Here is a 55,129-nt window from a genome sequence, read left to right on the forward strand (position 1 = left end):
GCAGGCGTCGTCGAGCAGGCGCTGCAGGCGCTCGAGATCGTTGTTGACCGTCATCAGATGGTCCTGCAGCTCGGCAGCGGCGAGCAGCGGCATCAGTCCTGTGCCTTCCGGCTCGACCGACGTCTCATCGATTTGCATCTTGGCTCCACATAGGGTGTCCTGGTGCGTCTTCATGTCTGCCCAACTCAAACATGCGCCCGGACTTGTCGGCTGGCAAGAATCTTCGGCTTTTGCCACGCATCTGTCGACGGGACTAACCGTGCAAAGTCGTCCCAATAGCGAAGATCGGTTGGCCATCGACTTGACCGTGACAAATCTCGATAAGGGTAAACCCAAGACTCTACGGTTTCCAGATGAATAAAGCGTGGGGCTTCCCTGCATAGATGAGGGATACGCGACAAACTTGGCATACTCCCGGCCATGCCGACTCTCCCCCTGGCCGAGCGCTCTCTGCGCCTGCTTCATATCGAGGATTCCGACCTGGATCATCAACTGATCCTGGCCCAGTTGCAGCGAGCCGGATTGCGATTCGAGATCACGCGGCTGGACACGCTGCCCGATATCGAGGCAGCCCTCGACCGGCACTGGGATGCGGTGATTTCCGATTACAACCTGCCGGGGTATTCGGGCCTGGTCGTGCTGGACATGATCAAGCAGCGGCAACTGGTGCTCCCGTTCGTGCTGGTGTCGGGCGAGATCGGCGAAGACACGGCGGTCGCGGCGATGCGCACCGGCGCGTCGGACTATCTGCTCAAGAACAACCTGGCGCGGCTGGCGCCGGCGCTGCTGCACGCGATCGAGTCCTGCGAGGCCCAGCTTGCGCGGCAGGAGGCCGACCGCGAGCTGCTCAAGTCCAAGCAGCAACTGCACGAACTGGCGGGGCATCTGCAGACCAGCGTCGAGATGGAGCGGGCGGCGATCGCCCGCGAGATCCATGACGACGTGGGCGGATCGCTGACGGCGCTGAAGTTCGACCTGGCCTGGATCGCGCGGCACAGCAAGGACGAGGACGTCCAGCAGCGCGTGCAGTCGGCGCTGGAGACCGTGACCAGCGCCATCGAATCGAGCCAGCGCATCATGCACAACCTGCGCCCGGCGATCCTGGAACAGGGATTGCTGGCAGCAGTGCAGTGGCTGGCCGCGCGCTTCGAGCGCCGGACAGGCATCGCGACCGCGGTGCGGCATGTCGGCGAGCAGTTCCAGCTGCCGGCGGGCGTTCCGCTGGTGGCCTACCGCTGTGCGCAGGAGGCGCTGACCAACGTGTCCAAACATGCCGGAGCGACCAAGGTCGATGTGGAGTTGAGCATGGAGGGTGGCGTGCTGACGCTGGAGATCAAGGATAACGGCCACGGCGTCGCGCCGGGCGACCTGAGCAAGGCCCGCAGCTTCGGCATTCGCGGGTTGCGCGAGCGCGCGGCGACGGTCGGCGGCTGGGTCGACCTCAGCAGCGGTCTGCAGGGCACGGCGCTGATCCTCTCCGTGCCCTTGCGCGGCGTGATCGGCGACTTCGAGTTCGACGACGACGGGGAGCCGATCCCGGCCGGTGCCGGGCATGATCCCTCCTCGTGGGGCGCCCTATGATCAAAGTCATCCTCTGCGACGACCACGCGCTGATCCGCCGCGGGATCCGGGACACGCTGTCCGACGCGCCGGACATCGAAGTGGTCGGCGAGGCCGGCGACTACGGCGAGCTGCGCAGCCTGATGCGCACGCTGCCGGTCGACCGGCAGTGCGATGTGCTGGTGCTGGACATCAACATGCCGGGGCGCAGCGGCCTGGACGTGCTGCACGTCCTCAAGGATGAAGGCACGACGACCCGGGTGCTGATCGTGTCCATGTACCCGGAGGACCAGTACGCGATCCGCGCGCTGCGCGCCGGGGCCTTCGGCTACGTGAACAAGGGCGGCGATCCGCAACTGCTGGTGCAGGCGGTGCGCACGGTGGCCCAGGGGCGCAAGTACGTGACGCCCGAAATCGCGCAGATGCTGGTCGAGAGCCTGACCGCGCCGGCCCCGGAGCAGGCCCACCAGAAGCTGTCGGACCGCGAGCTGCAGACCCTGGTGATGATCGCCTCGGGCAAGCGCCTGTCGGACATCGCCGAAGAGCTGATGCTCAGCCCGAAGACGGTGAGCGTGTACCGCGCTCGGGTGCTGGAGAAGCTGGCGCTGTCCAACAACTCGGAGCTGACCGTCTACGCCATCCGCAACGGACTGGTCGAGAGCTGAGTCGAAATCCGTCATCCCCGTTCGTCGTCATCCGGGGACGTTCACGCCAGCCAGCCGCCATTCATCGCAAGTCAGCATTGACGAGCAGGGGGCGCCTCGGAGAATGCGCCCCGTACTGACACACAGGGGGCTGTCATCGATACCGCACTGTTGAAAGAGCTGCGCATCCAGGGGAGCGAGCGCGACGACCACGGGGGTGGACCGCCCAGATGGGTCTGGACGCTGCTGGCGGTGCTGGTCGTGCTGGCGCTGCTGGCCGCGGGCGGCTGGTGGTGGTGGCGGCAGTCGCAGGTGCCGGAGGTCGAGACCGCCTCGGCCCAGGCGCGTGGCGGCGCAGGTGGCAATGCCGTTCTGCAGGCCACCGGCTACGTGACGGCGCGTCGCGCCGCGACGGTGTCGACGCAGATCACCGGCACGCTGACCGAAGTCCTGTTCGAGGAAGGCGACAAGATCCAGAAGGGTCAGGTGTTGGCCCGGCTCGAGGACCATGCCTTGCGCGCCGCGCTGGACATGGCCCGGGCCAACGTGAAGAGCGCGCAGGCCAACATCGAGGCGACGCGCGCGCAGTGGCTGCAGTCGCAGTCCGACCTGAAGCGCCAGGACGAGCTGGCGCTCAGCGGCATGACGACCAGGCAATCCGCCGAGCAGGCCCGTACCGCGGTGAACGCCTACGCGGCGCAACTCGAAGCGCGCCGCCGCGAGGCCGATGCCGCCCTGGCCCAGGCGACGCAGGCGCAGGTCAATTTCGATTACACGGTCGTCAAGGCGCCGTTCTCCGGCGTGATCACCGCGAAGGCGGCACAGGTCGGCGAAATCGTCTCGCCGCTGTCCGCCGGCGGTGGCTTCACGCGGACCGGCGTCGGCACCATCGTCGACATGGAATCGCTGGAAGTGGATGTCGACGTCAACGAGGCCTACATCGGCCAGGTCAAGGCCGACATGCCGGCCCAGGCCGTGCTGGATGCGTATCCCGACTGGCGCATTCCGGCGCACGTGATCGCGGTCGTGCCCTCTGCCGACCGCGGCAAGGCGACGGTCAAGGTACGCGTGGCGCTCGAGCAGAAGGATCAACGCGTCGTGCCCGACATGGGCGTGCGCGTGTCCTTCCTCGCCGCCAAGGAAAGCGCGCAGACCGCGCCGCCACCGGGCGTCCTGGTGCCGAAGTCGGCCGTCGTGTCGCGGGACGGCGGCGACATCGTCTTCGTCGTGAACGGCCAGACCGTCGCCCAGCGCAAGGTGCGCCAGGGCACGCCGGTCGGCGACCAGGCGGTGGTGCTCGACGGCGTGAAGGCCGGCGATACCGTCGTCCTCAATCCTCCCGAAGCGCTGCGCGACGGCGCAGAGATCAAGCCGGCGGCCGGCAAGTGAAGCCGACAGCGCGGGGACGTGCCGTCCCCGCTGGAAGTGCAGGAAACCGAAGCGAGGAGTCACCGTGAGCAATCTGATCGAGATCCGTGACCTGTCCAAGGTCTACACCCGCGGCAAGCAGAAGGTGGAGGTGCTGCATCACATCGACCTCGACGTGAGGCAGGGCGAGTTCCTGGCGCTGATGGGGCCGTCGGGCTCGGGCAAGACGACGCTGCTGAACCTGATCGGCGGGCTGGACCAGCCCAGCGGGGGCAGCATCGCGATCGGCGGCGAGCGCATCGACCAGCTCAATTCCGCGGCGTTGGCGAAGTGGCGCGCCGCCAAGGTGGGCTTCGTGTTCCAGTTCTACAACCTGATGCCGACGCTCTCGGCGCAGCGCAACGTGGAGCTGCCGCTGCTGCTGACCAAGCTCTCGGCGGCCGAGCGCAAGAAGCGCGCCGCGATCGCGCTGCAACTGGTGGGACTGTCGGACCGCGCCAGCCACAAGCCGACCGAGCTCTCCGGCGGCCAGCAGCAGCGCGTGTCGATCGCGCGGGCGATCGTGTCCGATCCGACGCTGCTGGTCTGCGACGAGCCCACCGGCGACCTGGACCGTCAATCGGCCGAGGATGTGCTGGCGCTGCTCCAGGCGCTCAACCGCGATCACGGCAAGACCATCGTGATGGTGACGCACGATCCGAAGGCTGCCGAGCGCGCCCGCCAGACGCTGCACCTGGACAAGGGCACGCTGGTCGAGCAGACCGTGTCCACCGCGGCCTGAAGCCGCGCGCGCAAGGTCAAGTCCCGCAAGAAAGGGCTCGCCATGAAATACCTCCATCTCATCTGGGCGGCGCTGTTCCGGCGCAAGCTCCGAACCGTGCTGACGCTGGTGTCCATCATCACGGCGTTCCTGCTGTTCGGATTGCTGGACGCGGTCCGGACGTCCTTCGACCAGGCCGGCCAGTCGGCCAACGGCGCGTCGCGGTTGCAGACCGGCTCGCGGCTGTCATTCATCCAGACCCTGCCGATGGCGCTGACGCAGCGCATCCAGTCGGTGGACGGCGTCAAACTGGTGACCTATGCCAACTGGTTCGGTGGGGCCTACCAGGATCCGCACAACCAGGTCTTCAGTTTCGCCGTCGCGCCGAACTACCTCGACATGTATCCCGAGATGCAGGTCACCGACCAGGCCAGGCAGGCCTTCGCGACGACACGCATCGGCGCGCTGGTCGGCGAGGGTCTCGCCAAGCGTTTCAACTGGAAGGTCGGGGACAAGATCCCGCTGCAATCGACGATCTTCCCGGACCGCAGCGGCAGCAAGAACTGGCAGTTCGAGATCGTCGGCCTGATCCATGCCGCGGACAAGAAGTCCGGCGGCTGGTACGACCAGATGTTCCTGCTGAACTGGAAGTACTTCGACGACACGACGCCCTACAACCAGGGCGCGGTCGGCTGGTACGTGACGCGGGTCGCGGACGCGAACCAGGCGGACCGCGTGGCCAAGGCGATCGACGCGATCTCGGCCAACTCGGACCATGAGACGCGCACGCAGACCGAGCAGGCGGCGATGGCCTCGTGGATGAAGCAGGTCGCGGACATCGGACTGATCGTCAGCTCGATCATGGGCGCGGTGTTCTTCACGCTGCTGCTGCTGTCGGGCAACACGATGATGCAGGCCGTGCGCGAGCGCACCAGCGAGATCGCGGTGCTGAAGACGATCGGCTTCTCCGGCCGCAGCGTGCTGGCGATGGTGCTGGCGGAGTCGGTGCTGCTGCTGGTGATCGGCGGCGTCATCGGCCTGGGACTGGCGAGTGTCATCGGGCCGGCCGTCAGCGCGGGCAGCGGCGGCACGCTGAACCTGCCGGCCGCCGGCTTGAACAGCTGGGCGACCGGCGTCGGACTGATGGTGCTGTTCGGCGTGATCGTCGGCGCGCTGCCGGCCTTGAACGCGATGCGGCTGAACATCACCGATGCACTGGCGGGGAGGGCCTGACCATGAAATTCCTGAAGAACCTGGGCTTGGTGCTGCTGCTGGTGCTCGTGCTGGTGGCGTGGGTGATGCTGCCGTGGGTCGGCGCGCTCGGCCTGGCCGTGCTGCTGGCGCTGTGGATGCTGTTGACGCGACGAGGCGCCCAGGCGCGCTCGGTGACCGGCGTCGGCGTGAGCACGCTGCCGCAGCGGATCGGCTCGTCGGCGGTGATCGTCGTGGGCATCGCGGGCGTGGTCGGCGTGCTGGTGGCGCTGCTGGCGATGGCCGAGGGCTATTCGGAGACGCTGCGCAAGTCCGGCAGCGAGGACACGGCCATCGTGCTGCGCGGCGCGTCTGCGGCGGAGGTGGCGTCCGTCATGACGCGCGACGACATCACGCAGATCGGGCAGGCGCCGGGCGTGGCGAAGTCCGCGAAGGGCGAGCCGCTGCTGTCCGCCGAGACGGTGGTCGCGGCCAACCTGCCGGTCAAGGGCACGAAGACCGACGAGGAGGGCAGTGTGCAGATGCGAGGCGTCGGGGACGAGGCCTTCGCGGTGCGGCCGCAGGTCAGGATCGTCGCCGGGCGCAAGTTCCAGCCGGGCCTGAAGGAGTTGATCGTCGGCCAGGGCGCCGCGCGTCAGTTCGAAGGCCTGGAGCCCGGCAAGCAGATCCGCCTGGGCAGCCAGATGTGGACGGTGGCCGGGGTGTTCGCATCGGGCGACTCGATGGAATCGGAGTTGTGGGCCGATGCGCCGGTGGTCGCCGAAACCTACCGGCGTGGTGCGAGCCGCAATTCGGTGACCGTGAAGCTGACCGATGCGAAGGCCTTCAAGGAGTTCAAGGCCGCGCTCGAAGCCAATCCGCAACTGAAGGTCGACGCGACGACGACGCTCGCGTTCTTCGCGAAACAGTCGGAGCAGATGACCAAGATCCTGCGCATCATCGGGATCGTGGTTGGGTCGATCATGGCGGTCGGTGCGGTGTTCGGCGCGTTGAACACCATGTTCGCGGCCGTCGCGACGCGGGCCCGCGAGATCGCCACCTTGCGCGCGATCGGCTTCCCGGGACTGCCGGTGGTGGTGGCGGTGATGCTGGAGACGATGCTGCTGGCTGCCCTCGGTGGCGTCATCGGCGGCGGGATCGCCTACCTGATCTTCAACGGGCACGCGGCATCGACGATGGCGGCCGGGTCCGTCGGCAAGCTGAGTTTCGAGCTGAGGGTCTCGGGCCAATTGCTGTGGGAGGGCCTGAAGTGGGCCTTGGCCATCGGCTTCATCGGCGGCCTGTTCCCCGCGGTGCGGGCAGCGAGCCTGCAGGTCACGACGGCGCTGCGCGAGTTGTGACGTGAAACGCCGGCCGGCGCTGGGAAGCATCGGCCGGCGTGAGTGCCGCCGCGGTCAGTTGAACGCGGCCAGCATCCTCTCCAGCGCGATCATGAACGGTTGATGCATCAGCGGCAGCGTCGCGACCAGACCGACCAGGCCGATGCTGACCGTCAGCGGGAAACCCACGGAGAACACGTTCAACTGCGGCGCTACGCGCGAGATGATGCCGAGCACGAGGTTCACGAACATCAGCATCGTGATCAGCGGCAGCGCGATCCACAGTCCCATGCGGAAGATTTCCGCACCCCACACCTGGGGCTGCGCGATCCGCAGGAAGCGGAAGGGCTCCTCGCCGACCGGGAAGGCCTGGAAGCTCTCGACCAGGGAGTTGATCAGCATCAGATGGCCGTTGATCGCGACGAACAGGAACGCCACCATCGAGCCCAGGAAGCGTGATGTCGACGTACCTTGCGAGCCCGTCGACGGATCGAAGAAGCCGGCGAAGTTCAGCCCCATCTGCAGACCGATCAGCTCGCCGGCGAATTCCAGCGCGGCGAACACGACCCGCACCGCGAAACCCATCGACAGCCCGATTAGCAACTGCTGCGCCGTCACCGTCAGGATCTGTGGCAACGAGTCGAGGGGGATCACCGGCATGGCCGGCAGCGACGGCTGTGCCGCCACCGCGATGAACAGCGCCAGCCCGATGCGCACGCGCGCCGGCACCTGGCGCTGACTGAAGACTGGCATCCCGGCGAACAGCGCCAGCGTGCGGATGAACGGCCACAGGATCGGATTGATCCAGGCGAGCAATTGCGCTTCGCTGAAGGAGATCATCGGGATCGGGGCCGTGGGATCTTGCGGCGGTGGCGGGGCAGGGCGGCGGCGTGCGCCTCAGCCCAGTGCCTGCGGGATGCTCTGCAGCGTGCGCTGGATGTATTCGACCAGCGTCGTGATCATCCACGGTCCGGCGACGGCCAGCACCAGCACGGCGGCGACGATCTTGGGCACGAACGACAGCGTCGATTCGTTGATCTGCGTCGCCGCCTGGAACACCGACACCAGCACCCCGACCGCCAGCACCGTCAGGAGGATGGGGGCCGCGACCATGAGCAGTACGTACAGTCCCTGCTGGCCGATGGAGAAGACCTGTTGAGCATCCATGACTTGTCCTTCGATTCGCCTCGGAACGGGCGGGCCGCTACTGCGCGAACGACGCCGCCAGCGATCCCAGCAGCAGATTCCAGCCGTCCGCCAGCACGAACAGCATCAGCTTGAACGGCAGCGACACCAGCACCGGCGACAGCATCATCATCCCCAGGCTCATCAGCACGCTGGAGACGATCATGTCGATCACCAGGAACGGGATGAAGATGAGGAACGCGATCTGGAACGCGGATTTCAGCTCGCTGGTCACGAAGGCAGGCACCAGTACGCGGAAGGGCACGTTCTCGGGCGCGACGGTGGGTTCGAGCTTGGCCAGCTTCGCGAACAGCGCGACGTCCGACTGACGCGTCTGCTTCAGCATGAAGCCCCGCATCGGCACCTGCGCACGGTCGAGGGCGACCTCGAAGCCGATCTGCCCGGCCTGGTAGGGCTGCCAGGCTTCGGTGTAGACGCGGTCCAGCGTCGGACTCATCACGAAGAAGGTCAGGAACAGCGACAGCCCGACGATCACCTGGTTCGGTGGCGCCGCCTGCGTGCCCAGCGCCTGACGCAGGAGCGACAGCACGATCACGATCCGCGTGAAGCCGGTCATCATCAGCAGCACGGCCGGCAGGAAGCCCAGCGCGGTGAAGAACAGCAGCGTCTGGATCGGCACCGAATAGCTGTTGCCGCCGGCACCCTGGCCGATGATCAGCGGCACGCTCGCAGGCGCGCCGCCCTGCTGGGCCCAGGCCGCGGCCCCGAGGCCACCGAGCGCGAGCACGCCGACGATGCCCAGCGCGCGCCGCGACAGCCGCGGACGGGGCTCGGGCAGGGCGGGGGAGGTCGAAGCGGTCATGCGCCGTTCCCGATCAGGCCGAAGTGCTGGAACCGGGGCCATCGGCGTGCCTGCCGCCCAGGCTGCGCTTGAGCATCGAGGAGAACGACGGTTGCGCCGCCTGCAGCGCCGCGCCGGCGTCGGCCTGCGGCGGCATCACATGCAGCGTGCGGATCTGCTGGCCGGTGATGCCGAGCACCAGCCATTGGCGGTCCTCGTTCTGGCCGACCTCGACGATCACGAGGCGCTGGCTCGGCGAGATCACCAGCTGCGCGACGGTGCGCAATTGCCCGCCCATCGCGCCACCGCCCAGCGGCGTGCGCTTGAGAAGCCAGAGCACGACCGGGATCAAGGCCAGGATGGCCAGGAACCAGAGCAGGGGGACGAGGCTGTTGTTCATGGCGTTGAATTATGCGTCCCTGAAACGCATCAGCCCCACCGGAGTGGGGCTGAGGGGTCAGGCCTTGCTGAGGCGCCGCATCCGTTCGGACGGCGTCACGATGTCGGTGAGGCGGATACCGAACTTGTCGTTCACGACCACGACCTCGCCCTGGGCGATCAGGTAGCCGTTGACCAGCACGTCCATCGGCTCGCCGGCCAGGGCGTCGAGTTCGACGACCGAGCCCTGCGCCAGCTGCAGGATGTTCTTGATCGGGATGCGCGTGCGGCCGAGTTCAACCGTGAGCTGGACGGGGATGTCCAGGATCATGTTGATGTCGCTGCCGGGCAGGTTGCCCGGTGTCGGCGAGAAGTTGGTGAAGGCCGCCGGCGCGACCTGCTCGGTCACCTGCTGCACTTCGGCCGCGACCTCGCTGCCGCCGCCGCCGGCTTCCGCCAGCGCCGCCGCCCATTCGGCGGCCATCGCGTCCTGTTCGTCCATCGGGGTGTTGTCAGCCATTGCGGGCTCCCAGCCAGCCGGCATCCGGGCCGGTCAGCATCTTTTCAATCTTGATCGAATACTTGCCGTTCGACGTGCCGTAATGGCAGTCGAACACCGGCACGCCGTCCACCTTGGCCTGGATGATCTGCTCCAGGTCCAGCTCGATGAAGTCGCCCGGCTTGAAGGCCAGCAGCTGTTCCACCGTCGCGGGGGCCTTGGCCAGCTCCGCCACCAGTTCGACCTCGGCCGACTGGATCTGGTGCTTGAGCAGGTTGACCCAGCGGCGGTCGGGTTCGCTCGAGTCGCCCTGCGTGGTGCTGTACAGCACGTCGCGGATCGGCTCCAGCGTCGAATACGGAATGCAGAAGTACACCGTGCCGCTGGTCTCGCCGATTTCCAGCGTGAACGACGTGGACACGATGATCTCGCTGGGCGTGGCGATATTGGCGAACTGGGGCTGCATCTCCGAGCGCTGGTACTCCAGCTCCAGCGGATAGATGCCCTTCCACGCCTTCGTGTACTCCTGGATGATCACTTCGACCAGGCGCAGGATCACGCGCTGCTCGGTGGCGGAGAAGTCCCGACCCTCGATGCGGGTGTGGAACTTGCCGATGCCGCCGAACAGCGAGTCGATCACCGCGAACACCAGCGTCGGATCGCAGACGATCAGCCCGCTGCCGCGCAGCGGCTTCACCGACACGATGTTGAAGTTGGTCGGGACCACGATCTCGCGCAGGAAGGCGCTGTACTTCTGCACCTTGATGCCGCCGATGGCCACTTCCGGGCTCTTGCGGATGAAGTTGAACAGCCCGATGCGGATGTTCCGCGCGAAGCGTTCGTTGATGATCTCCATCGTGGGCATGCGCCCACGGACGATCCGTTCCTGGCTCGCGAGGTTGTACTCGCGGATGCCACCGGTCTGGACCTCCTCGGCCTCGAGCTTCTGGCTCTCGCCGGTGATGCCCTGCAGCAGGGCATCGACTTCGTCTTGCGACAGGATCTGCTGATTCATCGCGCGCTCCTTGCTGTCCGGCCCGTCACTGCACGATGAAGGTCGAGAACAGGACCTGCGTCACCGGGCTCTCGACCTGGCGCTTCTTCTTCTTTTTCTTCTTCGGCGCGGCGTCCTCGTCCTCATCCTCGTCGTCGAGCTCGATGCCCATCGGACGCACGGCCTCGCGGCGGATTTCCTTGGCCGGCTTTTCCTTGCCTTCGGCGCTCAGCAGCTCGGCCGAGGTCTTGTGCGACAGCACCAGCAGCACGTTGTTGCGGATCGCCGGCATGTAGCCCTTGAGCTGGTCCGCGAACTTCGCATCGTTCACTTCCAGCGTGATGCCGATCTGCGCGAAGCGGTCGACTTCCTTGTCGGCCAGGTTCACCGTGAACGGGTCCAGCGGGACGAAGGTCGGCGGGGTGCCCGGCTTGGCGTGGGCGGCGGCCGCGGGCTTCTCCTCGGCGGCGGCGCCGTCCTCGTCGTCGGCATGCGACTTCTTCTTCATCATCAGCAACGCGGCGACGCCCACCAGCACCACCACCAGGACGATGGCGACGATGATGATCAGCTTCTTCTTGCCGCCGCCCTTGACGGCGGCGTCGTTGCCTGCGGCGGCTGTGGCCATGGGCGCTCCGGTGATGAAAAAGAGGGAAGTTGGCGGGGAACCGGACCTGACGACCCGGCAATGTCTCCCATTGTGAAGCGCCGCCCGAGCGCTCAACGCGCGAAAAGGCGGCGGATTCCGGTCAGACTCGCGGACAGTCAGGCGTACAGATCGACCAGGCCACGCGGTGCGGAGCGGCGCTCCGACCGGCCGCCGGCGGCGATTGCGCCGTCATCGTCCGAGCCTTGCCCGCGCCCGCCCCGGCGGCCATTGCCGTTCGAGGCGCCGTCAGCGGATCCATCACCACGATTCTGGCCGCCGCTGGACTGCGACTGGGCGAACACCCCACCACCGCTCAGGGTCAAGCCCTGGGCCTGGAGGGCGGCTGCCAGGTCCGGCAGGCTCCGTTCCAGCACTTCGCGAGTCGCGGCGTGCTGGGCATGGAAGTTCACCTGCGCCTGCTGGCCGTCGAGCTGGATGTTGATCGACACCGGCCCCATGTCGGTCGGGTTGAGCTGTAGCTGTGCCTCGTGCACGCCGTCCTGGATGAGCAGGCTGACGCTGGCAGACAGTTCCGGCGCGAATTCGGGGCTGTCCAACGGCTGGCTGAGCGGGACGCTGGGGGCCTGGGCCGCCGACGTCGCATCGGCCCCGGAGGTGCCGGACGCGGCGCCGGTCTGCTGCGCCGCGGCCAGCAGCGCTTCGAAGCTCGGCTGCGGCCCCTTGGCGGCGCCATCGCCCATCGAGATCTCGTGCGCGCCGCCGGAGGCGGCTTGCAACGCCTCGGTCCGGGTGGTCTTGTCGGTGCCATCGGCCGCGCCGGCGGTGCCTGCGGCCGCCTGGCCCAGTTCACGCTGGAGCTGCTGGCGCTCGCGCAACGCGTCGCCGGTGGTGGGCTGCTTGCCATGCGCATGCGCGCCGCCGGGCAGGGCGGCCGTGCCCGCCTCGTCACCTTCTGTCGCGGCGGTCCCGGCGCGCGGAGTGGCCCTGGCTTCGGCGGGCGCTTCGCCGCGCAGCATCGCCAGGATCTGCTCAGCCGTCGAGGCGGCGCTGTCCTTCGCAGCCTTGGCGTCCTGCTTGTCCTGGTCGTCGCCATCCTTCGCATCGATGCGTTCGGCGTCCTTGCCGCCGGCGGCATCGGCCCGGGCGGTGTCCTGGGGGGCGGTCGCCTCGGCCGCGTCGGCGACGTCCGCCGCCTCGGCGGTATTCGCCGGATCAGCCTTCGTGGCACGGGACGCGGTCTTGGCATCCTCGGCCTTGTTCGCGCTGCTGCGGGCGGCGGCATTGCGCGCGGCCAGCTTGCTCTCGTCCCTGGCGGCGGTGTTCTCGGGCGTTCGAGCGGGCGCAGAGGCGGGCTTGGGCGGCTGAGCCGACTCCTGGCGCTGTGCCTGCTGCTGGGCTTCCAACTGCCGGGCCTGCTGCTGCGTTTGTGCCTGTTGGCTCGCCAACTGCTGCGACTGCAGCTGGGCCATGGTCGTCTTGGCCGATTGCGCCGACTGATTCTGCAGCTGCTGATTGCTCTGGTTGAGCAGGCGGGAGAAGTCCGCCGACGCGCCGTCCTTGCGGCCGGTATACGCGGGGTTGTTCGCGCCAAGGCCGCCAAGGGCGCCCGGCATCGGAGTCGTGTTCTGGATCTGCGTCATGGCGAGGGAGGTTCCGGGAGGACCGGGTCGCGATCAGGCGACCAGTCGGGACATCGGATTGCCGCCGCGCGAAGCCGCACGGGCGGCCTGCTCGTCGGTGGCGCGCTGTTCCTGGCGCATCTGGCTGCGCAGCGTTTCGGCGCGACGGCGCTCGATCAGCTTGCGCACCGACGCGACCCGCAGTTCGCGCTCCCGGAGCAGGTCGCGGGCGGCGGACAGGCGCTGGTCGGCGTAGTCGGCGATGCCGCCTTGCTGGCCGATGGCCTGGTCCAGCCGCTGGCCGAAGTTCTGATAGCAGCCCAGCAGTTGCACGGTCGTCCGTTGGGCAAATTCCTGCGACCAGCGGGTGCGGTAGTCCGTGCGGTACTGCGCTAGCTGGTCATGCTGGTTGCGCGCCGCGTTCGCACGCGACTGCGCGTCCTGCAGATGACGCAGCGCTTCATCGCGCTCGGCCTCCGCGCGTTCGAGGAGAACGTTCAGGGCCTGCAGATTGGAACTACTCATATCGATGACCTCGCTCTACGGATGTCGGCAGCTATCCCGCAAAGTTAAGTGTGGCGGTCAACTGATTGAGGCAATCGTTCAAAGAAGCGGGGGAATGCATGTCTTGTTGAAGCAATCGGTCCATGTCGCCGTGCAGGCGGACCGCCATGTCCAACTCGGGATCATGGCCGGGCTGATAGGCGCCCAGCTGGATCAGGTCGCGCGCCTTGTTGTACTTCGCGAGCAATTGCCGGAAACGGCGCGCCAGTTCGACATGGCGCTTGTCGGCCACGCTGGTCATGACGCGCGAAATGGACCGTTCCACGTCGATCGCAGGGTAGTGCCCACTCTCCGCCAACTCGCGGCTGAGCACGATGTGGCCGTCCAGGATGCCTCGGGCGGCGTCGGCGATCGGGTCCTGCTGGTCGTCGCCTTCGGACAGCACGGTGTAGAAGGCGGTGATCGAGCCTTCGCCGGCCAAACCGTTGCCGCTGCGCTCCACCAGTTGCGGCAGCTTCGCGAAGCAGGAAGGCGGATAGCCCTTGGTCGCCGGCGGTTCGCCGATGGCGAGGGCGATCTCGCGCTGCGCCATGGCGTAGCGGGTGAGCGAGTCCATCAGCAGCAGCACGTGCTGGCCGCGGTCGCGGAAGTGCTCGGCGATCGCGGTGGCATAGGTCGCGCCCTGCATCCGCAGCAGCGGCGGTGCGTCGGCTGGGGCGGCGACGACGACGCTGCGGCGCAGGCCTTCCTCGCCGAGGATGTCCTCGATGAATTCCTTCACTTCCCGGCCGCGCTCGCCGATCAGGCCGACGACGATGACGTCCGCCTGCGTGTAGCGGGCCATCATGCCCAGCAGCACCGATTTGCCGACGCCGGTGCCGGCGAACAGGCCCAGGCGCTGCCCCCGGCCGACGGTCAGCAGCGAGTTGATGGCGCGCACGCCCGTGTCCAGCGGACGGCGGACCGGGTCGCGGTCCATCGCGTTGATCGGGCGGCGGACCATGGGTTCATCGCGGATGTCGGCCAGCGGGCCGCGGCGATCGATCGGTTGGCCCTGCGGATCGACGACGCGACCCAGCAGGCCGTCGCCCATCGGCAGATGCAGGCCGCGATCCTCGTCGCGCCGCCAGGGATGGCGTTCCTCGCCGAGCACGGGGCCGTGCAGGGCCGCCGGTCGCGGCAGCACCATCGCGCCGCTGGACAGGCCCTGGATCTCGTCGGTCGGCATCAGGTAGGCGCGGTCGCCGGAGAACCCGACCACCTCCGCCGTGACCGGACGCTGCCCGCGACGCGGCGAGGCGGCGGTCGAGGGCATGTGGATCTCGCAGACCGACCCGACCGGCACCTTCACGCCGGTGGCTTCCAGCACCAGGCCGGCGACGCGCACCAGCTTGCCCTGCGGCTCAATCGGCGGCGCATTGCCGGCGAAGGCCTGCAGGTCGTCGAAATACTGGCGCCAGCGGTCGGTGCGTGCGCTCATGACTCGCGGTCCTCGGGCGCGCCCTGGTTCGCTCCATGGGGCAGGCCGCCGTACTGGCTCGGCGTGGGCTCGAGGCGGAAGTCCAGCCGCGCATCACGTTGTTCATCGGCGGCGCTGCGGCGGTTCTCCCAGACGGAGGTCTGGCCCAGCGCGCCGACCGCCGATTGCCAGCGCGCCGGCAGCGAGGCGTCGACGCTGCAGATGTCGGCGTCGACCTTGACGCCGCCGCGGGCGATCGTGGGATCGGGGATGACCTGCGCCTCGCGGGCGCGCAGTTCCTGGCCGGCGCCGTCCAGCACCAGCGGGAGGTCGTCGGGGTGCACGCGCACGCGCACGTGGCGGGCGTTGATCAACAGTGCTTCAACGGCGTCATGCGCCACCTTGGAGACGAGCTCCGGCGCCGTTTCCAGTTCATTGCGGACGACCTGGCGAGCCAGTTCGACGGCCGTGCGCGCCAGTGCGTCGGCCATGTCCTGTTCCATCGCGGACAGGTCCTGGTCGAAGCTCGCGACCAGTTGTCCGACCTGGGCGCTGATCTGCTTGGCGAAGCTCTGCTTGAAGGCGTCGAGCGCCGCCATGCCGTCGCGGTAGCCGTCCTGGTAGCCGGTCTGCCGGGCCTGCTGCAGCAGCTCCTCGATGCTGGGGCCGGGCGGCGGGGGCGGGGGGCGGCGGTTCGACCGGGGCGGGCGCGGTGACAGCCGGACGGCGCGGCGCGGCGCCGCCTTCGAGGGCGCCGGGATTCCACGCAGCGAAGCCGGACAGCTCCTCGCGCGGAATGATGCGGCCATAGGTGCTGCCGCGCTGCTGATCGCCGTCGGCGCGAGGCGGTGGCGGAACTTGGCGGGGTGGGCGGGTGACCATCGGTGCGGGTATCCGTCGGCGGTAGGGTCGACCAGCGTATTACAGGAACTGGTCGTCGCCGCCGCCGGCGAGCACGATCTGGCCCTCGTCGACGAGACGCCGGACGACTTTGAGGATTTCCTTCTGCTCGGCCTCGACCTCGGAGAGACGGACCGGACCGCGAGAATCCAGGTCCTCGCGCAGCGTTTCGGCGGCGCGGGTGGACATGTTGCGGAAGATCTTCTCGCGCAGTTCCGGCCCGGCGCCCTTGAGCGCGACGATGAGCGATTCGGACTGCACTTCCTTGAGGATGGCCTGGATGCCGCGGTCGTCGATCTTGTCCACGTCGTCGAACGTGAACATGTTGTCCATGATCTTCTGTGCCAGGTCGGAGTCGGCCTCGCGGATGTAGTCCAGCACCGAAGCCTCGACGCTGGTGCCCATCATGTTGATGATCTCGGCCGCGGTCTTGACGCCGCCCAGGTTGGACTTCTTCATGCGCTCGCCGCCGGCCAGGATCTGTCCCATGACCTCGTTGAGATCCTTCAGCGCCATCGGCTGGATGCCGTCCAGCGTGGCGATGCGGATCAGCACCTCGTTGCGCTGGCGCTCGGTGAAGACGCGCAGTACCGAACTGCTCTGGTCGAAGTCCAGGTGCGACAGGATGGCGGCGACGATCTGCGGATGCTCGTTGCGCAGCAGTTCCGCGACCCGAACCCGGGTCCATCCACTTCAGCGATTCGATCGAGGAGACGTCCGAGCCCTGCAGGATGCGGTCCAGCAGCAGGTTGGCCTTGTCCTCGCCCAGCGCCTTGCGGAGCACCGAACGGACGTACTCGTCGGTGTCGCTGACCAGGGTGCTCTGGGTCTCGGCGACGAGGTCGAACTTGTCCAGCACGCGCTCGACGCGCTCGCGCGGCACGACCTTCATCTTGGCGATGGTCTCGCCGAGCTTCTGCACTTCCTTGGGCGCGAGGTGCTTGAAGACCTCGGAGGCTTCTTCCTCGCCCAGCGACATCAGCAGGATGGCTGCGTCTTCTACGCCTTTGTCGTCCATGGTGGTGTCTCGCTATCGATCCGGGTGGGCGTACTGGTCGGCGGTGCTCAGCGGCGGCCGCCGGCGGGGGCGGCTGTTTCCAGCTCCTCGCCGTTGACCCAGGCGCGCATGATGTTGGCCACGGCGATCGGGTTCTCCTTGGCCAGCAGGCGGGCGCGCTCCAGCTTGTCGTTCGAGATCGGCGCCTCCAGGGCCGGCAGGCCGCCGGGACCGCGCGGACCGCCGAGCGCCAGCTGTTCGTCCTCCACCACGCTGAGCGCGTTGTTGCTGGCAGTGTCGTCCTTCTGTTCGACGGGCGGCGGGAAAGCCGCCTTGAGAGCAGGGCGAACCAGCCCGAACACGGCGATCAGCGCGACCAGCACCAGGGCGGCGGGCACGGCAAAGTCGCGGGCGACGTCGCGCAGCCACGGTTGCTGCCACAGCGGCACGTCGGCGTTCTCGATCTTGTCGGAGACGAACGGGGCGCTGAGCACCTTGACCGAGTCGCCGCGATCCTGCGAGAAGCCCAGCGCTTCCTTGACGAGGGAGTCCAGCTTCTGGATCTCGTTCTCGGACAGCGGCTGGCTGGAGGTCTTGCCGTTCTTGTCGGTGACGGTCTTCTGGTTCACGACGACGGCGGCGTTCAGGCGACGGATCTGGCCGATCGCGTTGCGGGTGACGCGCACGGTGCGGTCGAGTTCGAACTGCGTGTCGTTGTTGCGGCGCAGGTTCTGCGTGCCGCCGGACTGCCCGGCCGGCTGCAGTTGCTGGGCCTGGCCGTTGATCGGCGCGGCGGCCTGCGGCGGAACCTGGTTGGTGGTCGCGCCGGGCACGCCGGTGGGCACGCCGGCGGTGCCGCCGGATTGCTCTTCGGAGGTCAGGCGGCGCACGCTGCTCTGCGTGTTCGGGCCCTGGTTGGGCTTGTATTCCTCGGCGGTCGACTCGACCTGGCTGAAGTCGACGTCGGCGGTGACCGTCGAGCGCAGGTTGTCGCGGCCAACCATCGGCTCGAGCAACTCGGCGATCCGCTTGTTCAAGTTGGCTTCGATCTGCTGCTTGTACTGGAGCTGCTGGCTGTCCAGGCCGATGGCGTTGCCGTCCGGGTTCTGGGAGAGCAGGGCGCCCGTGCTGTCAAGCACGCTGACGGCTTTGGGGTTCAGTTCCGGCACCGACGAGGACACCAGGTGGACGATGCCGGCGATCTGGGCGCGGTCCAGCGTGCGGCCGCCGCGCAGCGTCAGCATGACGGAGGCGCTGGGCTTCTGCTGCTCGCGGAAGAAGCCGTTCTGCTGCGGCATGGCCAGATGGACGCGCGCGTCGGCGACGTCGGCCATGGCGGTGATGGTGCGGGTGAGCTCGCCTTCGAGCGCGCGCTGGAAGTTCAGGCGCTCGTTGAAGGCGGTCTGGCCGATGGACTGCTTGTCCATCAGTTCGAAACCGACGACGCCGCCCTTGGGCAGGCCGGCCGAGGCCAGCTTCATGCGCAGGTCGTAGACCTGGCTGGCGGGGACCATGATGACGCCGCCCGGGTCATTGCGGTAGGGCACGTTCAACTGCGCGAGTTGAGCGATGACGGCGCCGCCATCCTTGTCGGACAGTCCGGAGAACAGCGGCCGGTAGTCGGGCTTGGCCGTCATCATCGACATCGCCACGATGACCGCCAGCAGCGCGGCCACGCCGCCGCCGAGCATCATCTTGCTCTTCGTGGGCATTGCCGCCAGGCGGGCGGGCAGGCCGGCCGGCTTGGCGGTCTGCTGCACCTCGGGGAGTCCGGCGGCGGGGCTGCTCAGGGCGTTGTCCATGGGGCGGTGGTGTACGGCTGGTGTCGAACGGAGTACCCAGGCGGACGCCTCGGCACAGGTCTGGATTATTTCGATCGGAGCCCTCAAGAATGGTGGAACAGGCCGAAGAAGGCCCCCCAGTTCGGAGCTATGGACGGCGCGTGGATCCGTACGATGCGTTCCGTGGACCTGAAACTCAAACCCTTCGACTTCGCCAACGCGGTGGCGCGCGCCGGCCTGACCCCCCAGGGTCAGCCGGTCGCCAAGGCCGCGTCGGGCGGCACGAGCTTCGCGGATGCGATGAGCTCGGCGTTGAAGTCCGTCAGCACGCAGCAGAACGAGGCGTCGCGGTTGCAGCGGGAGGTTCAGCTGGACAATCCGACCGTCAGCCTCGAAGAGACCATGGTCGCCATGCAGAAGGCGCAGATCGGTTTCCAGGCGACGCTGCAGGTCCGCAACCGGCTGGTGTCGGCCTACTCGGAAATCATGAACATGCAGGTCTGAACGGCTTCGCTGCCTGCAGCAGCGCCGCGCGAACGAAAAAGCCGCCTCTGGGGCGGCTTTTTGCATTCCTGGATCGAACGATCAGAGGCTGCGACGCATCAAACGTTCGCGCTTCTGCGCCTGGTCAATGAAGATCTGAAGCGCGCGGGCCGCGTTAGGCGACAAGGAGACGAAGGCGCAGCCCGCCTGGCGCGGCGCGCCCTGTTCGGCGTCCGACATGTGCTGGATCCGCAGGAGCGTGGAAAAGCTGACTTCGCGCTCAAGTTCCAGGGTCCCGCCGATTTCCTCGCCCGCCTGAGGGACGGGGACGACGTTGGCCGGCCACTGCAGTGCGACGCCGCCGGCGCTCACGTTCATGACGCGGATGCGGGGAAGGGCCGGGTCGGCCAGCTTCAGCGCCGGATACAGCTGCCCGGCGGACGCGACCCGATAGGCCTGGCGCCGCTGGAAGCGGTAGAGCCGCAGCGGCACCGGCGAGCGCAGCACCTCGGCGCCGTCGCCGCGGATGGCCACCAGCCCCGAGACGTCGAACTGCAATTTGATCTTGTCCAGGAAGGCCGTCGCCACCAACTCGTCGCTGGCCAGCACCGGCGCGAGCGTGCCGCCGACCTGCGGCGCTTCCATCGTCAGCATCCCGTGCGGCGTGTCCAGCGCCCGCAGCACCGTGTGGATCGCCTCGCCGTCCGGCGTCGACAGCTGGATGCGCGCCTGCGACTGCAGCAGCTCGCGCAGCCAGTTCATGATCTCGCCGGGCGCGTCCATCCGGAAATCGGTGTCCGCAGCGTCGGGGGGGCTCGGGGATAGCTTCAGGTCGCTCAAGGCCAGCATCCGGCAGGATTCGGTGGAAAAATTCTCTCGCATCCCCAAGGAAACGCCGCGCCGACCCCATGCGTTCAAGGGGCCGGTCGCGGCGCCGTCGTGAGTCCGGAACCCGCTTGCGTGACCGATGTCTCGGATCGCGGAGGCGCTCGGACGAGGAACCGATCAGCGTGCCGATCAGTGGACCGTCTTGGACTTGCCCTTCATCAGCTGGTCCAGATCTTCCAGCCACGGCTCGGCCAGGTGGCGGATCTCGGCGTCGTTGACCAGGATGCGCTGCATGATGCGCGTCTTGAGCTGCGCTTCGTCCGGGCCCAGGTTCTGGCTGGAAGCCGCATGCTTGAGCTGCGAGATCAGCAGCACGCAGGCGCCTTCGAGCTTCACCACTTCGTCCCAGTTGCCCGAACGGGCGGCGCTCAGCATGTCGGCGCTGGCTTGTTCGATGGCTTCGTAGTAGCTCAACAGTTGGGTGCTCATGAGGCGGTCCGGGGTCGGGGCGGCTTGGGCGGCGGAGGTCTGGGGCTTGGCGGTGTACTTGGACATGGAACTTCTCAAGTCGTCAGGCGGAAGGGGGTGTCCCGGGGCTCAGGCCGCGGCACGTTGGTCGGCGGCGGTCGGGGCGATGCTGGCCCAGGCCTCCTTGATCGGTTGCAGCAGCTTCACGCATTCCTCGATCGCGACATCGTCGCTGCGCAGGTTCGCATAGGTCAGCCGCGTGCAGATGTAGGCATACAGGTCGCGCAGGTCCAGGGCCAGTTCGCCCGATTCCAGATTCAGGGCCGCCTTCAGGCCTTCGTCCAGGATGCGGACCGCACGGCTCAGGCTGCGGTTCTTCACTTCGACATTGCCGGAGCGGATCGCGCCGATGGCTTGCGTCATCGAATCGAACGCGCCGTCCAGCAGGAGGCTCACCAGCCGATGCGGCGAGGCCGTCATCACGTCCGTTTCGACGCCGACGCGGTTGTACATGCTGCTGGCGCGCTGACCGTGGGAGGCGAAGGGGGAGGAGTTGCCGTACATGATTGTTGCTGCGGTGTGCTGAAGTGCTTGAATCAGTTTTCGGCCCCCGCTGGCCCAACTTGAGCCTCCCCCGTGTCGAATTTGTCTCGAAATTCTGCTCGTGTGAAGAAAAAGGAAAGCCTCCGTGAGGAGGCTTGTCGGCGCCCTTTTCGAAGCGCCGGAGAAGGGCGGTGGCGACGGTCCTGTTCCGACCGCGACCGCGACCGCGGTCGTCGCGTCAACTGCTGCTGCTGATCATGCTGGTGATCTTGTTGACGTAGCTCTGCAAGTCGTTGAGCTTGGCCATCTGCGTGTCCAGCGCCGTGTACTGCGCGCGCAGGCGCTTCTCGTAGGCGTCGGCACGGTCGTCGAGTTCGTCCACGCGCTTGCCGTTGGCCGTCACTCGAGACTGCAAGCCGGTGGTCCGGGTCGTGATCGAGCCGTCGAAGCCGGTCACCTGGTCGGCGAAGGCGCGCCAGCGCGTGGCCATGCCGTTGTTGTTCGGGTCGCTGCTGTCCACACCCATGAACAGGTTCTTCAGATCGCCCATGCTGCCCAGCGCGCTGGTCAGCTTGGTGTCGGTGACCTTCATCGTGCCGTCCGCGCCGATGTCCACGCCGATGTCCGATAGCCGGCCGAACTGGCCGCCCAGGGTGCTGCCCGAGGCGGTGATGTTGCGCAGCTGGCTCTGCAGGCCGACCGCCGTGCTGTCGCCCTGAAGCGTGCCAGCGGTCTTGTTGGCATCGTCGTACTTGGTGTCGTTGCGCATCAGCGTCATGAGGCTGTTGTACGACGTGACGAAGTCATTGATCGCCTTCTTGACGCTGTCCTTGTCCTGGCCGACGGTGATCGTGGACTGCGCGGGAATGATCGTCGCGCCCGTGGGATCCGACGGATCCTTCGTGCCGCCCTTGAGCAGGTTGATCGTCAGGCCGTCCACGGCGCCTTCGATGTTGTTGGAGGCGGAACTGATCGCCAGGCCGTTGACCGTGAGGTTGGCATTCTTGGCCGCGGTGTTCTGCGTCATCGACGTGACCGAGGCCGTCAGGTCATACGCCAGCGCCGACAGGCCATTGGCGTCCGAGCCGTTGCCGTCGTCGTCGGCGGTGGTGATGCGAAAGCCGTTCGCCTCGCCGGTGTCCTTGGATCGGATCACCAGACGCTGACCGTTGGCGTCGGTCACGACCGAGGCGAGCACGCCCGCACCCGAGCCGTTGATCTTGTCGCGGATGCTGGACAACGTGTCGGTGGCCGAGATGGAGACGCTCACCGGCGACGCGCCGTTCTTGCCGGTGAAGGTCGAGTTGTCCGAACTCCATTGACCCAGTTCAATCGTCATCGACCCCGACCCGACCGTCGCGTTGGTCGCGAAGGCCTTGCTCGACAACGACTGCGGCGAGGCGAGGTTGGTCACGCTCAGCGCGTAGGAGCCTGCGCCCGAACCGGCGCCGGCAATGACGGTCGCCATGCTCGTGTCGGAAGAGGTGGCGGTGAGCGCGGCCCAGGTGCTGGGATTGGCCAGCTTGGCGGCTGCGTCGCGCATCGCGCTGAAGGCACTCTTGATCTTTCCGTATTCGGAGATCTGCGTCTTGATCGTGTCGGTGCGCGTCTGCAGGTCGGTGATGGGCTGCTTTTCGAGCGAGACCAGCTTCGTGACGATGCTCTCGACGTCCAGGCCGCTGCCGAGACCTGCCGAAGTAATGGATGCCATCGTTGCGATCTCCTGTGACCCTGGCCACTGTTGCCGGATTTCCTCGTCGGAAACCCCATGCGCGACAGGGCCTCGCGTGAACCGCGTGAGGCCCTGTCCTGCATATCGGCGCCCCTCGCACCGACTTTAGGACGGCGACCCGGGGATTGATTGCGTTTTTCTTATCAGCCCTTGAGCAGCGACAGCACTTGCTGCGGCAACTGGTTCGCTTGCGCGACCATCGCGTTGCCCGCCTGCTGCAGGATCTGCGCGCGGCTCAGGTTGGACGTTTCCACCGCGAAGTCCGCGTCCATGATCCGGCTGCGGGCGGCGGTCTGGTTCTCATAGGCCACCTGCAGGTTGGAGATCACCGCGTCGAAGCGGTTCTGCGTCGCGCCGAGCGTCGCGCGCTGGCTGTTGACGGTGTCCAGCGCGGTGTCGATGTTGGCCACGACGGCGGCGATCGCCGCTGCATCCGCCGTGCGGTCGATGACGGCCCGGCCCGTGCCGTTGGCGTCCTGGCCGGCGACGTTGGTGATCGTCGCATCTTCCGACATGTTCGGCGTGGTGACCGTGATCTCGTCGTTGGACGTCGTGTTCGGGCCGACCTGGAAGGTCTGCGGCGTCGACGCGTCCTGCCCGAGGATGTACTTGCCGTTGAAGGTCGTCCCCGCGGTGACGCGCTGGATTTCCTTGGCGAGCTCGCCGAACTCCTTGTCCAGCGAATCCTTGTCGCTGTCCGCGTTGGTCGCGTTGCGGGCCTGGATCGCCAGTTCGCGCATCCGCTGCAGCGAATCGGCCACCTTGCCCAGCGCGCCTTCCGCGGTCTGCGACAACGAGATGCCGTCGTTGGCGTTGCGCATCGCCACCGTCATGCCGCGAGCTTGCGCGTTCATGCGTTCGGCGATCGCCAGGCCGGCGGCGTCGTCCTTCGCGGAGTTCACCCGCAGGCCCGACGACAGGCGCTGCATCGAGGTCGCCAGCGACGACTGCGATGAGTTCAGATTGCGTTGCGCGTTCAGCGAGGCAATGTTGGTGTTGATGGTCTGTGGCATTGATGCACTCCTGCGGAGATCCTGTCCTGGCTGCGATCCCGGTTAGGTGGGTCGGTTCCCGACCTCACCCGCGGATCCTCGCTGCGCCATCGCAGTCATTGTTTGGATCTGCCGGTTGGACCGGTGGTCGAGCGTTACTACGTGCTCGATGGTTCCCATTGTGCGAAACGTGCTTCAACGCCGATTGGCCGATTAGCGGGCGGAAAACCGGCCATTAACCAACCAATAAAAGAAGGCCCCGCATCGGTCCCGGAGGGGCGATGCGGAGCCTTCGGAGGCCCGGCCACGAAGGCCGGTGCTTGAGGAGTCAACCGATAGAAGGGGATCAGCTGCGCAGCAGCGACAGCACCTGTTGCGGGAGCTGGTTGGCCTGCGCCACCATCGTGTTGCCGGCCTGCTGCAGGATCTGCGCGCGGCTCAGATTGGCCGTTTCCGCGGCGAAGTCGGCATCCATGATGCGGCTGCGGGCGGCGGTCTGGTTCTCCACCGAGACCTGCAGGTTGGAGATGATCGCGTCGAAACGGTTCTGCGAGGCGCCCAGGATCGCGCGCTGGCCGCTGACCGTGGTGATGGCAGCGTCGATGTTGTCGATCACGGTCTTCAGCGCGTCGGGCGTCGAGGCGTTGTCGATCACGCCGCCGGTGACTGCGGTGATCGTCGCATCGTTGGTCATGTTGTTGGTGATCACGTCGACCGAGTCGTTGGCGCTGGTGTTGGCGCCGATCTGGAAGGTCTGCGTGCCGGCGTCGTTGCCCAGGATGGACTTGCCGTTGAAGGTCGTGCCGCCGATGACGCGGCCGATTTCCTGACCCAGCTGGGCGTATTCCTTGCCGATCGAATCCAGGTCGGTCGTCGTGTTGGTCGCGTTGCGGGCCTGCACCGCCAGTTCACGCATGCGCTGCAGCGAGTCGCCCACTTTGGACAGCGCGCCTTCAGCGGTCTGCGCCAGAGAGATGCCGTCGTTGGCGTTGCGCACCGCGACGTTCATGCCACGGACCTGGGCGTTCATGCGCTCGGCGATCGCCAGGCCGGCGGCGTCATCCTTGGCGGAGTTGACACGCAGCCCCGAGGACAGGCGCTGCATCGACACCGACAGCGACGACTGCGAGGACGACAGGTTGCGCTGGGCGTTGAGCGATTGCAGGTTGGTGTTGATGATCTGAGCCATGATTCATTCCTTCAAGTTTCAAAGACCTTCTGGCGGTCTCGGCGGACGGTTGATTAATCGTCCGACTGAGCCGGACCACGTGGCCCTTGCTGTTGAATTGCGGACCCGTTGATGCAGTTATCGGGACGCGCAGGAATGGACTTGAGGCCTTCTTGAAAAGAAAGCTTGCAACGCCCCGTGGCGGGCGTGAAGAAGTGGCGGGAGCCACTGTGGGCGGGCTCTTGCGGCACGCCGGTGTCAAACGCCTTCCCGGCCGATTTCTGGGCCGGCGCGGGAGGCCATTTGGTACGAAGCCTTCTTGAGGCCTGGCGCGGGCTCTCCACGGGGCATGGGGCGTCCCTCCGGGAACCCCAAGCCCCATTCCGGCCCCACCCTCGCTCGTTGACTTCTCTTTTCACACCCCGGCCGTGCTGGTGATGCGAAAAGAGAAGGGGACCGCGTCCCCTTCGAGGTTCTGGGGATCCGCCGGCGGCTGGCGTCGACGGAATTCTCTTCGTCCTATCAGCGCAGCAGGGCCAGCACTTGCTGGGGAGCCTGGTTGGCCTGGGCGATCATCGCGTTGCCGGCCTGTTGCAGGATCTGCGCACGGCTCAGGTTGGCGGTTTCCGAGGCGAAGTCGGCATCCATGATCCGGCTGCGGGCGGCGGTCTGGTTCTCGACCGAGATCTGCAGGTTCGACACGATCGCGTCGAAACGGTTCTGCGAGGCACCCAGCTTCGAACGTTCGCCCGAGACCGTCTTGATCGCCGAGTCGATGTTGTCGATCACGGTGGCCAGGTCGGTCGTCGTCGAGGCGTTGGTGATCGCGCCGCTGGTCACGCCGGTGATGGTCGTGTCCGTGGTCATGTTGGTCGTCGTGACGTCGACCGAGTCGTTGGCCGTCGTGTTGGCGCCGATCTGGAAGGTCTGCGTGCCGGAGTCGCCTGCCAGGATGGCGCGGCCGTTGAAGGTCGTGCCGCCCAGGACGCGCTGGATTTCAGAGCCCAGCTGGGCATATTCCTGACCGATCGAGTCCAGGTCGGTCGTCGTGTTCGTGGCGTTGCGGGCCTGCACCGCCAGTTCACGCATGCGCTGCAGCGAATCACCCACCTTGGAGAGCGCGCCTTCAGCCGTCTGCGACAGGGAGATGCCGTCGTTGGCATTGCGCTGGGCGACGTTCATGCCGCGGACTTGCGAGTTCATGCGGTCGGCGATCGCCAGACCGGCGGCGTCGTCCTTGGCGGAGTTGACGCGCAGACCCGAAGACAGGCGCTGCATCGACGTGGCCAACGAGGTGGCGCTGGTGCTGGTGTTGCGCTGGGCGTTGAGCGACAGCAGGTTGGTGTTGATGACTTGGGCCATGATTGCTCCTAACAGCTATACGTAAATACCGGCAAAAGCGCCGAACCACACATGAGCGCCTGAGTCCTCCGATCCTCCGACCCGCCGTGAGGCGAACCGGTCGAGGATCTCGGATGCTCCTGCTGAACCGCCCGGGCCATTTCCCGGTTCGGTCCCAGTCCGACGCTAGTCAACCGTTGCCGTCCCACCCCTCATCGGAAGCCAAGAACGTCAGGCCTTCTAACCGGACCACGTGCCGCCTGCCTGCTTCGACCTGCTAGCAAGACTGCTTGTCTTTGCTTGCCTGTCGCTGCGTTCAGCAGCCCCGTTGTGTTGGTTATCGGGCCCCTCTCCTTAGAACTTGAGGGCAATTTGTCAAGACTTGTGATCCGGGAGATAAGCAGGCCTTGCAACGCGTTGTTTGTCGTTTGACTTCGACCCGGACTCGTGCCGGGTGTCGGTCTGGCGACGGACATGGGGGTATCTACGGCCTGAATGCGGCGGGATTGAGGGGGAATGCCGGCGCTTTTCGTGTGCTCGATCACGGGGGCGCCCCCCTAAAGTCTGCCTCCTGGCGATGCCGACTTGCGGGATCGCCGCTTCCGCCACCTTCGCCGGGACCGGTCTCGGCTCGAGACCGGACTCGATCGACGAGTCCCAACGACCATGGAGAGGTCTATGCCACTGCAAGCGCAAACCGAGGCACGGTCCACCGTGTCGATGATCGACGCGTCGATCGAGGAACAATGTCACGGAACGATCCGTCCGGGATCCAGCGAGGCTCGCCTGCTGCTGGCCCAGGCGCGCAACGCCGCCTATGCGCAAGCCGCGCAGGGGCGCATCGGCGACGGCGTCGCGCTGCTCTACAACGCGCTGGAGATGGCGCCGATGAGCGTCGACCTGCTGTCCGACGTCGGCGCGCTGCTGCTGGCCGCGGGGCAACTGAGCGACGCCGCGTTGTATGCGCATCGTGCGGTGGAGCTCTCGCCGCAACATGCGCCTTCTCTCTATACCCTCGGCTTCGCGCTGTCGGGTCTGGGCGAGGTGAAGGCCGCGATCGAGGTGTTGAGCATCCTCAATGAAGGACAGGCGCTCGAGATGCTGCGCCGCGATTCGCCGGAACTGATGGCGATCGTCGACTCCGAATTGCTACGCCTCCAAGCCGCCTGAACGGTCGACGATTCGTCGCCGCCGGGACGGCCCTGACAGGCTGTCTCCCCGAAAAACCGCCGCCGAGCCCGCAACCACGGGCTTCGGACGGCGGTTTTCTCTTTGGGGTCTGGCAACGTGTAGGAATCAGGCTGACAAGGCGGTCGTCCCGCTCCCTAGCTTGTATCTGGCGCCACCCTGATGTCGCACGGATGGGTGTTTCTTCAGAATTCATTCCATCGCAGCAACGCAACCCACCAGGAGCCACCCGATGAACAGCGACCAGATCCTTGCCGAGATCCGCGAAGCCAACCTGTCGTACCTGATGCTGGCCCAGAGCCTGATCCGTACCGACCGGGAACAAGCGCTGTATCGCCTGGGCATCTCGGAAGAGACTGCGACGCTCCTCAACACGCTGAGCCCGGCGCAGATGATGAAAATGGCTTCGGGCAACACGCTGCTGTGCCGCTTCCGCATGGACGACGACCTGGTGTGGGGCCTGCTGACCTCGCACGGCAAGCCGGCCGCCAACGACAGCGTCTCCCGTCTGCATGCCTCCATCCTGATGGCGGGCCGCCACCAGGAAGCCGCTGCCTGATCCAGAAGATTCAGGCAACTGCCTCAGGCAGAGAAATTGCCGCCCGAGAACATCCGACAGCACCCGGAGCACCCCAATGCGCACCAAGTCCATCCTGACCGAAGCCAAGCAGATCGATCGCGCCGTGACGTTGATCAAGCTGGGCGCGCGCCTGCAAGTGCTGGAGTCGGAAACCGACCTGAGCTACGAGCGTCTGCTGCGCCTGTACAAGGAAGTCTCGGGCAAGAGCCCCAGCAAGGGCCAACTGCCGTTCTCGACGGACTGGTTCATGACCTGGCAGCCCAACATCCACGCCAGCCTGTTCCTGAACATCCACGAGTACCTGAACAAGGTGGCCGAGATGGACGAGATCGACGTCGTCATCAAGGCCTACCAGCTGTACCAGGAACAGACCGCGGCGCAGAACCTGGAGCAGCTGCTGTCGGTCACCCGCGCGTGGCGCCTGGTGAAGTTCGTGGACAACGGCATGCTGACGATGACCAAGTGCAGCAAGTGCGGCGGCCACTTCGTGACTCACCCGCACGAGGTCGCCAAGCATTACGTCTGCGGCCTGTGCAACCCTCCGGCGCGCGCCGGCAAGGGCAAGGCGGCCGGCGGCATCCAGATGCATTGAGCGTATCGCGTCAGGATCATTTCGTCGAATGTCTACCCGCTGGCGCAGCTGCCTGGTTGTCATCGCCCGCAACGAGGCGGCGACGATCGCCCGGCTGTTGACCAGCGTTCGTCCGTTCGTCGACGAACTGCTGGTCATGGATACGGGCTCCACCGACGACACCCTTCGTCTGGCTGAAGCTGCCGGCGCCCGGGTCGTGCATTTCCGCTGGATCGACGATTTCGCCGCCGCGCGCAATGCCGCGCTCGACGCGGCCGGCGCCGACTGGCATGTCGTGCTCGATGCCGATGAATGGTTGATCGGGGAGGGCAGTGGTGCGGCCCTTGAGGCGTTGCGCAGCACCGCCCCCGAGTTTGTCGGCACGATCACGCTTCAAGACCATTTCGACGGCGGCACCGCGCAATCGCGTCTCAGCCGCGTGCTGCCGGGGCGCATTCGCTACACCGGCCGCATCCACGAACAGCCTGCGCATGAGTTGCCCGTCAGGGCGCTCGACATTCATGTCGCGCACGACGGCTACCTGCCTGAACGACTTCACGTGAAGCAGGGACGCAACGAGCGGCTGCTGCGTGCGGCGGTCGATGAAGATCCTGCCAACCCGTATCTCTGGTACCAGCTCGGCAAGGACTTCTCGGTCTATGACCGCTTCGCGGATGCGGAAGCAGCGTTCGTGAATGCCGTTGACCGCTTGACCTCGTTGCCCCTGCCGCCTGCATGGTGGAACGATCTGGTCGCGAGAAGACTCTTCGGTCTGAAGTCTCTCAAGCGCCATGCCGACGGTCTGGTCTTCGCGGAAACGCAGTTGCAACGATGCGGGGACTCGCCGGACTTCTTCTTCGCGCTGGGCGATCTGTTGCTGGATTGGGCGGCGGACCAGCCGCAGCAAGCCGAAGCCTTGATCCCGATGATCGAAGGCGCCTGGCGTCGCTGTCTGGAGATTGGTGAACGCCCTGACCAACCGGGTGCTGTCGAGGGGCGGGGCAGTCATCTCGCCGCCTACAACCTGGCACTGCTCCTGGAAGCCACCGGGCGCCCGGAGGAGGCGAGGGGGCTGCGCGAGGCGCGGTGATCCCTCAAAAAGCAGCGCCGGGATGGCGCTGATCTGGCATCTTGTAGGAATTCATCTGACAAGCCCGTCGGCGCGCTCCCTAACCCGGAGATAGAAGCGACCTGATGTTGCTTGCGTGTCACCATCTCTACAGTTCGTCTCACGCTGAAACAAAACGACATCAGCACCCAACACCCCAGGAGCCGAACGATGAACGCCGACCAAATCCTCGCCGAGATCCGCGAAGCCAACCTGTCGTACCTGATGCTGGCCCAGAGCCTGATCCGCGCCGACCGCGAACAGGCGCTGTATCGCCTGGGAATCTCGGAAGAGACCGCGACGTTGCTGACCACGCTGAGCGCTGCCCAGATGCTGAAGATCGCCTCGGGCAACACGCTGCTGTGCCGCTTCCGCATGGACGACGACCTGGTGTGGGGCCTGCTGACCTCGCACGGCAAGCCGGCCGCCAACGACAGCGTCTCCCGTCTGCATGCCTCCATCCTGATGGCTGGACGTCATCAGGAAGCCGCCTAAGTTATATCGACGCCCATCGCGTCAACTGAAGCTGAATTGAAGCCGGAGACACCGACATGCGCACCAAGTCCATCCTGACCGAAGCCAAGCAGATCGATCGCGCCGTGACGCTGATCCACCTGGGCGCCCGCCTGCAGGTGCTGGAGTCGGAAACCGACCTGAGCTACGAGCGTCTGCTGCGCCTGTACAAGGAAGTCTCGGGCAAGAGCCCCAGCAAGGGCCAGCTGCCGTTCTCGACGGACTGGTTCATGACCTGGCAGCCCAACATCCACGCCAGCCTGTTCCTGAACATCCACGAGTACCTGAACAAGGTGGCCGAGATGGACGAGATCGACGTCGTCATCAAGGCCTACCAGCTGTACCAGGAACAGACCGCGGCGCAGAACCTGGAGCAGCTGCTGTCGGTGACGCGTGCGTGGCGTCTGGTGAAGTTCGTGGACAACGGCATGCTGACGATGACCAAGTGCAGCAAGTGTGGCGGCCACTTCGTGACCCACCCGCACGAGGTTGCCAAGCATTACGTCTGTGGCCTGTGCAACCCTCCGGCGCGTGCCGGCAAGGGCAAGGCGGCCGGTGGCATCCAGATGCATTGAGGGCGCCGTCATGGCCGCCCGACTCCCCCACGGCGCTTCGGGAGATGCTCGCTCCGCGCTACGCTGGCCGACGCTGGCGCTGCTGAGCTGGGCCGCCTGTTTCGTTGTCTGGCGCCTGTTCGGGCCCGATTGGCCGGCGGCGATCGTCGCCTCGGGCCTCGGGCTGATTCTCGCCGGGCTGCATCGCCAGACCTGGCGCCGCATGATCGTCGCCGCCGGCTTTCCGATGGCCTTGCTCTTCACCGGTACCGACCTGCCGGCCTGGATCTGGCTGATCCCGCTGGGCGTGCTGGTGCTCGCCTATCCCCGCCGAGGCTGGAGCGACGCCCCGCTGTTCCCGACACCGCACGACGCGCTGCGCGCGCTCCCCGAGCGTGTGAAGCTGCACGGCGGCGCCCGCGTGCTGGACGCCGGCTGCGGGCTAGGCGACGGATTGGTGGCCCTTCGCCGCGCTTATCCGGGCGTGCGTTTCGCGGGCATTGAATACAGTGGCTTCCTGTGGCTGCTGGCCCGCCTGCGCTGCCCCTGGGCCGATATCGCCCGGGGCGACCTGTGGGCCCAGTCGTGGCGCGACACGGACCTGGTCTACCTCTTCCAGCGGCCCGAGTCGATGCCGCGCGCGCTGGACAAGGCGCGCACGGAAATGCGACCGGGCAGTTGGCTGGTCAGCCTGGACTTCCCGCTGCCGGGACAACCCGTCTTCGCGCAGCTGGATACCGGCACCCGCCACCAGCTCTACGCCTACCGGGTGCGTGACCTGCAGGCCTGAGGCCGGGGCGCGCTCCATCAATGTCGAACGACACGAGACTGTGACGCCCGACCGGCGCTCGCGAGATACCGGCCGTCACAGGCCGGGCTCAAGCGGGCGGGGAGCCGGTCGATAAGGGATGAGATGGCCCGGACCGCGAGGGGACGCGGCGGCAACTTCAGGACGGAACGAATTCCATGTTTGTCATCATCGGTTGGCTGCTGGCACTGGCCTGCATCTTCGGCGTGTTCATCGCGCACGGAGGCAACATCAGCGTGGTGCTGCACGCGCTGCCGTTCGAGATGACCACCATCTTCGGCGCGGCGATCGGCGGCATGCTGGCCACGAACCCGCCCAAGGTCATGAAGGCCACCATGAAGGGCCTGGGCGACTGCTTCAAGGGCAGCAAGTACACCAAGGCGCGCTACATGGAGCTGCTGGCGCTGCTCTACGACATCCTGCAGAAGGCGCGCAAGGAAGGCCTGATGTCCATCGAAAAGGATGTCGAGGACCCGCACAGCTCGCCGCTCTTCCAGAAATACCCGACGGTGGGCAACGACCACCACGTCACCGAGTTCATCACCGACTACCTGCGGATGATGGTCTCGGGCAACCTCAATGCGCACGAGATCGAGTCCCTGATGGACGCCGAGATCGATACCCACCACCACGAGGCCTTCCTCGCCGTGATCGCGCTGCAGCGCCTGGCGGGCGGCCTGCCGGCCTTCGGCATCGTGGCCGCGGTGCTCGGCGTGGTGAACACCATGGGCTCGGTCGGCCAACCCCCGGCGGTGCTCGGCGGGATGATCGGTTCGGCGCTGGTCGGCACGTTCCTGGGGATCCTGCTGGCCTACGCCTTCGCCGAGCCGCTGGCTGGCGCGCTCGAAGCCAAGGTCGACGAGGCCGGCAAGGAACTCCAATGCATCAAGACCACGCTGCTGGCCTCGATGCAAGGCTACGCGCCGCAGGTGGCGATCGAATTCGGACGCAAGGTGCTGTACTCGACCGAGCGCCCCACCTTCGCCGAGCTCGAAGGCCACGTGAAGAAGAAGTGAACGGAGTGAATCACCATGGCCGGTGACGCCAAGAAACTCCAGCCCATCATCATCAAGCGCGTCAAGAAGGGCGGCCATGCCGCCCATGGCGGCGCGTGGAAGATCGCGTACGCCGACTTCGTGACGGCGATGATGGCCTTCTTCCTGCTGATGTGGCTGCTCGGCTCGACGACCGAGGGCGACAAGAAGGGCATCGCGGACTATTTCGCCTCGCCATTGAAGGTCGCCATGTTCGGCGGCTCGGGTTCGGGCGACGCGTCGCACATCATCAAGGGCGGCGGTCAGGACCTGACGCGCCAGACCGGCCAGGTCAAGGCCGGCGACGTCGAATCTCCTCGGAAAACCATCAACCTGAAGGCCCTCAAGGAAGAGCAGCGGCGGGCGGAACGCGTACGCCTGCAGCAGTTGAAGGACAAGGTCGAGAAAATCATCGCGGAGAACCCCAAAATTGCGGCATTAGGTGGGCAAATCCGGCTCGATATGACACGCGAGGGCTTGCGGATCCAAATCGTGGACGAGAATAATCGTCCGATGTTTGACAGCGGCAGCGCGGTGGTGAAGCCGTATATGCGCGAGTTGCTGCAGGAACTCGGCAACGTGTTGTCCGAGGTGCCCAACCGGCTGACGCTGGAAGGACATACGGATTCACAGCCGTTTTCTGCGGGCGAGCGTGGATACAGCAACTGGGAACTGTCGGCGGACCGGGCCAATGCCTCGCGGCGAGAGCTGGTGGCGGGCGGTCTGCCGGATGCCCGGGTACTTCGCGTGCAGGGGTTGGCGTCAAGCAAACTGCTGGACACGAAAGACCCCAAAGCCCAAGTCAATCGCCGCATCAGCATCATCGTGATGAATCGCGATGCCGAGGATGCGGTGCTGAAGAACCTGCCCGATGAGGACGAGGACACTTCAGACCCCGCGGCGAGCGCGCCGCAGGCCTCAAGTTCCGCGCCCGCGGGCCGATAACGTTCCGGATCGACGTTCTGTCATCTATAACCAGATCTCGCCTTAAGCCCTCCAGTCCCCTCAGAGGAACGCCATGAGCACTGACATGAAATTCTTGATCGTCGACGACTTCTCGACCATGCGCCGGATCGTGCGCGGTCTGCTGAAGGAGATCGGCTACAACAACGCCGAAGAGGCGGAAGACGGCGTCGAGGCCCTGAGCATGCTGAAACAGGCGAAATACGATTTCGTCGTCAGCGACATCAACATGCCCAACATGAATGGCTTCGAGCTGCTCAAGGCCATCAAGGAAGACGCCACGCTGAAGCACCTGCCGGTGCTGATGGTGACGGCGGAAGCCCGCAAGGAAGACATCGTCCTGGCCGCCCAGAGCGGCGCGGCGGGCTACATCGTGAAGCCATTCACGAAGGCCACGCTCGAGGAGAAGGTCCTGAAGATCATGCAGAAGCTGGCCGCTGCGGCCTGACGCTGGGAGTCCCACCATGCAGATGGAAGAGCTGGCCAAACTGACCTCGCAATCCAACGAGCCCTTGACGGTCTCGCCCGAGGTGTTCCAACAGATCGGCACGATCACGCGCGTGCTGCACGACACGATGCAGCAGCTGGGCGTGATGCCCAAGCTGCAGGTCGCGACCGACGGGCTGCCCGACGCGCGCAGCCGCCTGACCTACATCGCCAACAAGACCGCCGACGCCGCCAACAAGGTGCTGAACTCGGTCGACCAGGCCAAGGCCGAGCACGCCAAGATCACCGAGGCTGCCAACGCGATGGCCCAGGCGATCACCGCGGACCCGGTCCGCGCGGTGGCGTCGGGCGCGGTGCTGAACTTCGTCAAGGAGGTCGAATCCTCCACGTCGAAGATCGACACCCACCTGACCGACATCATGCTGTCGCAGGACTTCCATGACCTGACCGGCCAGGTGGTCGCCAAGGTCGTGACGTTGGCCAACGACCTGGAAGATTCGCTGGTGAAGCTGCTGGTCTCGGTGGTGCCGCCGGAACAGCGCGAGAAGGTCGACCCGAGCATCCTGCAGGGCCCGGTCGTGAACCCGGAAGGCCGCGCCGACGTGGTGGCCAACCAGTCCGAAGTGGACGACCTGCTGGCCTCGCTGGGCTTCTGATCTTTCGAAGCCGGCATGGCCGCAACGAAACCCGCGCCTCGGCGCGGGTTTCTGCTTTCTGGGTTGGCGAGATCGGAAGTCGGGCCGATTTCGGGCCCTTATCCGGCTAAGGCGAAACCCCCTCCGGCCAAACAATGGCGGGGCCACGGCATAGGGCCGTGACCACCCATGGCCGATCAAGACGCACAAGACCGCAACTTACCCGCCTCGCAGAAAAAGATCGAAAGATCTCGCAAGGAAGGTCAACTGCCGCGCTCCCGGGACCTGCCGCATTTCGCGGTGATGGCCACGGGCGGCGCCTTGTTCGCGACGTCGACGCCGTACGCCGTCGAAACCCTGCAGCGCATGCTGGAAGGTGCGCTGCGGTTTGATGCCGAACAGCTGCGTTCCGCCGGCATGATGACCGAGCGCCTGTCGACGCTGACCTGGCAGGGTTTCATGCTGGGCCTGCCGGCGCTGATCATCCTGGCGATGGCGGCGATCGCCGCGCACATCGCCTCGGGCGGCTGGAACTTCACGATGAAGCCGCTGGCCCCGAAATTCACGAACCTGAATCCGATCACCGGTTTCGGCAAACTGTTCCAGATGCAGAACCTGACCACGGCGCTGAAGGCCGTGGCGCTGTCGCTGGTGCTGGGCGTCGTCGGCGCGATGGCGCTGAAGGACCGCATCGCCGGTTTCATCGGGATCATGTCGGTGCCGCTGCCGTCGGCGCTGGCCTTCGCCGGCAAGCAGCTGATGGGCGGGCTGATGATGCTGGGCCTGTGCCTGGCGTTGTTCGCCGTCATCGACGTGCCGCTGCAGCGCCACCAGTACCTGAAGCGGCTGAAGATGTCCCGCGAGGAAGCCAAGAACGAGCTCAAGGAAGCCGAAGGCAACCTCGAGATGAAGCACAAGATGCGCGCCAAGGCCCGGGAGCTGGTGAAGCGCCGGATGCTGCAGGCGGTGCCGAAGGCCGACCTGGTCGTGATGAACCCGACCCACTATGCGGTCGCCATCGCCTACGACGAGACCAAGTTCGGCGCGCCGCGCGTGGTGGCGAAGGGCCTGGACCTGCTGGCCTTCAAGATCCGCGACATCGCCAAGGAAAACAAGGTCCCGGTGCTCCAGGCGCCGGCGCTGGCCCGTGCCCTGTACGCCCACGCCGAGCTGGACCGGGAGATCCCCGGCGCGCTGTTCGGCGCCGTGGCGCAGGTGCTGGCCTACGTGTATCAGCTGAAGGCCGCGCTGAAGGGGCAGGGCGCCTCGCCGCAGGCCGTGCCGAACCCGCCGGTGCCCGACGAGCTCGACCCGCACAAGAAGCCGGGCTGGACGCCGCCGGAAGAGGAGCTGGACGATCAGTTCCCGGAAGGCAAGCCGGCCTGATCTCGGCTGTTCGATTTACCGAGCGGGCGGGGCCCGGGCCGGTGCCCCCTTTCCGCTCAATCTCCTCCTCGCCGCTCGGAATTCGCTCCAAGGGGGCACCGGCCCGGGCCCCTCTGGCGAGGGCGCTCCGGAGTGGCGCCGAGGTAGGCGCGATTCCGGGGGGGAATCACCCCCTTTATCCGGCTAAAGGAAAACTGGCTCTCGCCGAACAATGGCGGGGCCCGGCGGCAGTGTCGGGCAAGTGAATTCCCCTCCGGCATCCAACAGGTTGAAGGCAGCACCGATGAACGAGCTGATGGCCCGTTTGCAGAACTTCCTCGGACCCGCGCCGCCATCGTGCAGGCGCTCGGGGCGCCGATCGCCATCATGATCATCCTGTCGATGATGGTGCTGCCGCTGCCGGCCTTCGCCCTGGACCTGTTCTTCACCTTCAACATCGCCATGTCCATCATGGTGATGCTGGTGGCCTCGCAGATGCTGCGGCCGCTGGACTTCGCCGCGTTCCCGACCGTCCTGCTGATCACGACGCTGCTGCGCCTGTCGCTGAACGTGGCCTCCACCCGCGTGGTGCTGCTGGAAGGCCATACCGGCGCCGGCGCCGCGGGCAAGGTCATCGAATCCTTCGGCCACTTCCTGATCGGCGGCAACTTCGCCGTCGGCCTGATCGTGTTCGCGATCCTGGTGGTCATCAACTTCATCGTGGTCACGAAGGGTGCGGAGCGGATCGCCGAAGTCGGCGCGCGTTTCACCCTGGATGCGATGCCCGGCAAGCAGATGGCGATCGACGCCGACCTGTCCGCCGGCCTGATCGACGAGAAGGAAGCCAAGCGCCGCCGCGCCGAACTGGGCGACGAGGCGGACTTCTTCGGCTCCATGGACGGTGCCTCGAAGTTCGTCCGCGGCGACGCGATCGCCGGCATCCTGATCCTCTTCATCAACATCGTCGGCGGCTTCGTCATCGGCGTGGTCCAGCACGGTCTGACCGCCAGCCAGGCCGCCGACAGCTACATCCTGCTGGCCGTCGGCGACGCGCTGGTGGCGCAGATCCCGGCGCTGCTGATCTCCGTCTCCTCCGCCCTGGTCGTGTCGCGCGTCGGCAAGGACAAGGACGTCGGCCAGATGATCGGCTCGCAGGTGTTCGGCTCGATCAAGGCCGTCGCCATCACCGCGGGCGTCGTCTTCATCCTGGGCCTGATCCCGGGCATGCCGCACCTGGTGTTCATGATCATCGCCGGCGCCCTGGGCTATCTGGCCTACTGGCTGCGCACCAAGGAGCAGGCCACGAAGGCCGCCGAGTCCCGCAAGGCCGTCGCCCCGGTGCCCGGCGCGCCGAACCCGGATGCCGAAGCCTCCTGGGACGACGTTGTCGCCGTGGACACGCTGGGCCTGGAGGTCGGCTACCGCCTGATCACGCTGGTCGACAAGACCCGCGAAGGCGACCTGCTGAGCCGCATCAAGGGCGTGCGCCGCAAGTTTGCGCAGGACATCGGTTTCCTGCCGCCGTCGGTGCACATCCGGGACAACCTGGAACTGCGCCCTAGCCAGTACCGCGTGACCTTGCGCGGCGCGGTGATCGGGGAAGCGGAGGCCTACCCGGGCATGTGGCTGGCGATCAACCCCGGTCACGCCACGCAGAAGCTGATCGGGACGCCCACCACGGATCCCGCCTTCGGACTCCCGGCGGTCTGGGTCGAGGAGCGGCAACGGGATATGGCGCAAATGGCGGGCTTTACCGTCGTTGATTGCGCGACCGTGGTGGCCACTCATCTTTCACACTTGCTGCAAGTTCACGCGGCCCGGTTGTTGGGCCGGGTGGAAACCCAGCAGCTGGTGGATCACCTCACCAAGCAAGCGCCCCAACTCATCGAAGACGTGATTCCCAAGATGGTCAATGTCGCCGCCCTGCAACGAGTCCTCCAGTTCCTGCTGGAAGAGGGCGTGCACATCCGCGACATGCGTTCCATCGTGGAAAGCCTGGCCGAAAACGCCGGGCAGACGACCGATCCCGCCGAGCTGGCCCGTCGCATCCGCATCCACATCGCTCCGGCGATCGTGCAGCAGATCTACGGACCGGCCAAGGAGCTCGACGTCATCGCCCTCGACCCCGAGCTGGAACGTCTGGTCTCGCAGGCCCTGCACTCGCCTCACGGCGCGGCGCTGGATCCCGGCGTGGCCGACACGCTTGCAAGAAGTGCCGCGCAGACCGCGCAGTCCCAAGAGGATCGCGGTTTGCCCGCCTGCCTGCTGGTGCCCGACCTGATTCGCGCTCCCCTGGCCCGTCTGCTCAAGCGCGCTGCGCCGCGGCTGAAGGTGCTGGGACACAGCGAGATTCCTGAAACGCACACGATCCGCATCGGCTCCATCATCGGAGGCACGGCATGAACGTCAAACGCTTTACCGCCCGCAATTCCCGCGAAGCCATGGCCCTGGTCCGCCAGGCCTTCGGCGACGAAGCGGTCGTGCTCTCGAACAAGCCTTGCCCCGAAGGGGTGGAGGTGCTGGCGATGGCGCCGGAAGGCATGTCGCAGATCGAGCGCGTCGCCGCCTCGACGCCGCGTGCCGCCGCTGCTGCGCCCCGCGCCGCCGCGCCGCGTCAGCCGGCTGCCCAGCCGCAGCGCCAGCAGCAACGGGAAGACGTGCCGCCGCGTCAGGCGCTCAAGCAGCGTCTGTCCGCGTCGCCGGCCCCGCAGCGCGCGGAGCCCGGTTTCGGTGGCTCGGGCGCCTCGGTGGGCGAGGACGTCAATGCGATGGCCATGAGCACGCTGTCCTTCCAGGACTACGTTCGGGAGCGCATGCTCAAGCGCCGCTCGGCCGAGATGAACGGCCTGCCTGATCCGATGATGGACGAGTCGGCGCCCGCCTTTTCGCAGTCGCAAATGAATGAATCGGTCGCCTCGATGGCCGCGCAGCGCGATCAGCGTGCGCGTTCGGCGATGCAGACCCTGGGCGCCCGTCGTGTCGACGAGCGTGCCTACGACTCCGCGCCGGCCCCCGCGCCGCGCGTCGTGCCGCCGGTGCTGCGCGACGAGATCCGCGTGCAGCAGCAGTCGCTGCAGGACCTGGGCGGCATCGGCCACGGCTTCGGCGGCATGGGCAACCATCCGTTGAACGACATGCCGGCGTCCTCGCGCCGCGAGCAGGAGATGATGACCGAGCTCCGCGCGATGAAGGGCATGATCGAAGAGCGCTTCGGCGCGCTGGCCTTCATGGAGAAGCTGCAGCGCCAGCCCGCGCAGGCCCGCCTGACGCAGAAGCTGCTGGATGCCGGTTTCTCGCCGGCCCTGGTGCGCAAGCTGGTCGAAGGCCTGCCGGCGCAGACGACCGAGGAAGCCGATTCCCATGCGTGGGCCGCCAACGTGCTGTCGCGCAACGTGCAGACCGCCGAGCAGCAACCGGCCCTGGAAGATCAAGGCGGCGTGTTCGCGATGATCGGCTCGACCGGCGTCGGCAAGACGACGACGACGGCCAAGATCGCCGCGGCCTTCGCCACCAAGTACGGCGCGAGCCAGCTCGGCCTGATCACGCTGGATGCCTATCGGGTCGGCGCCCACGAGCAACTGCGCGCCTACGGCCGCATCCTGGGCGTGCCGGTGCACACGGCGCATGACCGCGCCTCGCTGGAAGACCTGCTGGATCTGCTGTCGTCCAAGAAGATGGTGCTGATCGACACGGCCGGCACGGCCCAGCGCGACAGCCGGACCGCCGAGCTGCTGGACATGCTGGCGCACAAGAGCATCAAGCGCATCCTGGTCGTCAACGCCGCTCAACAGGGCGAGACGATCGAGGACGTGGTCGGTGCCTGGCGCGGCGCGGAAGCGCAGGGCGTCATCCTGTCCAAGCTGGACGAAGCGGTGAAGCTGGCCCCGGCGCTGGACACCGTGATCCGTCACAAGCTGCGCGTCCTGGGCGTCACCAACGGCCAGCGCGTGCCGGAAGACTGGCATCGCCTGTCGTCGCAGGCCCTGGTGCAGCGCGCGCTGCGCAGCCACGGCCAGGCGGCCTGGCGCGTGGATGCTTCCGACGTCAACCTGATCTTCACCGCCGGCACGATGGCCGGATCGGCGGGCGCATCCTCGCCGATGGGGATGAACTGACCAAGGGCTGACCGCTCGGTCGGAGGGGCTTCCGGGGGACGGGAGTTGCCAAACCCGGTCACAAGTTCTAGAAAGGGGGAAGGGCTCGGGCCTTTCCCCCTTTTTCCGTTGCGGCGGGGGACGACTCGAAGTCGTTGTGTGAGAGGTCCACGAGGTGAGGGTGCCAGGAGAGAAAAGCGGGGTGTTTCCCCCTTTCAATTCCCGGTCAAGGAGTGGCCCCCGGGGCGAAACTTCCGGTAACGGCTCCAGCAATGGCCGGTTCCTTTCGAGAGGGACATGGTGGCTGGAGCGGAAACACGCAAGAGACACAGAGCAGCCCAATGCGCGACTTCAGCAATGCTCCCAAGGACCAGGCCGACGGCCTGCGCCGTCTGTTCGCCACGGCGCGCGTGCGCGTGGTGCCGGTGGTGAGCAATCCGCATGTGGTGGGAAGCGGCGCGTTGCTGGAAGGCATGTGCGCGGCGTTCGGCGAACTCGGCCTGCACACGCTGGTCGTGGACGCGGGCGAGCAGGCCGCGGCACCGTCGGACCTGGCGGCGGTGGACCTCGCGGCCTGCGTGGAGCCGCTGTCGGCGAAGGTGTCCTTCCTCACCGCGCGCGGACTGCCGCTGCGCTACATCAACGCCAACGGTTCGGCCGCCCAGTTCCTCGAAGCGGTGACCGACGCGGCGCCGTTCGCGGACGTCGTCCTGCTGCATGCCAGCGCCGCGGAACTGAGCCGCGTGCTGGTCTCGCGCGAAGTGCGTCCGGTGCTGCTGGCCGACACCGACGTGCAGAGCGTGACCTACGCCTACGCCGGCATGAAATGGCTGACGCAGCGCGCGGGCCTGATGGTCTACAGCCTGCTGCTGGCCTGCAACCCGCAGCTGCGCCTGGCGGAGCGGATCGCCCAGCAGCTCTCGAGCTGCGGCGACGGCTTCCTCGGCGCGGTGCTGCGCGAGTGGGCCTGCATGGATCCCCGCCAGCCGGTCTCCGCGCCCCTGACGCACGAGCTGCGTCACATGGCGCGCGAGCTGCTGCTGGCCTCGGTACCGGGTGCGGCGCTCGACAGCGCCGCTGATGCGATGCCGCTGCGTCCGCGGCCGATGTGGCAGCCCAAGGCTGGCCGCGCCCCGCAAGGCGTGACCCTCGCTGTGCATTGACGCCGGATTGGAGACGAGACGATGTACACCGCCAAGGGTCAACTCGACAACAACTCGCTGATCCGCCAGTACAGCCCGCTGGTGCGCCGTCTGGCGCATCAGATGATCGCGAAACTGCCGGCCAACGTCGAACTGGACGACCTGATCCAGGTCGGCCTGATCGGCCTGACGGACGCGCTGTCGCGCTTCGACACGGCGCAGGGCGTGCAGTTCGAGACCTTCGCGACGCAGCGCATCCGCGGCGCGATGCTCGATGAACTGCGCGGCAGCGACTGGATGAGCCGTGGCAACCGCCGCCAGCAGCGCTCGATTGAGAGCGCGGTGCACAAGCTCGAGCAGAAGCTCGGCCGCCCGCCGCAGGAGTCCGAGATCGCCGTCGAGATGGGCATCTCGCTGACCGAGTACCAGGAGATGCTGGGCAAGGTGCGCGGGACGCAGCTGGTCTATCTGGAGGACATCTCCGGGGACGACGACAGCGACGACTACCTCGACCGTCACGTCAGCGACGATTCGGCCGATCCGATGTCGATGCTGCGCGACCACCGCATGCGCGAGGCGCTGGTGGAGGCGATCAAGAACCTGCCGGAGCGCGAGGCCTACGTCATGTCCATGTACTACGAACATGACATGAACCTGAAAGAGATCGCCGCGGTGCTGAAGGTGACTGAATCGCGGGTGTGCCAGCTACACAGTCAAGCGATTGCCCGATTGCGCGTGAAGCTGCGCGACTGGTAAAACGAGCCGCACAGCGGCCGCAGTTCTTGTGGTCCATAAACCATGAGGGGAGCGACCGATGTGGGACTCATGGCGCAGGCGCGCCGGGAAGGTGGCGCCAGATGCGTCGGTGGGGGAGCCGACATCGGCTTTCATGAGCCGGCGATGCAAGGCAACACGGCGAAGGTCGTCCGGGAGCTCTCCTCCGGCGTTTCCAAACTGGGCCGTGACGCGGCCGAAGTCCGCGGACTGCTGGAGGACACGCAGAAGGTCGTGACCTCGCAGGCGCAGGCGATGCAGGCGCTGGGCTCGGAGCTGCAGCAGGTCCGGCATGCGCAGGACGGCATCAATCAATCGACGAACCAGACCCGCGAGGCGGTGGGGCGCGCGCGCACGGCCTTGTCGGGCGTGGGCGACGAGGTGGGCGGGATCGTGGCGACGCTGCGGCAGGTGTCCGGGGCGGCGTCCGAGATCACGAAGATCGCGTTGCAGACGCGGCTGGTGGCGTTCAACGCATCGGTGGAAGCCAAGCGCGCCGGCGAAGCGGGCCGCGGCTTCGGCGTGGTGGCGGATGCGGTGAAGGACCTGGCGGCGCAGGTGGAGGCGTCGTCGAAGGCCATCATGGGCACGGTGGGGACGCTGGATGCGCGCATCGGGACCTTCAGCCGGGAGTTGAGGGCGGACGGCTCGGGAGGAGCCGGCGAGAGCAAGATCCTGCAGGCGTTCGCGGATGTGGAGGTCGATGTCGACCTCATCGCGAAATCGGCGCAGGAAAGCCAGGCGACGACGCATCAGCTGGCGGAGCGCTCGGGAGAGCTCGGGGTGGAGATCCAGCAGGCGATGCGCAAGCTGGAGTCGGCGTTCGCGTGCAGCGACCGGTTCCTGCGGCTGTCGGAGCAGATGATCGAGCAGATCGCGTCGAGCGGCATCGAGGTCGAGGACTCCCCGTACATCCAGGCGGTGCAGACCGCGTCGGCCGAGATCGCCGGCTTGCTCGAACGCGCGGTGAAGGAGAAGCGGATCGATGCGTCGTCGCTCTTCGACGAGCAGTACCAGCCGATCGCGGGGACCGACCCGCAGCAGTTCACGACGAGATTCACGCAGATCGCGGATCAGCTGTTCCCGGAGGTCCAGGAGCGGATGCTGAAGTTCTCGGACAAGGTGGTGTTCTGCATCGCGGTGGACCGCAACGGGTACGTGGCGACGCATAACAAGCGCTATTGCCAACCCCAGCGCGCGGGCGACGTGGCTTGGAATACAGCCAATAGCCGATACCGGCGGATCTTCAACGACCGGACAGGGCTGGCTTCAGCCCGGAATCAACGACCGTTCCTTCTGCAAACCTACCGCCGGGATATGGGCGGTGGGAATTTCGTGCTGCTCAAGGAGGCTTCGGCACCCGTCACCGTTGCTGGGAGGCATTGGGGCGGTTTGCGTCTCGCGTTCAATTTCTAATTTTTAACAGGGAGGACGTCATGGAGAGATATGCCAACAATAACGGTGACTCTGGAGTGGTTGCATATGAGATTGGGCAGGGTTCCATCAAGGTTCAGTTTCGAGATGGGATGACCTATCTCTATACTAATGGGTCTACTGGAGCTGCGAATATCGCGGAAATGCAAAGGCTTGCGCGCGCGGGGAGTGGTTTGAATTCATACATTAAGCGAGTGGTTAAAAGCGGTTATGCCTCGAAAGGCTGAAGGCGTCGTTGGTACGTCTGCGATTTTCCTCTCGGCCTTCTGGTCGGGATGGCCCCGGTCGGCTGGCTCTTGTGTAGCTACTGATTCTAGGGAGTCAGGCTAAAGAGTTAAGTCACTGCGGCTTAAAATCCAACAAAAGCCAGTAATCGACGCTGCGGTTGGTTTTCTGCATACTGCGAAGCAGATGCTCAAAACATCGTATTTCCAGCGAATGCTATCGCGCTAAATTATCGTCCCGCTTCTGCGGGCGAGATGGATCTTTCCGCGAGGAGGATCGCACGTTGGAAATCCGTGTTTTGACATCTCGCCCACCCTACGCATTCAATTGCTCAGGTGGTCGTCCCTCAACTGCCTTTTAGTTAAGGACCTCCATCCTATGCTCTCCAATCGCTTCCTTGAAACCGTCGCCGAAAGCAATTTCCGTCTCTCCGAATTCCTGGCCCTCGAACACCTCGACTTGGACCCGGCCCGCGGCGCCCCGGCAGTCCCGCTCCTCGACCGCATGCCCCTTGAGCTCAATTCCGAACGCACCCTGGAGCAGCTCAGCGTCGCCGCCGGCAATCCCTATCGCTATGACATACTCGAAAACGGCAGCTGCTACTGCTATCCGCTCGTGCTCAAGCAGTCCACCACCGTCCGCACCGCCATGTTCAACGTCCGCGAACGCCTCACCCAAGTGATCTCGCTGATGCAGGATTTCGATGTCCCGATGAGCGAGCACCGCGCCAACGGCTGCCTCCGCGATACCGCCCTCGATCTCCTCCACGAGATCGCCAGCTTCTTCGCAGTCATGGAGATCGCGGTCGTCGAGGACCACAACCGCCAGGTGAAGAACTCGATCCAGGCGAGCTGATGTCTCTCACTGGCAGACCCCGAGCCAAACCCCAGACCCCCAAAAGAAAACGAGTGCCCACGCGGGAGCGTGTGGCACTCGTTTTGTTTTGATTGCCTCGCGAGGGATCCATGCAAGTCGCTTTAATTGACCTTGAAGCGCCCCCGGCTCTGATGTGGGTCCCACGACTTGCGCGTGAGCGGTTCGTTATCGACGCGCCTGAGCTTGGCAAGACTTGTCTCGGGCATCGCCTTCACCTTTTCTGAAAGCCTGTTTGATTCGATGGTTACATCGGCTTTAACACACTCAAGCACCGCGACGAAAAGCTCTCTGTACGCAATCATCCACGCCTGAAAGAAGCCGCCAACCAGATTGGCGGCCATTGAAACCCCAGTGATTCTCTGGTTGCCGTTGTCCTCCACGACCGCCTGGATTCTGACTCGAACATCGTCAAAATGATTTACCGAGTGTGCAACCCACTTGTTTCGTAAGTCTCCGACCTGCGCGTGGCGTCGCTGAAGTTCAGAGGGCAATCGTTCAATCAAGCTAGCGTCGACAGCCTTGCGAGCGCCGCTGCCAAAACATCGGCCGTAGCTTATGAATGCAGCTCGACATAGAGCGTGTCGCGTATGCTCCCTACGCATAATTTCGTCTGTCGATAGGCCGGGCGCCGTAGGATCGATCTCGATGTGAAGGTCGCTGAAACGTACGGCTTGCTCCAGATTAATTTGTATGCCATACAAATCTGCTAGCTTTTGTGAATCTGGAACGCAGTATTCGAACTCCTTTAAAACACTCATGCATGCCCCTTGGTTGCGAACAAGATTTTTAGTCTTCTATTGGTTCGACCGGCCAATTCTAAATCATCAATTTCCTAGCCAAGTAATGAAATCGTTTGGATCCAACCTTGGGGTGAGGTATTGATTGACTGTGAGATAGCCTAATGTCTCTCCATTTTTTACAAAGATTGGCGGAGTCGTAGAAAATCTGTTGTAAGGCGACTCTGTCCCGTACGGGCTTCCATATTGAGAATATTGGTTGAATATTGACTCTGCGGCGAACCGGTTTCCATGCGCGCCGTAAGGGTTGATTAAAGAATCGGTGTCAAATTTGTTGCGATTGACGTTTCCGAGAAAAACTCCGCTTGGGGTTTTTAATTGACTTCCGAGAATTGAGTCCGTACTCAATATTTCTGCGAAATTTCGAGTGCCGATATTGGCAAGAAGATCGGCGGCGGTTTCAGGCGGAATGTGGCCAGAATTTATAAGGCTAGTGATTGATTCTAAGAGTTTGGATGCGGCGGGCTTAGGGAGCTGTGTTTCAAAGTAATCTTTGAACCCACGTGGTAGTCTGGGCATCCGAAGCCGACGCATGGGGCGCATGGGTCGAAGAGGCCTCATGGGCCGTAGAGGCCGAAGGCGGCTATGACCTTGAGTATTCATATTTACGAGAAGCCGGTCATCATTTGATAGCGTACCAATGTAAGAGCCATCGGCGGCGCTATATACGTCGTCACCATCTTCTATAAAGCCGATCCAGTTGCAGTTTGGATCAAATAGATGATTGCCTTGTACGAATGCAACGTATGCTCCGCTGGTGTTGAATATATACCGCACGGACATTAATTGTCTCCCCAAAATGCATAGTACAGTCCGACAATCTGAAATACAATACCAAGCGCAAGAATAGCCCACCCCGTGGTCGCTAATGCATTATTTCCGCCTGTCAGAATGTTAATTGCAAATCCGACTGGTATGGCTGCTGCTGCTTGGAAAACGGCGCCGGTTCGCGCTCTTGTTTTTGCGTGGTCATAGCCGCTGACATACGTATTTGCAGTATTGAGTTCATTTTTCAACGAGCCATTTTCGTTGTTGAGTCTATTGTGATCATGCAACAGCATGGTCAGCGCTGGCTTGTTTTTCAATAGGTCATCAACCGTGACTCCGGCGAGACTCGACTGGATAAAGCCAAGTGGATTGATAAGCGGAGATGCAGGAATTGGTGGAACCGTTGCGGCCGCAGCCGGAGTCGCCGGTGCAGCCGGCTGAGCAGGGGTATTCGGACTGGTTGCCACGTGGCGCTCCTGTGGGCGGATGTGTTTTTCGTCTTGCGGAATTAATGTATTGCCAGTTGGCGCTGGCTCATAGAGATCCGCTGTTGCCGGGTTGGCCTGAGCGCAACATTCTTAATTGCATCTCACGCGGCTACCGCTCTCGGAATGAATCCCCGATCCGTCAACGCCCTGATCACCCCCCGCAGCAGCATGCTGTTGCTGAACCCGAGCGTGTACTGCCGCGCCTCCGGATGCGTCGGCTGCAGCATCCCGTTGTCCAGCAGCCTGCGAATCTGATACGTGCGCTGCTGGCTGCTCATCCCGGGCATTGCTTCGGCCAGGTCGGCCGACTTCACGACCTTCTTGTTGATCGCCACCTTCAGGATGCGTTCCTCTTGCGCCGTGATCAGCTGGCGCGCTCGCGCATGGGCCAACGCCGGATGTAGGATCTCCGCGGTGAGGTTTCCATAGTCCGCCAAGCGGTCGAGCTTGCGCACTTCATCCCGCACGCCTGAAAGCACATAGGTGCACCACGCCTCCAGCGCTTCATCGGTCCCCGAGTCCGCCAAGGACAGCATCTCGTAGTACTTCTCGCGATCCGCGCAGAAGACTGCGGCGGGGTTCAACAGTCGCCCGTCTTCAGCGCTCACCCTGAACCCGTACTTGATCAGCAGCGCGTAAGTGAAGAGCCGCACGACGCGCCCATTCCCATTGCCGAATGGGTGGATCCATGCGAAGCGGTGGTGCGCGAGCGCCACCTTCATGAGGTCGTACTTGCGTTGGTCGTCGCGGTTGACGAAGTCGATGAGCTCCTGCATGTAGGCATCGACTTGCATCGCGTCAGGCGGTGCGTGCTCCGACAGCGCGATTTCCACTGCGCCGCTGCGGTAGGCGCCAGGTGTCTTGTCACCCTCGCGCTGGAGACCGTCAACGGTCATCGCATGCAAGCCGCGCAGGAGATGCGCGGTGACCGGCGATCCGGGCGTGATGGCGCCCTCGATCTCATCCATGGCGAGTTCGATGTTCCCGATCTCTCGCAAAGCATCCGCTTCCACCAGCGAGGGCTCCGACGACTTGGGATCCGCGAACTTGGTCTCGACGTAGTCGGCCAGCGTCGTGTGGTTCCCCTCGATCCGAGCGGACGCCAAGCTCTCCAGCAGATGGAACACCTGCTTGAGTTGGAAGAACACCGTCGGGGGCGTCGATCCCTTGATCTCAAGCCGCCTCAGTTGCTCCAGGTCCGTCAGGACGTCGAGCAGTGGCGACGAAAAGTTGGGGTTCAACAGGCGCAGCGGATGGTCGACGAACTTCGCCATGATGTGTTGTGTAAGTTGAATCGCTCTTTTTGGTATGTTGAATCTTGTAGGAATTTCTTCGTTCTGACAATGACTTAGATTTTTCGTTGTCGGTCGGTATGTTGAATTTAGATTTTTGGGATGTTGAATGGACGGCTGCGGCCATGTCGAAAAGACGCCCGAGATCTGCATGGCGTGGCCCTCGTCCAGCGGCGCGTCTTCCCGTGTCGATCCGTGAGGTCAGCGGTCGTGCGTGTCAGGTCATGCCCGTTGCCGAGCTGGTCGGCACGAAGCAGATCTTCCGGTTGATGCTGCCGATCGGCCTTGATCGCAGGGGGCGGGGCGGTCCTCGCGCTCGACGAGCTCGACCTGCACCGGAGGCGGACCATTGGCTAGGTTAGGCTTCCAGCCGCTCACCTCCACAAACCCTCGGCGATGTCCATAGCTCGCGAACCTTGCATCAAATGCGGCGCAGTCATCCTTGCTGACCATGGCGTAACGCTCAAGACGGTCGCACAGCTTTCGACGCTGCCGCCGGCGAACTACGCCGAAGAGATCGCAAGGCTGGAAGGCCTTCCGCTGGAGGTCGCGCAGGAGTTCGTCGATCACAGGATGGGGCATCGCTGCAACAGGACCGATCCCCCATGTCCGCTCTGCTCGTCACCAGTCAATACCTGGCACGCCACCGGCTGTCGGACCTGCGGTTGGCGGCGGAATTCAGGGTGGGAGGGGCCGCTCCCAATGGCGCCTGAAGCACACCGATAGAACGGTCGCCAGCGACCGCCGAGGGGACCCAACCGGCGCCCACGCACGAGTCCGCCGCTTTTACCCCTCGGGCATCTGCAACCGAGTCCGCATTTCCGCCGCGTACTCCGTGAACCCCAGCGATCGGTAGAGCTCCCGCGCGTCCTCGGTCGCGCCGAGCCGGACCTCGTTGATGCCCAGCCCGCGCAGGTGCTCAAGCGCGGTCACGACGAGCGCCTTCGCGACCCCGCGGCGGCGATGGGTGTCGGCGGTGAAGACATTTGTGACCCGGGCCATCTGGCCGCCGGGATTGCCGCGTGTCGGTCCCCAGTCCAGCAGGATCACGCCGGCGCCGCCCGCGACGACGCCGTCGTCGACGGCGAACCAGCCTAGATAGCTCCCGGACCCGATGCGCGGCTTCACCCAGGCCGAGTAGGCGGGGCGACGCTCGACATCGTCCTCTCGAAAGCAGCCATGCGCCGCGACTTGATCAGCGTCGGAAGGGGCGACGCGCCGGATGATCCAGGGGGTTTCCATGCGGGCATTGTCGGTGGCTCACCACGGGCCTTGCCGGCGCTGCTAACGCTCGTCCAGCGGCTTGAAATCACTCATGGGAATGAGCTGGCAGGCCATGTGGCGGTACGTATCGTCCGGAGCGCAGATCGAGGCCATCTCGGTCTTGCTCTGCTTGGCCGCGTCAGAAACGGTTGTCGCTCTCCAACACGCCTCGGAGACGTGGCGCATGTCGGGATACATGACGAGCGCGCTTTTCCACGGCGAGCCCTTGGTGGTTGACGGATCGATGCACCCGCCTGCCACGTCCCTGCAAGCCATCGCGTGACCCACGTCCAGGTGGTGCGTCACCGCGCTGTACGCGCAGGGCTGCGCGGACAGCGCGTATTGATCACCGCCCCGCGTCGCTACGGCGAAGTGGTCCTTGGCGTTGATGGACGGCATGCGGTACGTCGGCACGCCCGGCTGCACCGCATGAGCGGTCAAGGTCAGCAGTGCCAGGATGACTGCGGTGCTCGATGGCAGAACGTGATGGCTCTTCATGGGTGCATTCTCCAGGCGCGGATCTTATGAGCGGGACGTCCCGGCCAATCCGACGCTTGATCGCATCCAGTGAGCCCACGGAGCGACTGACCTCGGAACGCGCGACCCATAATCCCGCGCATGAAACTCATCGTCGCAGTTCACTTCGATGGCGCGCAGGCGAATGCCGCCGCCGTGGCGTTCGATGCCTGGGATGCCGCTGAAGCGGAGAAGACTTACGTCTCGCGCATCGCCCATGTCGAGAAGGCTGTCCGCGGAGAACTCGACCTGCGGGAATTGCCCTGCGTGATGCAACTGCTGCGCGAGCACAACCTGGAACCCGAGCTCCTCCTGATCGATGGCTTCGTCCATCTGGATGCCGACGACACGCCGGGTCTGGGCCAGCACCTGTACCACGCGCTGGGTGGCCAGGTGCCCGTCGTCGGCGTGTCGAAGAAGAGCCTGCCGGGTCTGTCGTCGCAGTTCGAGGTCATGCGTGAAGAGGAAACGCCGCCGCTGGTGATGACCTGCGCGGGCATCGACATCGGCGCGGCCAAGGTGCGACTGCGATCCATGCACGGCAGGAAGCGCGTGCCGACGCTCGTGAAGCTCGCCGCCCGCCTCGCGAAGAACGCGGACTGATAGAGTGCCCCGCGCCGCCCATTGGCGGCGTGACAACCCCAAGGGAGATGGAGCGATGAGCGAGCGCAATCAACGGCTGGATGATCTGCTGGCCGACAAGAGGCCCGAGATCGAAGCGCACTGGACGTCCATGCGCGAGGGGGAAGGCTCGGCGCATACGCAGGCGGCGACCGACGCCATCGATGCCGAGATCCAGGCGTTCTTCGATCGTCTGAAGGCCTTGCCGGAGCCGGCGACGGACGCCTTGGTGCTGGCCGAGATGAAGCAACTCTACGATGGGTTGTATGAGGTCATGGAGGCCGCCGACGATGGCCTGCTCGAAACCGACGAGCGGGAGCTGCTGGTCCCGCTGTTCATCGACGCCGCGGCAGTCTGCGGTGTGGATCCCGACGAATACGACGGTGAGCCGGGTGGGGAGTACCGGGACTTCTGAGCGGGGATCAACACGCGGGCCCTTGCAAAGGGCGCGCATCGGAGGAGTGGCACTGATGAACGATCTTTGGAAACAGCTCGAGGACTGGCTCGCCGCCAATTGGCCGGAGGGGCTCGCTTCCCTCAACCCGCCCGCGACAGACGAAGAGATCTCCGCGCTGGAGCAGGCGCTCGGCGCTCGGCTTCCTCAAGACTTCATCGACTGCCTGAAGATCCACAACGGGCAGTCGGACTCGGCCGGCGGCCTGTTCGACAACGCCGACTTCCTGTCCACCTCCGCCATCCTGGACCAATGGACGGTCTGGAAAGAACTGCTCGACTCGGGGGACTTCGAGGGCATCGAGTCCGAACCGGAAGAGGGCGTCCGCAACGACTGGTGGAACGCGCGCTGGATCCCTTTCACCTACAACGGCGCAGGCGATCACTATTGCCTCGACCTCGCGCCGGATGAGGCCGGGCAGGTCGGCCAGGTCATCACCATGTGGCACGACTCGAGCGAGCGGGAGATCCTGGGGAACAGCTTCGCGGCATGGCTGAAGCAGTACGTATCGGATGTCCTGGCCGGCGAGTACGTGTACTCGGACGATTACGGCGGTCTGGTTCCCAAAGAGGACGCCTGACGCTGCCAGCGGGCGAACCGGCAACGCCTGGCCCCTCATTGCACCTCGACGTCTCGGGTGAACTCCCGTGTCGTCCGGACTGAGAGATCGATCCCAAGTGGAAGGTCTTCGGCAAGGGGTCCTTCCACTGCATCCGTCTGATACGGGCCTGCGAGGCCTCCATCCGGACCGGCGCGGCGGTGGTGTTCTGCCGAGACCGGGCGTGTGCGGCCGGAGGTGATACAAGCTCCCTATCGCCCCGCTCGGCCAGGAAGTGCCCCAGGGCACCGAACCTGCCGCCCCGTCGCCGATGCCATTGATCCCTTCACCGAGTCCTTCCGACCCCCGCGCCGCCGACCTGCGCCGCATGAAGCGTGTCGCGCTGGGCTGCCTGCTCGCGTCGCTCGCCGGCCTGATCGTGAGCCTCCTCATGGGCGCTCAAGGCCCCTGGGCTTGGCTCAAGGCCTTCTGCGAGGCCGCCGCCATCGGCGGCCTGGCCGACTGGTTCGCCGTCGTCGCGCTGTTCCGCCACCCGCTCGGGATTCCGATCCCGCACACCGCGCTCATTCCGCAGGGCAAGCACCGCATCGCCGACAGCCTCGCCGAGTTCGTCCGCGACAACTTCCTCCGCCCCGAGGTGTTGCTGCAGAAGCTGGAGATCCTCAACCCCGCCGAGCGCCTGGGCCAGTGGCTGCGCGAGCCCGCCAACCTCGCGCAGGTGACCGGCTCCGTCCGCACGATGGCCGTCGAGGCGCTCTCGCTGCTCAACGAGCAGGCCGTGCGCCGCGCCATCGGCGAGTTCCTCGTCGCCCGCGCGCTGTCCTGGAACGCCACCGGCACGGCCGCCTCGGTCCTGGACGTGCTGACCAAGTCCGGTCGCCACCAGGACGTGCTCGACGGGGCGCTGTCCAAGCTGCGCGACTACCTCTCCACGCCGGAGGTGAGGGCGCTCGTCGCCGCGCGGCTGGTGAAGTTCGCCAGCACCCAGTGGCCGAAGGCCGTCAAGCTCGTCGACACCATCGCCAACGTCGACAAGATGGCCGACAGCCTGTCCGACAAGCTCGCGCTGCAGCTGGTCGAGGAAGTGCAGACCGCGCTCTCGCAGCCGGACCATTCGGTGCGCCGCCAGTTCGACGACTGGATCCACGAGTTCATCGAGCGCCTGCGCCACGACCCCGAGTTCGCCAGCGAGGTCAACGCGATGAAGGACCGCGTCGTGCAGAGCGACGACGTCCGCGCCTACCTCGACGGCGTCTGGACGGAAGTCCGCGCCATCATCGAGCAGGACCTGCGCCGCGACGACTCCGTGCTGATGCGGCACCTGGACCAGTCGCTGGCGGCGCTCGGCGACCGGCTGAGCCGCGATCCGGCGCTGGTGCAGGCGATCAACAAGCACGTGCTGTCCGCCGCGGAGCGCATGGTCGGCAGCATGCGCGAGGGCGTCACGCGCCACATCGCGTCGACCGTCAAGGCCTGGGACGACCGCAGCCTCGTGCGGCAGATCGAGCTCAGCGTCGGGCGCGACCTGCAGTTCATCCGCTTGAACGGCACGCTGGTGGGCGGCGTGATCGGGCTGCTGCTGTACGCGGTGACCGTATGGATGACCCGCTGAGTGCGCGTGCGTCCGACCTCACATGATGACCAATGGCGTGGGGAGAGGCCAGTGCGCACCTGCAGGCGGAAGTCGCGCAGCAGATCCGGATTGACGTCGATCTGACTCAATACATCGGGACGGGACAACACCTGGACCTCCGTCAGGCTGAAGACGGACTTGGCGATCTCTGGACCTGGGAGCACCAGAGCGCGTACCCGCCCCTTGGCGCCTTGCACGTAGATCCCGGAAAGCGCTCGCCACAGGATCGTGGCCTCCGCATAGCGGGACATGAGGTTGAGGTGCTTGGCCACGCGCAGCGCGTGATCGAACAGGGATTCGCCCGAACTCCGCCACATGGAACTGTCGCAGTCGGTCCTCGAGAGTGACGTAATCGAACCGAACGGGATCTTGCCGCCTGGCGATGGCCAGGCATTCCCAGGCGCTCAAGCGCTGCTTCTCCTCGCCCTGAGGTGTGCCCTCGGCTGTTGACGCTTCGAGCTTCAACAGCGAACCGCTGTAGACGACTGTTTTGTCCGGCGGCGCCGGCAACCTCCGACGCACTTCAGGATGTTGTCGAAGGAACGACAGAAATCGCGTCAGTGCAGGATCGAGTGTCGCCATGGTCGCGTCTCCCCCTTGGAATGGCCTCGGTTATAGAGCGTGCGCACTACCGGGCCAAGTCCTTGGACTAGGGGGCGACGTCGCGGATGGGTGACGCGCTGCATGCGGGACCTCTCGCCCTTAGACTCCAGCCGTCGCCAGAACAGGAATCGCCACCATGCCCCGTTACGTCGCCTTCCTCCGCGGTGTCAGCCCGATGAACGCCCGGATGCCGGACCTGATCCGTGCGTTCGAGGCTGCCGGCTTCACGCGGGTGAAGACCGTGATCTCGAGCGGCAATGTCGTCTTCGATCACCCCGGCGCACCGGTCGACGAGCTCGAACGCATCGCCGAGCAGGCGATGACCGACACGCTGGGCAAGACCTTCGGCACCACCGTGCGGCCGGTCGAACACCTCAGACAGATCGTCGACGCCGAGCATCACGCCGTCTTCAATCCACCGGCCGCGGCCAAGCAGCTGATCACCTTCCTGAAGAAGCCGCACGAGGGCCAGGTCTCGCTGCCGCTCGAAGGCGAGGGCGCCGCGATCTGCAAGCTCGACGGCGTCGAGGTCTACAGCCACTACCTGCCCAACGACAAGGGACCGCTGTTCATGACGATGCTGGAGAAGACCTTCGGCAAGCAGATCACCACGCGCACCGTCGACACCGTGCGCAAGTGCATCAAGGCCTGACGCTCACGACAGCACGTTGTAGAGCCGCAGGATCCACCACTGCTGCACCGCCAGCGCGACCAGCACCAGCGCCCATTGGAAGCGCCGGCTGGTGACCAGCGCCGCGACGCCGCACAGCACGATGGCCGCCGCCGTCTTCACGCCGTAGGCCGTGCCCAGTTCCTGCAGGTGCGCCACGCCCTTGAGCGCACTGTCCGCCACGTCCAGCAGCAGCGTGAACGCGAGGATCCCGAAGAACCAGCGTCTTCGCGACTGGAAGTAGTCCGCGGTAGCCGCCGTACTCGGCGATGTCGTCGGGGAAGAGGATCGCGCACAGCAGGTACAGCACCGCGCTGTAGCCGACCACGAACGCGAACTGCAGGAAGTGCCACGGGCCGATGCGGCTCAGCGCGAATTCCCACCACCAGAAGTGGATCAGCGTCACCAGCATGTAGAGCGCCCACAGCAGGTGGACGCCGTCGACCTCCAGCCGGCCCGGGTGCTGCACGAACTTCGCCAGCCCCGACAGCAGCCGCGCGATCGACAGGCTGACCACCATGCTCAGCACCATCCGGATGTGGATGAACTGGGTCGGATCGATCGCGGCGTGGTCCATCGGTCGGGCTCCTGGCGCGGCACCGGTTCGTGGCGCCATCGAGGGCAGTCGAGCAGGACGGCGGCGTCAGGCGCGCCGCCACGGACGCATGATGCGCCTCAGGCCACGCACGCCCGGTTCTTGCCGGTGCGCTTGGCCTCGTAGAGCGCCTCGTCGGCGCGGTCCAGCGCCTGCTCCATCGTCTCGCCCGCGCGGAACAGCGTCACGCCCGCCGAGAAGGTGACGAACACGTCGCGTCCCTCGTGCATGAACAGGCTGGCCGACAGCGAGCGCTGCAGCCGCAGCAGCACCGCCTGCGCCTCCTCGAGCGGCGCCTCTGGCAGGATCAGCACGAATTCCTCGCCACCCCAGCGCCCGACCTTGTCACCCGGTCGCAGCAGCCCCGACACCCGCGACGCCAGCGCCTTCAGCGCCTCGTCGCCGGCCGCATG

Annotated in this window: 58 protein-coding genes and 1 pseudogene (2 of these 59 running past the window's edge); 30 read left to right on the forward strand and 29 right to left on the reverse strand. The window is 65.6% G+C overall.

What is annotated here, in order from left to right:
• Nucleotides 1-138, reverse strand: partial view of a hypothetical protein gene (locus ACFJIX_RS14750; protein WP_377161784.1) — the start only. 321 nt of this gene lie to the left of the window's left edge; only the first 138 of its 459 coding nucleotides appear in the window; its start codon is at nt 136-138; its stop codon lies beyond the left edge, outside the window.
• A gap of 282 nt (nt 139-420) precedes the next feature.
• Between ACFJIX_RS14750 and ACFJIX_RS14755 the strand changes: the two genes are divergently transcribed.
• From ACFJIX_RS14755 to ACFJIX_RS14780, 6 genes are all read left to right on the forward strand, one after another.
• On the forward strand, nt 421-1,581 hold the full coding sequence (locus ACFJIX_RS14755) for a histidine kinase (protein ID WP_377161276.1): 1,161 nt from the start codon (nt 421-423) through the stop codon (nt 1,579-1,581).
• Complete coding sequence (locus ACFJIX_RS14760; RefSeq protein ID WP_377161278.1) at nt 1,578-2,225, forward strand: response regulator; 648 nt, start codon at nt 1,578-1,580, stop codon at nt 2,223-2,225. The genes ACFJIX_RS14755 and ACFJIX_RS14760 overlap by 4 nt, the downstream gene beginning before the upstream one ends.
• A 150-nt stretch (nt 2,226-2,375) precedes the next feature.
• Complete coding sequence (locus ACFJIX_RS14765; protein ID WP_377161280.1) at nt 2,376-3,593, forward strand: efflux RND transporter periplasmic adaptor subunit; 1,218 nt, start codon at nt 2,376-2,378, stop codon at nt 3,591-3,593.
• A 64-nt stretch (nt 3,594-3,657) separates the two neighbouring features.
• A complete protein-coding gene (locus ACFJIX_RS14770) occupies nt 3,658-4,353 on the forward strand; it encodes an ABC transporter ATP-binding protein (RefSeq protein ID WP_377161282.1) in 696 nt (231 codons plus the stop codon).
• Nucleotides 4,354-4,395: 42 nt separating this feature from the next.
• Nucleotides 4,396-5,565 carry an ABC transporter permease gene (locus tag ACFJIX_RS14775; RefSeq protein ID WP_377161284.1) on the forward strand — a complete coding sequence of 390 codons (1,170 nt, stop codon included), beginning with the start codon at nt 4,396-4,398 and terminating at the stop codon, nt 5,563-5,565.
• 2 nt (nt 5,566-5,567) lie between these two features.
• On the forward strand, nt 5,568-6,884 hold the full coding sequence (locus ACFJIX_RS14780; RefSeq protein ID WP_377161286.1) for an ABC transporter permease: 1,317 nt from the start codon (nt 5,568-5,570) through the stop codon (nt 6,882-6,884).
• Between the two features lie 54 nt (nt 6,885-6,938).
• Here the strand turns inward: ACFJIX_RS14780 and fliR are convergent, their stop codons facing one another.
• The 13 genes and pseudogenes from fliR to fliF form a co-directional block, all read right to left on the reverse strand.
• Nucleotides 6,939-7,703 (reverse strand): flagellar biosynthetic protein FliR, encoded by a 765-nt coding sequence (fliR, locus tag ACFJIX_RS14785; RefSeq protein WP_377161288.1) that lies wholly within the window; start codon nt 7,701-7,703, stop codon nt 6,939-6,941.
• A gap of 57 nt (nt 7,704-7,760) precedes the next feature.
• A complete protein-coding gene (gene fliQ, locus ACFJIX_RS14790; protein ID WP_377161290.1) occupies nt 7,761-8,030 on the reverse strand; it encodes a flagellar biosynthesis protein FliQ in 270 nt (89 codons plus the stop codon).
• A 37-nt stretch (nt 8,031-8,067) separates the two neighbouring features.
• Nucleotides 8,068-8,871 carry a flagellar type III secretion system pore protein FliP gene (gene fliP, locus ACFJIX_RS14795; RefSeq protein WP_377161292.1) on the reverse strand — a complete coding sequence of 268 codons (804 nt, stop codon included), beginning with the start codon at nt 8,869-8,871 and terminating at the stop codon, nt 8,068-8,070.
• A 13-nt stretch (nt 8,872-8,884) separates the two neighbouring features.
• Nucleotides 8,885-9,250: a FliO/MopB family protein gene (locus ACFJIX_RS14800; protein WP_377161294.1), complete on the reverse strand. Its 366-nt coding sequence runs from the start codon at nt 9,248-9,250 to the stop codon at nt 8,885-8,887.
• 57 nt (nt 9,251-9,307) lie between these two features.
• Nucleotides 9,308-9,748: a flagellar motor switch protein FliN gene (gene fliN / locus ACFJIX_RS14805; protein ID WP_088403384.1), complete on the reverse strand. Its 441-nt coding sequence runs from the start codon at nt 9,746-9,748 to the stop codon at nt 9,308-9,310.
• The gene (gene fliM, locus ACFJIX_RS14810) at nt 9,741-10,742 is read right to left on the reverse strand and encodes a flagellar motor switch protein FliM (RefSeq protein ID WP_067276207.1); all 1,002 of its coding nucleotides are present in this window, start codon (nt 10,740-10,742) and stop codon (nt 9,741-9,743) included. Before fliM ends, fliN begins: the two co-directional genes overlap by 8 nt.
• A 25-nt stretch (nt 10,743-10,767) precedes the next feature.
• Nucleotides 10,768-11,349 carry a flagellar basal body-associated FliL family protein gene (locus ACFJIX_RS14815; RefSeq protein WP_377161297.1) on the reverse strand — a complete coding sequence of 194 codons (582 nt, stop codon included), beginning with the start codon at nt 11,347-11,349 and terminating at the stop codon, nt 10,768-10,770.
• Nucleotides 11,350-11,486: 137 nt separating this feature from the next.
• Nucleotides 11,487-12,971: a flagellar hook-length control protein FliK gene (locus ACFJIX_RS14820; protein WP_377161299.1), complete on the reverse strand. Its 1,485-nt coding sequence runs from the start codon at nt 12,969-12,971 to the stop codon at nt 11,487-11,489.
• A gap of 33 nt (nt 12,972-13,004) precedes the next feature.
• On the reverse strand, nt 13,005-13,475 hold the full coding sequence (fliJ, locus tag ACFJIX_RS14825) for a flagellar export protein FliJ (RefSeq protein ID WP_377161301.1): 471 nt from the start codon (nt 13,473-13,475) through the stop codon (nt 13,005-13,007).
• A gap of 31 nt (nt 13,476-13,506) precedes the next feature.
• Nucleotides 13,507-14,934: a flagellar protein export ATPase FliI gene (fliI, locus tag ACFJIX_RS14830; protein ID WP_377161303.1), complete on the reverse strand. Its 1,428-nt coding sequence runs from the start codon at nt 14,932-14,934 to the stop codon at nt 13,507-13,509.
• Nucleotides 14,931-15,722, reverse strand: a complete 792-nt coding sequence (locus ACFJIX_RS14835) for a FliH/SctL family protein (protein ID WP_377161305.1) — start codon at nt 15,720-15,722, stop codon at nt 14,931-14,933. Before ACFJIX_RS14835 ends, fliI begins: the two co-directional genes overlap by 4 nt.
• Nucleotides 15,723-15,834: 112 nt before the next feature.
• Nucleotides 15,835-16,831: pseudogene (fliG, locus tag ACFJIX_RS14840) on the reverse strand (flagellar motor switch protein FliG).
• Nucleotides 16,832-16,878: 47 nt separating this feature from the next.
• Nucleotides 16,879-18,612, reverse strand: coding sequence for a flagellar basal-body MS-ring/collar protein FliF (fliF, locus tag ACFJIX_RS14845; RefSeq protein ID WP_377161307.1), 1,734 nt, complete (start codon nt 18,610-18,612; stop codon nt 16,879-16,881).
• A gap of 162 nt (nt 18,613-18,774) precedes the next feature.
• Between fliF and fliE the strand changes: the two genes are divergently transcribed.
• Complete coding sequence (gene fliE / locus ACFJIX_RS14850; protein WP_377161309.1) at nt 18,775-19,095, forward strand: flagellar hook-basal body complex protein FliE; 321 nt, start codon at nt 18,775-18,777, stop codon at nt 19,093-19,095.
• Nucleotides 19,096-19,176: 81 nt separating this feature from the next.
• Here fliE and ACFJIX_RS14855 read toward each other — a convergent pair whose 3' ends face one another.
• The 7 genes from ACFJIX_RS14855 to ACFJIX_RS14885 form a co-directional block, all read right to left on the reverse strand.
• Nucleotides 19,177-19,914: a flagellar brake protein gene (locus tag ACFJIX_RS14855; protein ID WP_377161311.1), complete on the reverse strand. Its 738-nt coding sequence runs from the start codon at nt 19,912-19,914 to the stop codon at nt 19,177-19,179.
• Nucleotides 19,915-20,091: 177 nt separating this feature from the next.
• Nucleotides 20,092-20,391, reverse strand: a complete 300-nt coding sequence (locus ACFJIX_RS14860; protein WP_067282807.1) for a flagellar protein FliT — start codon at nt 20,389-20,391, stop codon at nt 20,092-20,094.
• A 108-nt stretch (nt 20,392-20,499) separates the two neighbouring features.
• A complete protein-coding gene (fliS, locus tag ACFJIX_RS14865; protein ID WP_377161313.1) occupies nt 20,500-20,934 on the reverse strand; it encodes a flagellar export chaperone FliS in 435 nt (144 codons plus the stop codon).
• 217 nt (nt 20,935-21,151) lie between these two features.
• The gene (fliD, locus tag ACFJIX_RS14870) at nt 21,152-22,624 is read right to left on the reverse strand and encodes a flagellar filament capping protein FliD (RefSeq protein ID WP_377161315.1); all 1,473 of its coding nucleotides are present in this window, start codon (nt 22,622-22,624) and stop codon (nt 21,152-21,154) included.
• Between the two features lie 164 nt (nt 22,625-22,788).
• Entirely contained in the window at nt 22,789-23,658 is an 870-nt protein-coding gene (locus ACFJIX_RS14875) for a flagellin (RefSeq protein ID WP_377161317.1), read from the reverse strand.
• 325 nt (nt 23,659-23,983) lie between these two features.
• Nucleotides 23,984-24,826: a flagellin gene (locus ACFJIX_RS14880; protein WP_377161319.1), complete on the reverse strand. Its 843-nt coding sequence runs from the start codon at nt 24,824-24,826 to the stop codon at nt 23,984-23,986.
• A gap of 501 nt (nt 24,827-25,327) precedes the next feature.
• On the reverse strand, nt 25,328-26,167 hold the full coding sequence (locus tag ACFJIX_RS14885; RefSeq protein ID WP_377161321.1) for a flagellin: 840 nt from the start codon (nt 26,165-26,167) through the stop codon (nt 25,328-25,330).
• 657 nt (nt 26,168-26,824) lie between these two features.
• On the opposite strand from ACFJIX_RS14885, the gene ACFJIX_RS14890 reads away from it, so the two are divergent.
• The 18 genes from ACFJIX_RS14890 (at nt 26,825) to ACFJIX_RS14975 (ending at nt 44,436) form a co-directional block, all read left to right on the forward strand.
• Complete coding sequence (locus ACFJIX_RS14890) at nt 26,825-27,316, forward strand: tetratricopeptide repeat protein (RefSeq protein ID WP_377161323.1); 492 nt, start codon at nt 26,825-26,827, stop codon at nt 27,314-27,316.
• A 250-nt stretch (nt 27,317-27,566) separates the two neighbouring features.
• A complete protein-coding gene (gene flhD, locus ACFJIX_RS14895; RefSeq protein ID WP_067276165.1) occupies nt 27,567-27,893 on the forward strand; it encodes a flagellar transcriptional regulator FlhD in 327 nt (108 codons plus the stop codon).
• Between the two features lie 76 nt (nt 27,894-27,969).
• Nucleotides 27,970-28,506, forward strand: a complete 537-nt coding sequence (gene flhC, locus ACFJIX_RS14900; RefSeq protein ID WP_088403400.1) for a flagellar transcriptional regulator FlhC — start codon at nt 27,970-27,972, stop codon at nt 28,504-28,506.
• Between the two features lie 28 nt (nt 28,507-28,534).
• Nucleotides 28,535-29,575 carry a glycosyltransferase gene (locus ACFJIX_RS14905; protein ID WP_377161325.1) on the forward strand — a complete coding sequence of 347 codons (1,041 nt, stop codon included), beginning with the start codon at nt 28,535-28,537 and terminating at the stop codon, nt 29,573-29,575.
• 189 nt (nt 29,576-29,764) lie between these two features.
• The gene (gene flhD / locus ACFJIX_RS14910; RefSeq protein WP_377161327.1) at nt 29,765-30,088 is read left to right on the forward strand and encodes a flagellar transcriptional regulator FlhD; all 324 of its coding nucleotides are present in this window, start codon (nt 29,765-29,767) and stop codon (nt 30,086-30,088) included.
• Between the two features lie 56 nt (nt 30,089-30,144).
• Nucleotides 30,145-30,681: a flagellar transcriptional regulator FlhC gene (flhC, locus tag ACFJIX_RS14915; RefSeq protein WP_067276156.1), complete on the forward strand. Its 537-nt coding sequence runs from the start codon at nt 30,145-30,147 to the stop codon at nt 30,679-30,681.
• Nucleotides 30,682-30,691: 10 nt separating this feature from the next.
• Nucleotides 30,692-31,450, forward strand: a complete 759-nt coding sequence (locus ACFJIX_RS14920; protein ID WP_377161330.1) for a class I SAM-dependent methyltransferase — start codon at nt 30,692-30,694, stop codon at nt 31,448-31,450.
• 176 nt (nt 31,451-31,626) lie between these two features.
• Nucleotides 31,627-32,484 (forward strand): flagellar motor stator protein MotA, encoded by an 858-nt coding sequence (motA, locus tag ACFJIX_RS14925; RefSeq protein WP_088403404.1) that lies wholly within the window; start codon nt 31,627-31,629, stop codon nt 32,482-32,484.
• 15 nt (nt 32,485-32,499) lie between these two features.
• A complete protein-coding gene (gene motB, locus ACFJIX_RS14930) occupies nt 32,500-33,447 on the forward strand; it encodes a flagellar motor protein MotB (RefSeq protein WP_377161332.1) in 948 nt (315 codons plus the stop codon).
• A 73-nt stretch (nt 33,448-33,520) separates the two neighbouring features.
• Nucleotides 33,521-33,913 (forward strand): chemotaxis response regulator CheY, encoded by a 393-nt coding sequence (gene cheY / locus ACFJIX_RS14935; RefSeq protein ID WP_067276146.1) that lies wholly within the window; start codon nt 33,521-33,523, stop codon nt 33,911-33,913.
• A gap of 16 nt (nt 33,914-33,929) precedes the next feature.
• Nucleotides 33,930-34,568 (forward strand): protein phosphatase CheZ, encoded by a 639-nt coding sequence (locus ACFJIX_RS14940; RefSeq protein ID WP_082938636.1) that lies wholly within the window; start codon nt 33,930-33,932, stop codon nt 34,566-34,568.
• Nucleotides 34,569-34,736: 168 nt separating this feature from the next.
• Nucleotides 34,737-35,933, forward strand: a complete 1,197-nt coding sequence (locus ACFJIX_RS14945) for a flagellar biosynthesis protein FlhB (RefSeq protein ID WP_377161335.1) — start codon at nt 34,737-34,739, stop codon at nt 35,931-35,933.
• A 366-nt stretch (nt 35,934-36,299) separates the two neighbouring features.
• Entirely contained in the window at nt 36,300-38,315 is a 2,016-nt protein-coding gene (gene flhA / locus ACFJIX_RS14950) for a flagellar biosynthesis protein FlhA (RefSeq protein ID WP_377161337.1), read from the forward strand.
• Nucleotides 38,312-40,027: a flagellar biosynthesis protein FlhF gene (gene flhF, locus ACFJIX_RS14955; protein ID WP_377161339.1), complete on the forward strand. Its 1,716-nt coding sequence runs from the start codon at nt 38,312-38,314 to the stop codon at nt 40,025-40,027. The genes flhA and flhF overlap by 4 nt, the downstream gene beginning before the upstream one ends.
• Before the next feature lie 320 nt (nt 40,028-40,347).
• On the forward strand, nt 40,348-41,169 hold the full coding sequence (locus ACFJIX_RS14960; protein WP_377161341.1) for a MinD/ParA family protein: 822 nt from the start codon (nt 40,348-40,350) through the stop codon (nt 41,167-41,169).
• Between the two features lie 21 nt (nt 41,170-41,190).
• Nucleotides 41,191-41,904 (forward strand): RNA polymerase sigma factor FliA, encoded by a 714-nt coding sequence (locus ACFJIX_RS14965; RefSeq protein ID WP_377161343.1) that lies wholly within the window; start codon nt 41,191-41,193, stop codon nt 41,902-41,904.
• A gap of 69 nt (nt 41,905-41,973) precedes the next feature.
• Nucleotides 41,974-43,338 carry a methyl-accepting chemotaxis protein gene (locus ACFJIX_RS14970; RefSeq protein ID WP_377161345.1) on the forward strand — a complete coding sequence of 455 codons (1,365 nt, stop codon included), beginning with the start codon at nt 41,974-41,976 and terminating at the stop codon, nt 43,336-43,338.
• Between the two features lie 621 nt (nt 43,339-43,959).
• Entirely contained in the window at nt 43,960-44,436 is a 477-nt protein-coding gene (locus ACFJIX_RS14975; RefSeq protein WP_377161347.1) for a hypothetical protein, read from the forward strand.
• A 122-nt stretch (nt 44,437-44,558) separates the two neighbouring features.
• Here ACFJIX_RS14975 and ACFJIX_RS14980 read toward each other — a convergent pair whose 3' ends face one another.
• From ACFJIX_RS14980 to ACFJIX_RS15005, 6 genes are all read right to left on the reverse strand, one after another.
• Nucleotides 44,559-45,215, reverse strand: a complete 657-nt coding sequence (locus ACFJIX_RS14980) for a hypothetical protein (RefSeq protein ID WP_377161349.1) — start codon at nt 45,213-45,215, stop codon at nt 44,559-44,561.
• A 66-nt stretch (nt 45,216-45,281) separates the two neighbouring features.
• On the reverse strand, nt 45,282-46,037 hold the full coding sequence (locus ACFJIX_RS14985) for a 4-fold beta flower protein (RefSeq protein WP_377161351.1): 756 nt from the start codon (nt 46,035-46,037) through the stop codon (nt 45,282-45,284).
• The gene (locus tag ACFJIX_RS14990) at nt 46,037-46,489 is read right to left on the reverse strand and encodes a hypothetical protein (protein ID WP_377161353.1); all 453 of its coding nucleotides are present in this window, start codon (nt 46,487-46,489) and stop codon (nt 46,037-46,039) included. The genes ACFJIX_RS14985 and ACFJIX_RS14990 overlap by 1 nt, the downstream gene beginning before the upstream one ends.
• A gap of 122 nt (nt 46,490-46,611) precedes the next feature.
• On the reverse strand, nt 46,612-47,784 hold the full coding sequence (locus ACFJIX_RS14995; RefSeq protein ID WP_377161355.1) for a Fic family protein: 1,173 nt from the start codon (nt 47,782-47,784) through the stop codon (nt 46,612-46,614).
• Between the two features lie 804 nt (nt 47,785-48,588).
• Nucleotides 48,589-49,044, reverse strand: coding sequence for a GNAT family N-acetyltransferase (locus ACFJIX_RS15000; RefSeq protein WP_377161357.1), 456 nt, complete (start codon nt 49,042-49,044; stop codon nt 48,589-48,591).
• Nucleotides 49,045-49,086: 42 nt separating this feature from the next.
• Nucleotides 49,087-49,563, reverse strand: coding sequence for a hypothetical protein (locus ACFJIX_RS15005; RefSeq protein ID WP_377161359.1), 477 nt, complete (start codon nt 49,561-49,563; stop codon nt 49,087-49,089).
• Between the two features lie 120 nt (nt 49,564-49,683).
• On the opposite strand from ACFJIX_RS15005, the gene ACFJIX_RS15010 reads away from it, so the two are divergent.
• From ACFJIX_RS15010 to ACFJIX_RS15030, 5 genes are all read left to right on the forward strand, one after another.
• Nucleotides 49,684-50,184: an endonuclease V gene (locus tag ACFJIX_RS15010; protein ID WP_377161361.1), complete on the forward strand. Its 501-nt coding sequence runs from the start codon at nt 49,684-49,686 to the stop codon at nt 50,182-50,184.
• A 55-nt stretch (nt 50,185-50,239) separates the two neighbouring features.
• Nucleotides 50,240-50,617, forward strand: a complete 378-nt coding sequence (locus ACFJIX_RS15015; RefSeq protein ID WP_377161363.1) for a hypothetical protein — start codon at nt 50,240-50,242, stop codon at nt 50,615-50,617.
• 55 nt (nt 50,618-50,672) lie between these two features.
• Nucleotides 50,673-51,236, forward strand: coding sequence for an SMI1/KNR4 family protein (locus tag ACFJIX_RS15020; RefSeq protein WP_377161787.1), 564 nt, complete (start codon nt 50,673-50,675; stop codon nt 51,234-51,236).
• Nucleotides 51,237-51,582: 346 nt separating this feature from the next.
• Nucleotides 51,583-52,827, forward strand: coding sequence for a DUF445 domain-containing protein (locus ACFJIX_RS15025; protein ID WP_377161365.1), 1,245 nt, complete (start codon nt 51,583-51,585; stop codon nt 52,825-52,827).
• A gap of 760 nt (nt 52,828-53,587) precedes the next feature.
• Nucleotides 53,588-54,103 carry a DUF1697 domain-containing protein gene (locus tag ACFJIX_RS15030; protein ID WP_377161367.1) on the forward strand — a complete coding sequence of 172 codons (516 nt, stop codon included), beginning with the start codon at nt 53,588-53,590 and terminating at the stop codon, nt 54,101-54,103.
• Here the strand turns inward: ACFJIX_RS15030 and ACFJIX_RS15035 are convergent.
• Both ACFJIX_RS15035 and ACFJIX_RS15040 read right to left on the reverse strand, forming a co-directional pair.
• Nucleotides 54,093-54,698 (reverse strand): hypothetical protein, encoded by a 606-nt coding sequence (locus ACFJIX_RS15035; RefSeq protein WP_377161369.1) that lies wholly within the window; start codon nt 54,696-54,698, stop codon nt 54,093-54,095. The two genes, ACFJIX_RS15030 and ACFJIX_RS15035, sit on opposite strands and share 11 nt — an antisense overlap.
• 98 nt (nt 54,699-54,796) lie before the next feature.
• Nucleotides 54,797-55,129, reverse strand: partial view of a GGDEF domain-containing protein gene (locus tag ACFJIX_RS15040; RefSeq protein ID WP_377161371.1) — the end only. 414 nt of this gene lie beyond the right edge of the window; 333 of the gene's 747 nt are visible here — the last part of the coding sequence; the start codon falls outside the window, past its right edge; it ends in the stop codon at nt 54,797-54,799.

It is taken from the genome of Roseateles sp. UC29_93 (assembly GCF_042695725.1).
Lineage (GTDB): Bacteria > Pseudomonadota > Gammaproteobacteria > Burkholderiales > Burkholderiaceae_C > Roseateles > Roseateles noduli_A.

Excerpts from the sequence above, each read along its gene's own strand:
- ACFJIX_RS14755 (WP_377161276.1), top strand. The coding sequence starts at position 421 with ATGCCGACTCTCCCCCTGGCCGAGCGCTCTCTGCGCCTGCTTCATATC.
- ACFJIX_RS14760 (WP_377161278.1), top strand. The coding sequence starts at position 1,578 with ATGATCAAAGTCATCCTCTGCGACGACCACGCGCTGATCCGCCGCGGG.
- ACFJIX_RS14775 (WP_377161284.1), top strand. The coding sequence starts at position 4,396 with ATGAAATACCTCCATCTCATCTGGGCGGCGCTGTTCCGGCGCAAGCTC.
- ACFJIX_RS14780 (WP_377161286.1), top strand. The coding sequence starts at position 5,568 with ATGAAATTCCTGAAGAACCTGGGCTTGGTGCTGCTGCTGGTGCTCGTG.
- fliR (WP_377161288.1), bottom strand. The coding sequence starts at position 7,703 with ATGATCTCCTTCAGCGAAGCGCAATTGCTCGCCTGGATCAATCCGATC.
- fliQ (WP_377161290.1), bottom strand. The coding sequence starts at position 8,030 with ATGGATGCTCAACAGGTCTTCTCCATCGGCCAGCAGGGACTGTACGTA.
- fliP (WP_377161292.1), bottom strand. The coding sequence starts at position 8,871 with ATGACCGCTTCGACCTCCCCCGCCCTGCCCGAGCCCCGTCCGCGGCTG.
- ACFJIX_RS14800 (WP_377161294.1), bottom strand. The coding sequence starts at position 9,250 with ATGAACAACAGCCTCGTCCCCCTGCTCTGGTTCCTGGCCATCCTGGCC.
- fliN (WP_088403384.1), bottom strand. The coding sequence starts at position 9,748 with ATGGCTGACAACACCCCGATGGACGAACAGGACGCGATGGCCGCCGAA.
- fliM (WP_067276207.1), bottom strand. The coding sequence starts at position 10,742 with ATGAATCAGCAGATCCTGTCGCAAGACGAAGTCGATGCCCTGCTGCAG.
- ACFJIX_RS14815 (WP_377161297.1), bottom strand. The coding sequence starts at position 11,349 with ATGGCCACAGCCGCCGCAGGCAACGACGCCGCCGTCAAGGGCGGCGGC.
- ACFJIX_RS14820 (WP_377161299.1), bottom strand. The coding sequence starts at position 12,971 with ATGACGCAGATCCAGAACACGACTCCGATGCCGGGCGCCCTTGGCGGC.
- fliJ (WP_377161301.1), bottom strand. The coding sequence starts at position 13,475 with ATGAGTAGTTCCAATCTGCAGGCCCTGAACGTTCTCCTCGAACGCGCG.
- fliI (WP_377161303.1), bottom strand. The coding sequence starts at position 14,934 with ATGAGCGCACGCACCGACCGCTGGCGCCAGTATTTCGACGACCTGCAG.
- ACFJIX_RS14835 (WP_377161305.1), bottom strand. The coding sequence starts at position 15,722 with ATGGCCGCATCATTCCGCGCGAGGAGCTGTCCGGCTTCGCTGCGTGGA.
- fliF (WP_377161307.1), bottom strand. The coding sequence starts at position 18,612 with ATGGACAACGCCCTGAGCAGCCCCGCCGCCGGACTCCCCGAGGTGCAG.
- ACFJIX_RS14860 (WP_067282807.1), bottom strand. The coding sequence starts at position 20,391 with ATGAGCACCCAACTGTTGAGCTACTACGAAGCCATCGAACAAGCCAGC.
- fliS (WP_377161313.1), bottom strand. The coding sequence starts at position 20,934 with ATGTACGGCAACTCCTCCCCCTTCGCCTCCCACGGTCAGCGCGCCAGC.
- fliD (WP_377161315.1), bottom strand. The coding sequence starts at position 22,624 with ATGGCATCCATTACTTCGGCAGGTCTCGGCAGCGGCCTGGACGTCGAG.
- ACFJIX_RS14875 (WP_377161317.1), bottom strand. The coding sequence starts at position 23,658 with ATGCCACAGACCATCAACACCAACATTGCCTCGCTGAACGCGCAACGC.
- ACFJIX_RS14880 (WP_377161319.1), bottom strand. The coding sequence starts at position 24,826 with ATGGCTCAGATCATCAACACCAACCTGCAATCGCTCAACGCCCAGCGC.
- ACFJIX_RS14885 (WP_377161321.1), bottom strand. The coding sequence starts at position 26,167 with ATGGCCCAAGTCATCAACACCAACCTGCTGTCGCTCAACGCCCAGCGC.
- ACFJIX_RS14890 (WP_377161323.1), top strand. The coding sequence starts at position 26,825 with ATGCCACTGCAAGCGCAAACCGAGGCACGGTCCACCGTGTCGATGATC.
- flhD (WP_067276165.1), top strand. The coding sequence starts at position 27,567 with ATGAACAGCGACCAGATCCTTGCCGAGATCCGCGAAGCCAACCTGTCG.
- flhC (WP_088403400.1), top strand. The coding sequence starts at position 27,970 with ATGCGCACCAAGTCCATCCTGACCGAAGCCAAGCAGATCGATCGCGCC.
- ACFJIX_RS14905 (WP_377161325.1), top strand. The coding sequence starts at position 28,535 with ATGTCTACCCGCTGGCGCAGCTGCCTGGTTGTCATCGCCCGCAACGAG.
- flhD (WP_377161327.1), top strand. The coding sequence starts at position 29,765 with ATGAACGCCGACCAAATCCTCGCCGAGATCCGCGAAGCCAACCTGTCG.
- flhC (WP_067276156.1), top strand. The coding sequence starts at position 30,145 with ATGCGCACCAAGTCCATCCTGACCGAAGCCAAGCAGATCGATCGCGCC.
- ACFJIX_RS14920 (WP_377161330.1), top strand. The coding sequence starts at position 30,692 with ATGGCCGCCCGACTCCCCCACGGCGCTTCGGGAGATGCTCGCTCCGCG.
- motA (WP_088403404.1), top strand. The coding sequence starts at position 31,627 with ATGTTTGTCATCATCGGTTGGCTGCTGGCACTGGCCTGCATCTTCGGC.
- motB (WP_377161332.1), top strand. The coding sequence starts at position 32,500 with ATGGCCGGTGACGCCAAGAAACTCCAGCCCATCATCATCAAGCGCGTC.
- cheY (WP_067276146.1), top strand. The coding sequence starts at position 33,521 with ATGAGCACTGACATGAAATTCTTGATCGTCGACGACTTCTCGACCATG.
- ACFJIX_RS14940 (WP_082938636.1), top strand. The coding sequence starts at position 33,930 with ATGCAGATGGAAGAGCTGGCCAAACTGACCTCGCAATCCAACGAGCCC.
- ACFJIX_RS14945 (WP_377161335.1), top strand. The coding sequence starts at position 34,737 with ATGGCCGATCAAGACGCACAAGACCGCAACTTACCCGCCTCGCAGAAA.
- flhA (WP_377161337.1), top strand. The coding sequence starts at position 36,300 with ATGATCATCCTGTCGATGATGGTGCTGCCGCTGCCGGCCTTCGCCCTG.
- flhF (WP_377161339.1), top strand. The coding sequence starts at position 38,312 with ATGAACGTCAAACGCTTTACCGCCCGCAATTCCCGCGAAGCCATGGCC.
- ACFJIX_RS14960 (WP_377161341.1), top strand. The coding sequence starts at position 40,348 with ATGCGCGACTTCAGCAATGCTCCCAAGGACCAGGCCGACGGCCTGCGC.
- ACFJIX_RS14965 (WP_377161343.1), top strand. The coding sequence starts at position 41,191 with ATGTACACCGCCAAGGGTCAACTCGACAACAACTCGCTGATCCGCCAG.
- ACFJIX_RS14970 (WP_377161345.1), top strand. The coding sequence starts at position 41,974 with ATGGCGCAGGCGCGCCGGGAAGGTGGCGCCAGATGCGTCGGTGGGGGA.
- ACFJIX_RS14975 (WP_377161347.1), top strand. The coding sequence starts at position 43,960 with ATGCTCTCCAATCGCTTCCTTGAAACCGTCGCCGAAAGCAATTTCCGT.
- ACFJIX_RS14980 (WP_377161349.1), bottom strand. The coding sequence starts at position 45,215 with ATGAGTGTTTTAAAGGAGTTCGAATACTGCGTTCCAGATTCACAAAAG.
- ACFJIX_RS14985 (WP_377161351.1), bottom strand. The coding sequence starts at position 46,037 with ATGTCCGTGCGGTATATATTCAACACCAGCGGAGCATACGTTGCATTC.
- ACFJIX_RS14995 (WP_377161355.1), bottom strand. The coding sequence starts at position 47,784 with ATGGCGAAGTTCGTCGACCATCCGCTGCGCCTGTTGAACCCCAACTTT.
- ACFJIX_RS15000 (WP_377161357.1), bottom strand. The coding sequence starts at position 49,044 with ATGGAAACCCCCTGGATCATCCGGCGCGTCGCCCCTTCCGACGCTGAT.
- ACFJIX_RS15005 (WP_377161359.1), bottom strand. The coding sequence starts at position 49,563 with ATGAAGAGCCATCACGTTCTGCCATCGAGCACCGCAGTCATCCTGGCA.
- ACFJIX_RS15010 (WP_377161361.1), top strand. The coding sequence starts at position 49,684 with ATGAAACTCATCGTCGCAGTTCACTTCGATGGCGCGCAGGCGAATGCC.
- ACFJIX_RS15015 (WP_377161363.1), top strand. The coding sequence starts at position 50,240 with ATGAGCGAGCGCAATCAACGGCTGGATGATCTGCTGGCCGACAAGAGG.
- ACFJIX_RS15020 (WP_377161787.1), top strand. The coding sequence starts at position 50,673 with ATGAACGATCTTTGGAAACAGCTCGAGGACTGGCTCGCCGCCAATTGG.
- ACFJIX_RS15025 (WP_377161365.1), top strand. The coding sequence starts at position 51,583 with ATGAAGCGTGTCGCGCTGGGCTGCCTGCTCGCGTCGCTCGCCGGCCTG.
- ACFJIX_RS15030 (WP_377161367.1), top strand. The coding sequence starts at position 53,588 with ATGCCCCGTTACGTCGCCTTCCTCCGCGGTGTCAGCCCGATGAACGCC.
- ACFJIX_RS15035 (WP_377161369.1), bottom strand. The coding sequence starts at position 54,698 with ATGGACCACGCCGCGATCGATCCGACCCAGTTCATCCACATCCGGATG.